The sequence below is a fragment of the Methylobacterium sp. EM32 genome, assembly GCF_040593685.1.
Classification (GTDB): Bacteria; Pseudomonadota; Alphaproteobacteria; order Rhizobiales; family Beijerinckiaceae; genus Methylobacterium.
In genome coordinates, this window is sequence record NZ_JBEXZS010000104.1 from 1 (window position 1) to 50,330 (window position 50,330).

35 protein-coding genes and 1 CRISPR repeat array are annotated in these 50,330 nt (G+C 71.0%); of the genes, 16 read left to right on the plus strand and 19 right to left on the minus strand.

Annotated elements, in window-relative coordinates; all coding sequences use genetic code 11:
- Positions 1-286 precede the first annotated feature (286 nt).
- The 4 genes from ABZT49_RS14980 to ABZT49_RS14995 all read right to left on the minus strand — a co-directional run bounded on the left by ABZT49_RS14980 (position 287) and on the right by ABZT49_RS14995 (position 5,926).
- Positions 287-1,264 carry a phosphoribosylaminoimidazolesuccinocarboxamide synthase gene (locus ABZT49_RS14980; RefSeq protein ID WP_355286825.1) on the minus strand — a complete coding sequence of 326 codons (978 nt, stop codon included), beginning with the start codon at positions 1,262-1,264 and terminating at the stop codon, positions 287-289.
- Positions 1,265-1,533: 269 nt separating this feature from the next.
- Entirely contained in the window at positions 1,534-3,969 is a 2,436-nt protein-coding gene (gyrB, locus tag ABZT49_RS14985) for a DNA topoisomerase (ATP-hydrolyzing) subunit B (protein ID WP_355286826.1), read from the minus strand.
- Between the two features lie 325 nt (positions 3,970-4,294).
- A complete protein-coding gene (locus ABZT49_RS14990) occupies positions 4,295-5,272 on the minus strand; it encodes an aldo/keto reductase (protein ID WP_355286827.1) in 978 nt (325 codons plus the stop codon).
- Between the two features lie 12 nt (positions 5,273-5,284).
- Positions 5,285-5,926 carry an MBL fold metallo-hydrolase gene (locus tag ABZT49_RS14995; RefSeq protein ID WP_355286828.1) on the minus strand — a complete coding sequence of 214 codons (642 nt, stop codon included), beginning with the start codon at positions 5,924-5,926 and terminating at the stop codon, positions 5,285-5,287.
- Positions 5,927-6,189: 263 nt separating this feature from the next.
- Here ABZT49_RS14995 and ABZT49_RS15000 point away from each other — a divergent pair, with 263 nt between their 5' ends.
- Complete coding sequence (locus tag ABZT49_RS15000) at positions 6,190-6,948, plus strand: SDR family oxidoreductase (protein WP_355286829.1); 759 nt, start codon at positions 6,190-6,192, stop codon at positions 6,946-6,948.
- 287 nt (positions 6,949-7,235) lie between these two features.
- Positions 7,236-8,024, plus strand: a complete 789-nt coding sequence (locus ABZT49_RS15005; RefSeq protein ID WP_355286830.1) for a DUF2189 domain-containing protein — start codon at positions 7,236-7,238, stop codon at positions 8,022-8,024.
- A gap of 4 nt (positions 8,025-8,028) precedes the next feature.
- On the opposite strand, the gene ABZT49_RS15010 is transcribed toward ABZT49_RS15005, so the two are convergent.
- Positions 8,029-9,249 carry a serine hydrolase domain-containing protein gene (locus ABZT49_RS15010; RefSeq protein ID WP_355286831.1) on the minus strand — a complete coding sequence of 407 codons (1,221 nt, stop codon included), beginning with the start codon at positions 9,247-9,249 and terminating at the stop codon, positions 8,029-8,031.
- Positions 9,250-9,399: 150 nt separating this feature from the next.
- Between ABZT49_RS15010 and ABZT49_RS15015 the strand changes: the two genes are divergently transcribed.
- Together ABZT49_RS15015 and ABZT49_RS15020 are read left to right on the plus strand one after the other, a co-directional pair.
- Positions 9,400-10,350 (plus strand): nitronate monooxygenase family protein, encoded by a 951-nt coding sequence (locus tag ABZT49_RS15015; protein ID WP_355286832.1) that lies wholly within the window; start codon positions 9,400-9,402, stop codon positions 10,348-10,350.
- Between the two features lie 113 nt (positions 10,351-10,463).
- Positions 10,464-11,702, plus strand: coding sequence for a Zn-dependent hydrolase (locus ABZT49_RS15020; RefSeq protein ID WP_355286833.1), 1,239 nt, complete (start codon positions 10,464-10,466; stop codon positions 11,700-11,702).
- 9 nt (positions 11,703-11,711) lie between these two features.
- Here ABZT49_RS15020 and ABZT49_RS15025 read toward each other — a convergent pair whose 3' ends face one another.
- Entirely contained in the window at positions 11,712-12,734 is a 1,023-nt protein-coding gene (locus tag ABZT49_RS15025; RefSeq protein ID WP_355286834.1) for a hypothetical protein, read from the minus strand.
- Positions 12,735-12,910: 176 nt separating this feature from the next.
- Here ABZT49_RS15025 and ABZT49_RS15030 point away from each other — a divergent pair, with 176 nt between their 5' ends.
- Complete coding sequence (locus ABZT49_RS15030) at positions 12,911-14,197, plus strand: porin (RefSeq protein WP_355286835.1); 1,287 nt, start codon at positions 12,911-12,913, stop codon at positions 14,195-14,197.
- Between the two features lie 182 nt (positions 14,198-14,379).
- Here ABZT49_RS15030 and ABZT49_RS15035 read toward each other — a convergent pair whose 3' ends face one another.
- From ABZT49_RS15035 to ABZT49_RS15055, 5 genes are all read right to left on the minus strand, one after another.
- Positions 14,380-15,453: a hypothetical protein gene (locus ABZT49_RS15035; RefSeq protein WP_355286836.1), complete on the minus strand. Its 1,074-nt coding sequence runs from the start codon at positions 15,451-15,453 to the stop codon at positions 14,380-14,382.
- A 137-nt stretch (positions 15,454-15,590) separates the two neighbouring features.
- Complete coding sequence (locus ABZT49_RS15040; protein WP_355286837.1) at positions 15,591-16,829, minus strand: DUF3095 domain-containing protein; 1,239 nt, start codon at positions 16,827-16,829, stop codon at positions 15,591-15,593.
- A gap of 342 nt (positions 16,830-17,171) precedes the next feature.
- Positions 17,172-17,429, minus strand: coding sequence for a DUF2312 domain-containing protein (locus ABZT49_RS15045; RefSeq protein WP_355286855.1), 258 nt, complete (start codon positions 17,427-17,429; stop codon positions 17,172-17,174).
- A gap of 199 nt (positions 17,430-17,628) precedes the next feature.
- On the minus strand, positions 17,629-17,934 hold the full coding sequence (locus tag ABZT49_RS15050; protein WP_093565343.1) for a DUF1244 domain-containing protein: 306 nt from the start codon (positions 17,932-17,934) through the stop codon (positions 17,629-17,631).
- 56 nt (positions 17,935-17,990) lie between these two features.
- Positions 17,991-18,752 (minus strand): N-formylglutamate amidohydrolase, encoded by a 762-nt coding sequence (locus ABZT49_RS15055; RefSeq protein WP_355286838.1) that lies wholly within the window; start codon positions 18,750-18,752, stop codon positions 17,991-17,993.
- 156 nt (positions 18,753-18,908) lie between these two features.
- On the opposite strand from ABZT49_RS15055, the gene ABZT49_RS15060 reads away from it, so the two are divergent.
- The 3 genes from ABZT49_RS15060 (at position 18,909) to ABZT49_RS15070 (ending at position 21,681) form a co-directional block, all read left to right on the plus strand.
- Positions 18,909-19,859, plus strand: a complete 951-nt coding sequence (locus tag ABZT49_RS15060) for a DMT family transporter (RefSeq protein ID WP_355286839.1) — start codon at positions 18,909-18,911, stop codon at positions 19,857-19,859.
- Positions 19,860-19,928: 69 nt separating this feature from the next.
- Positions 19,929-21,254, plus strand: a complete 1,326-nt coding sequence (locus tag ABZT49_RS15065) for a glycerate kinase (RefSeq protein WP_355286840.1) — start codon at positions 19,929-19,931, stop codon at positions 21,252-21,254.
- Complete coding sequence (locus tag ABZT49_RS15070; protein WP_355286841.1) at positions 21,226-21,681, plus strand: DUF1036 domain-containing protein; 456 nt, start codon at positions 21,226-21,228, stop codon at positions 21,679-21,681. Before ABZT49_RS15065 ends, ABZT49_RS15070 begins: the two co-directional genes overlap by 29 nt.
- A 116-nt stretch (positions 21,682-21,797) precedes the next feature.
- Positions 21,798-23,498: direct repeats of the CRISPR family, unit length 29 nt; unit sequence GTGTTCCCCGCAGGCGCGGGGATGAACCG.
- Between the two features lie 115 nt (positions 23,499-23,613).
- Here the strand turns inward: ABZT49_RS15070 and ABZT49_RS15075 are convergent.
- Positions 23,614-24,924: a DUF1036 domain-containing protein gene (locus ABZT49_RS15075; RefSeq protein ID WP_355286842.1), complete on the minus strand. Its 1,311-nt coding sequence runs from the start codon at positions 24,922-24,924 to the stop codon at positions 23,614-23,616.
- Positions 24,925-25,583: 659 nt separating this feature from the next.
- On the opposite strand from ABZT49_RS15075, the gene ABZT49_RS15080 reads away from it, so the two are divergent.
- The 5 genes from ABZT49_RS15080 to ABZT49_RS15100 all read left to right on the plus strand — a co-directional run bounded on the left by ABZT49_RS15080 (position 25,584) and on the right by ABZT49_RS15100 (position 38,618).
- Positions 25,584-27,728, plus strand: a complete 2,145-nt coding sequence (locus tag ABZT49_RS15080) for a glycosyltransferase family 2 protein (RefSeq protein WP_355286856.1) — start codon at positions 25,584-25,586, stop codon at positions 27,726-27,728.
- An 85-nt stretch (positions 27,729-27,813) separates the two neighbouring features.
- Positions 27,814-29,118, plus strand: coding sequence for a UDP-glucose/GDP-mannose dehydrogenase family protein (locus ABZT49_RS15085; protein ID WP_355286843.1), 1,305 nt, complete (start codon positions 27,814-27,816; stop codon positions 29,116-29,118).
- A gap of 83 nt (positions 29,119-29,201) precedes the next feature.
- Positions 29,202-29,438, plus strand: coding sequence for an Lrp/AsnC ligand binding domain-containing protein (locus ABZT49_RS15090; RefSeq protein WP_048426071.1), 237 nt, complete (start codon positions 29,202-29,204; stop codon positions 29,436-29,438).
- A 361-nt stretch (positions 29,439-29,799) separates the two neighbouring features.
- Positions 29,800-37,251, plus strand: coding sequence for an SDR family NAD(P)-dependent oxidoreductase (locus ABZT49_RS15095; RefSeq protein WP_355286844.1), 7,452 nt, complete (start codon positions 29,800-29,802; stop codon positions 37,249-37,251).
- The gene (locus tag ABZT49_RS15100; RefSeq protein WP_355286845.1) at positions 37,248-38,618 is read left to right on the plus strand and encodes an aminotransferase class I/II-fold pyridoxal phosphate-dependent enzyme; all 1,371 of its coding nucleotides are present in this window, start codon (positions 37,248-37,250) and stop codon (positions 38,616-38,618) included. Before ABZT49_RS15095 ends, ABZT49_RS15100 begins: the two co-directional genes overlap by 4 nt.
- 234 nt (positions 38,619-38,852) lie before the next feature.
- Here ABZT49_RS15100 and ABZT49_RS15105 read toward each other — a convergent pair whose 3' ends face one another.
- Entirely contained in the window at positions 38,853-39,701 is an 849-nt protein-coding gene (locus ABZT49_RS15105) for a formyltransferase family protein (protein WP_355286846.1), read from the minus strand.
- Positions 39,702-39,727: 26 nt separating this feature from the next.
- Entirely contained in the window at positions 39,728-40,501 is a 774-nt protein-coding gene (locus ABZT49_RS15110) for an SDR family NAD(P)-dependent oxidoreductase (protein WP_355286847.1), read from the minus strand.
- Between the two features lie 268 nt (positions 40,502-40,769).
- Between ABZT49_RS15110 and ABZT49_RS15115 the strand changes: the two genes are divergently transcribed.
- Positions 40,770-42,737 (plus strand): capsular polysaccharide biosynthesis protein, encoded by a 1,968-nt coding sequence (locus ABZT49_RS15115; protein WP_355286848.1) that lies wholly within the window; start codon positions 40,770-40,772, stop codon positions 42,735-42,737.
- 109 nt (positions 42,738-42,846) lie between these two features.
- On the opposite strand, the gene ABZT49_RS15120 is transcribed toward ABZT49_RS15115, so the two are convergent.
- Positions 42,847-44,193 carry a capsular biosynthesis protein gene (locus ABZT49_RS15120; protein WP_355286849.1) on the minus strand — a complete coding sequence of 449 codons (1,347 nt, stop codon included), beginning with the start codon at positions 44,191-44,193 and terminating at the stop codon, positions 42,847-42,849.
- Positions 44,194-44,847: 654 nt separating this feature from the next.
- On the opposite strand from ABZT49_RS15120, the gene ABZT49_RS15125 reads away from it, so the two are divergent.
- The gene (locus ABZT49_RS15125; RefSeq protein WP_355286850.1) at positions 44,848-46,077 is read left to right on the plus strand and encodes a polysaccharide biosynthesis/export family protein; all 1,230 of its coding nucleotides are present in this window, start codon (positions 44,848-44,850) and stop codon (positions 46,075-46,077) included.
- Between the two features lie 109 nt (positions 46,078-46,186).
- Here the strand turns inward: ABZT49_RS15125 and ettA are convergent, their stop codons facing one another.
- From ettA to ABZT49_RS15145, 4 genes are all read right to left on the minus strand, one after another.
- Positions 46,187-47,839 (minus strand): energy-dependent translational throttle protein EttA, encoded by a 1,653-nt coding sequence (ettA, locus tag ABZT49_RS15130; protein ID WP_355286851.1) that lies wholly within the window; start codon positions 47,837-47,839, stop codon positions 46,187-46,189.
- Between the two features lie 208 nt (positions 47,840-48,047).
- On the minus strand, positions 48,048-48,320 hold the full coding sequence (locus ABZT49_RS15135) for a hypothetical protein (protein WP_407943510.1): 273 nt from the start codon (positions 48,318-48,320) through the stop codon (positions 48,048-48,050).
- A gap of 48 nt (positions 48,321-48,368) precedes the next feature.
- On the minus strand, positions 48,369-49,283 hold the full coding sequence (locus ABZT49_RS15140) for a DNA/RNA non-specific endonuclease (protein WP_407943511.1): 915 nt from the start codon (positions 49,281-49,283) through the stop codon (positions 48,369-48,371).
- Positions 49,280-49,534 (minus strand): hypothetical protein, encoded by a 255-nt coding sequence (locus ABZT49_RS15145; protein WP_355286853.1) that lies wholly within the window; start codon positions 49,532-49,534, stop codon positions 49,280-49,282. The genes ABZT49_RS15140 and ABZT49_RS15145 overlap by 4 nt, the downstream gene beginning before the upstream one ends.
- A gap of 315 nt (positions 49,535-49,849) precedes the next feature.
- Between ABZT49_RS15145 and ABZT49_RS15150 the strand changes: the two genes are divergently transcribed.
- Positions 49,850-50,330, plus strand: a 481-nt coding sequence (locus ABZT49_RS15150; RefSeq protein ID WP_355286854.1) for a 1-deoxy-D-xylulose-5-phosphate synthase N-terminal domain-containing protein, incomplete at its 3' end; no start/stop codon positions are given.

The following is a 50,330-nucleotide window of genomic DNA, read 5'->3' on the forward strand; positions in this document are numbered from 1 at the left end:
TTCGTACCGCCGCGATGGCGTCGCGGCGGTGCAGCCCTCTTTGGGCGTTTCCTCCCTAGACTTCGGGCCGCCTCGCAAGGGCGGCCTTTTTTCTGTTCGAACGGGGTCATACCGGACCGGGCCGCGCCCGACAAGCACAATCGTGCATATCGGGTGGGAGGTGGAACGATCCTGCATGCTGTGGTTGCGCAAGCAGGATCTACGTTCCTTTGGTTGTATCGTCGGAATCGTATCGTCGGCGGGTTGTATTGCCGGACTGCGCCGGCGTCACTTCGTGATGCGGCGCTTATCGTGCCAGGAACGCCGCGATGTTGCGGCGGATCCGTGCGAGCGGCGGCTCGCTCGTGTCCGGCAGGGCGAAACGCTCACCGGTGATGGTCTCGAAGGCGCTGACATAGGTGGCGGCGGTGCGCAGGACCACCTCGGGTGGAATCTCCGGCACCGGATCACGATAGGGGTCGCAGCGGGCAGCGACCCAGTTGCGGACCACGTCCTTGTCGAAGCTCTCCGGCAGGGTGCCGGCGGAGAGATGCTCGGGATAGCTCTTGGCGAACCAGTAGCGGCTGCTGTCGGGGGTGTGGATCTCGTCGGCGAGCACGATCCGCCCGTCGGCGTCGAGGCCGAACTCGTACTTGGTGTCGGCGAGGATCAGCCCCCGCTCCGCCGCCAGGGCCTGGCCGCGGGCGAACAGGGCGAGCGCCGCCTCCGACAGGGTGCGCCACTGGTCGTCCGTCAGCAGGCCCCGCTCCAGGATCTCGGCCTCGGAGAGCGGCGCGTCGTGGTCACCGTGGCCGGCCTTGGTGGTGGGCGTGATGATCGGCTGCGGCAGCTTCTCGTGCGGTCGCATCCCGTCCGGCAGCCGGTGGCCGTACATCTCGCGCCGGCCGGTCTTGTACAGGGTCAGGATCGAGGTCCCGGTGCTGCCGGCGAGGTAGCCGCGCACCACGATCTCGACCGGCAGGATGGCGAGGCGACGCCCGACCACCACGTTCGGGTCGGGATAGGCGAGCACGTGGTTGTCGCAGATGTCCCGCGTCTTCTCGAACCAGTAGCGCGCGGTCTGGGTCAGCACCTGGCCCTTGAGCGGGATCGCCGCCAATTCCCGGTCGAAGGCGCTCAACCGGTCGCTGGTGATCAGGATCCGCCGTCCGTCGGGCAGGTCGTAATTGTCCCGCACCTTGCCGCGGTAGTGACCCGGCAGCTCCGGCAGGGTCGCCTCCGGCAGGACGTAGTCGGAAAAGGGCGCGAGCTCGGCCGCCTGCATGATCACACTCCGCATTCGCGCTCCGGAGACCCGCGCGCTCTCGCGGCCCTGCCTATCGCCGGTCCCGGTCCGCGATCAAGCGGCGGGCGGGCGCGAGGACCTGTTCTCTCCCACCCGCACCCTCATCCTGAGGTGCCCGCGTAGCGGGCCTCGAAGGAGGCCTCCAGAGGCCACGGCGATCCCTGGAGGCCTCCTTCGAGGCGAGCAAGGCTCGCACCTCAGGATGAGGTCGCGAATGGGAAAAGCACATGTCTACATTGATTAAAATATTACACGTCGAGATTGGCCACGTTCAGCGCGTTCTCCTGGATGAACTCCCGGCGCGGCTCGACTACGTCGCCCATCAGCTTGACGAACAGGTCGTCGGCGTCGGTCGTGTCCTTGATCTTCACCTGGAGGAGCGAGCGCACGTCGCGGTCGAGGGTGGTCTCCCAGAGCTGCTGAGCGGTCATCTCGCCCAACCCCTTGTAGCGCTGCAGCTGCAGGCCCTTGCGGCCGAGCGCCATCATGCCCTCGAACAGCGCGACCGGCCCGTGCAGCGTCGTGTGGTCGCCCCGGCGCACCAGGGTGACGGGGGCGCCGTAGATCTCGCTGAGGTTCTCCGCCCGCTCGTCGAGGCGGCGCGCCTCCTGCGAGGAGATCAGCGCCTCGTCGAGCACCGCGACCTGGCGCACGCCGCGCAGCGTCCGCGACAGCACGTAGCCACCGTCCTTGGCCTCGCCCTCCCAGCCCTGCTCGATCTCGTCCGCGATGGTGTTGAGGCGCCGGGCGATCTCGTCGGCCACCACCTCGGCCTCGGCCGGGTTGCCGGCGACCGAGGGGCGCAGCGCGCCCGCGATCGCCGCCTGCTCGACCACGACGCGGTCGTAGCGCGAATGCATCCCGTGCAGCACCTGGCGCACGCCGCGCGCCTCGTCGACGAGCGCCTTGAGCTGGGCTCCGCCGAACTCGGTACCGGTGGCGAGCTTGAGCACCGCCCCGTCGACGCCGCCGTCGATCAGGTAATCCTCCAGCGCCCGGTCGTCCTTGAGGTAGATCGCGGTCTTGCCCTTCTGGGCTTTGTAGAGCGGCGGCTGGGCGATGTAGAGATGGCCGCGCTCGATCAGCTCCGGCATCTGGCGGAAGAAGAACGTCAGCAGCAGGGTGCGGATGTGCGAGCCGTCGACGTCCGCATCGGTCATGATGATGATGCGGTGGTAGCGCAGCTTGTCGGGATTGAAGGCGTGGGTGCCGTCCCGGCCGATCCCGGTGCCGAGCGCGGTGATCAGCGTGCCGATCTCCTGGCTCGACAGCATCTTGTCGAGCCGCGCCCGCTCGACGTTGAGGATCTTTCCGCGCAAGGGAAGCACCGCCTGGAAGGTGCGGTCGCGGCCCTGCTTGGCCGAGCCGCCGGCCGAGTCGCCCTCGACCAGCAGGATCTCGCACTTCGACGGGTCGCGCTCCTGGCAATCGGCGAGCTTGCCGGGGAGCGAGGCGATGTCGAGGGCCCCTTTGCGGGTGGTGAGGTCGCGCGCCTTGCGCGCCGCCTCGCGGGCGGCGGCGGCGAGCGCCACCTTCGCGGCGATGACGCGGGCCTCGTTCGGATGCTCCTCGAGCCAGGTGCCCAGCGTCGCGTTCATCACGCCCTCGACCGCCGGGCGGACCTCGGAGGAGACGAGCTTGTCCTTGGTCTGCGAGGAGAATTTCGGGTCCGGCACCTTGACCGAGACCACCGCGGTCAGCCCCTCGCGGCAATCCTCGCCGGTGAGCGCGACCTTCTCCTTCTTGGTCACCCCGCTCGCCTCGGCGTAGCCGGTGATCTGGCGAGTGAGCGCGGCGCGGAACCCGGCGAGGTGGGTGCCGCCGTCGCGCTGCGGGATGTTGTTGGTGAAGCACAGCACGTTCTCGTGGAACGTGTCGTTCCACCACAACGCGACCTCGACGCCGATGCCGTCGCGCTCCTGGCGGAGCACGATCGGCGCCTCGATCTGCGCCTCCTTGGCCCGGTCGAGGTAGCGCACGAAGGCCTCGACGCCGCCTTCGTAGACGAGTTCGTCGCGCTTGTGCTCGGCGTGGCGGGCATCGGTCAGGACGATGCGCACGCCGGAATTGAGGAAGGCGAGTTCGCGCAGGCGCTTCTCCAGCGTCGCATAGTCGAACTCGATCATCGTAAAGGTGTCGGGCGAGGGCAGGAACGTCACCTCGGTGCCGCGCCGGTCGCCGGCCGGGCCGACGATGGCGAGCGGCGCCACGGCGTCGCCGTGGCGGAACTCCATCGCGTGCTCTTTCCCGGCGCGCCAGATGCGCAGGCGCAGCCAGGTCGAGAGGGCGTTCACCACCGAGACGCCGACGCCGTGCAGGCCGCCCGAGACCTTGTAGGAGTTCTGGTCGAACTTACCGCCGGCATGCAGCTGGGTCATGATGACCTCGGCCGCCGAGACGCCCTCCTCCTGGTGGATGTCGGTCGGGATGCCGCGGCCGTTGTCGGAGACCGTGCACGAGCCGTCGGCGTTGAGGGTGACGGTGACGAGGGTCGCGTGGCCGGCCAGCGCCTCGTCGATGGCGTTGTCGACGACCTCGTACACCATGTGGTGCAGGCCCGAGCCGTCGTCGGTGTCGCCGATATACATGCCCGGCCGCTTGCGCACCGCGTCGAGGCCCTTGAGGACCTTGATCGAGTCGGCGCCGTAGGTGTCGGGGTTCAGATCGCGGGCGGGTTCGGCCATGTCGGTTCCTGGTGCGGGCGGGCGCGCGTCGCGGGGTGGCGCGGCCGGCGCCGGCGCCGGTCTCGCGATCCGGCGCCGTCTTCTGTCTCGTCGTGTCTCAAGGGGTCCGGGCCGTGGCGGCCGCGATCCAGTCTATGCCTGATGTAAGCATTCCGCCTTGAAATTGCATCGGTTTTCGGCGCCGCAAGCAGCACTTTTCGGGGTCCGCCGGGGGTGGGCCGGGAGCCCTGTCCACCCGTGGCGGAGGATAGAAGAGGTTACGTTTCGCCGCACCCCGTTAAGGATCCGCCAACGACCATCGTCAGCCCTTGCATCGGTCCTCGCGTCAGCCTTTGAGCGAGCCCCGGCTCGCTTCCTCGAGCCGGGCCGAGGCCGCCGGGTCGAGGGCGAGGCGCACGCCGCTTAAGACCTCGTCGAGCTGCGCCACCGAGGTGGCGCTGGCGATCGGCGCGGTCAGGCCCGGCCGGGCCACGAGCCAGGCGATGGCGACCTGGGCCGGGGTGGCGCCGTGCTCGCGCGCGACGTCGTCGAGGAGGTCGAGGAAGGCGAAGCCCCGCGGGTTGAGGTAGGCCGAGACCCGGGCCTCCCGGGCGCGGCCCGCGGCGGCCCCGGCCTGGCGGTACTTGCCGGTCAGGAACCCCGCCGCGAGGGAGAAGTAGGAGATCACCCCGATCCCCCCCTCCCGGCACAGGGGCTCCAGCTCGGCCTCGTAATCCTCGCGGTCGGCCAGGCTGTAGCCGGGCTGCAGGCACTCGTAGCGGGGAAGGTTCTCGCGCTCGGCGACGGCCAGCGCCTCGCGCAGGCGGGCGGCGGAATAGTTCGAGGCGCCGATCGCCCGCACCTTGCCGGCACGGATCAGCCGGTCGTAGGCCGAAAGCGTTTCGGCGAGCGGCGTCTCGGCGTCGTCGGTGTGGGACTGGTAGAGGTCGATCCGGTCGGTCTGGAGACGGCGCAGCGAATCCTCCACCGCCCGCTCGATATACGAGGCCTTCAGCCCTTTCCGGCCGTCACCCGAGGAATCCTGGCCCATGTCCATGCCGACCTTGGTGGCGATGGTCATCCGGTCGCGGGCGCCGCGATCCTTGAGCCAGCGCCCGATCACGGCCTCCGATTCGCCGCCCTGGTGGCCCGGCGCCCAGCGCGAATAGACGTCGGCGGTGTCGATGAAGGTGAAGCCGGTCTCGAGCAGCCGGTCGAGCAGCGCGAAGGAGGTCGCCTCGTCGGCGGTCCAGCCGAAGACGTTGCCGCCGAAGCAGAAGGGCGGGACCGAGAGGCCGGAACGGCCGAGTGGACGCAGATCCATGGGAGGAAGCTCCTACTGAAGGAACGGGTTCGACAGCCGCTCCTGGCCGATCGTGCCCGTCGGGCCGTGGCCGGGGATGAAGGCGACGTCGTCGCCGAGCGGCAGGAGCTTCGTCTTGATCGAGGCGATCAGCGCTTCATGGTTGCCCCCCGGCAGGTCGGTGCGGCCGACCGAGCCGCGAAACAGCACGTCGCCGACCTGCGCGTAGCGCGCGTCGCGGCTCACCAGCACGACGCTGCCCGGGGAATGGCCGGGGCAGTGCAGCACGTCGAAGGTCAATTCGCCCACCGTGACGGTGTCGCCCTCGGTCAGCCAGCGGTCGGGGGTGACGACCTTGGCGCCGTCGATGCCGTAGGCCGCCCCGGTCCCGGGCAGGCTGTCGAGGAGCGGCTTGTCGGCGATGTGCGGTCCCTCGACCGGCACCTTCAGCGCGTCGCGCAGGTCCGCCGCGCCGCCGGCGTGATCGATGTGGCCGTGGGTGAGCAGGATCTTCTCGACCGTGACCCCCGCCTTGGCGATCGCCGCCTGGATCCGGTCGAGGTCGCCGCCCGGATCGATCACGGCGGCCCGCTTCGTCGCCTCGCACCACAGCAGGGTGCAGTTCTGCTGGAACGGCGTGACCGGGATGATCGCGGCGCGGGGCGTGCTCGGCATAGTGGGCCTTGAGGTGGAATAAGGTGGCCCCTTGTAGCGTGGAAGCGGGCGGTGCGGCACCCCGGGGGATCGCGCCGGGGCGGCAATGCGCCTCGCGGCTCCTTGCGGATGCTCGAGCCTTCGCGTCCGACCGCCCGCCCGGGGTGAAAGCGGCGATTGTCCCGCTCGTTGACAGCCGTCATCCCGCCCTGTGTCCATGGTGGGTCGCAGGGCTCTCTCCCGGAGCCCTCGGCGAACCCGGCTGACGAACCTCGGAGAGGACGATGGACCTGCGCCTGACCGACAAGACCTGCCTCGTCACCGGCGCCAGCACCGGCATCGGCCGGGCCACCGCGATGGCGCTCGCAGCGGAAGGGGCGCGGATCGTCGTCTCGGCCCGCTCGCGACCGCCGCTCGAGGAGCTGGCCGCCGCCATCGTCGCCGCGGGCGGGCCACCGCCCACGATCCTCACGGCCGACCTCGCCGAGCCGGACGGTCCGCCGCGGCTGGCCGAGGCCCTGCGCGGGGCTGCACGGTCCGTCGACGTTCTCGTCAACAACGCCGGCGGCTCGCGCCCCCTCGACGTCTGGAACGACGAGGCCGCCTGGGACGAGGGCTTCCGCCTGAACTTCCTCGCCGCCCGGCGGCTGACGGAAGCGCTGGTGCCGGCCATGCTTGAGCGGGGCTTCGGGCGGATCGTCAACGTCTCGGGCGCCGTCGTCGCCAAGAGCTTCAATGCCGCGACCCCGGCCAAGGCCGCGCTGGAGAGCTGGTCGAAGGCCGCGGCCGCCGCCTTCGCCGGCCGCGGCGTGACCGTGAACTGCGTCGCCCCGGGCCGGATCAACTCGCCTCAGATCCTCGATCGCCTGCATCCGACGGAGGAGGCGCGCCGCGCCTACATCGCGCAGAACATTCCCGCCGGGCGCTTCGGCGAGCCCGGCGAGGCGGCCGCCCTGATCGCGTTCCTCGCCTCGGAGGCGGCGGGCTACATCACCGGCACGACGATCCCGGTCGACGGCGGCGCGCTGCGCCTCGCCTTCTGACCGGATCCGCCGAGGGGCCGTCCAGCCGCAATGCGATTCCCGTCGCGCGATCGTGCGCATCACCCCCTTGGCGGGCGGGCCGGGCCGGCGCTACCCTCGCGGCGTGCGGCGGGATTTTCTCCCGCCGGAATGCCAGGAGACTGGCGAGTCGACCCAAGGTTTCGATGCGACCGATCTGTCCGGTGCCCGTGCGGGCCGGACCGGGCGCCTGAGGACCGCCGACACGACGGCCCGACACAGCGGCCCGGCCTTCCCCGTCGCGGGCGCCTCCCCCCGGAGGACACGCGATGACGAGCTCGTTCCCCCTTTCCCACGGCTTTTCCGCCGCCCGCCCCGCCGTGCGGCGGATCGGGATCCCGGACCTCAAGGCCGCCCTGTCGCGGGGCGTCGACGACTTCCTGGCGATGCCCACCCACGTGCTGTTCGTGGTGCTGATCTACCCCATCGCCGGCGTGCTGATTGCGGCGGCGATCTTCGAGCAGGACCTGATCCCGATCCTGTTTCCGCTGGCCGCCGGCTTCGCGCTGATCGGGCCGTTCGCGGCGCTCGGACTCTACGAGCTGAGCCGGCGGCGGGAATGGGGCCTGCCCGCCGCCTGGACCGACGCCTTCGCGCCCTTGCGCGGCCGCTCGGCCAGGGCGGTGATGGCGGTCGGCGTGGTGCTGGCGCTGATCTTCCTCGCCTGGATCTGCGCCGCCATGGGCCTGTACTGGTCGCTCTACGGCAGTGTCTCCGAGCCCTCGCTGCTCGCCTTCCTCGACGACGTGCTGACCACGCCGCGGGGCTGGGGCCTGATCCTCGCCGGCAACCTCGTCGGCGCGGCCTTCTCGCTCCTGGCGCTGGCGGTCAGCGCGGTCTCGATCCCGCTCATCATCGACAAGGACGTGGATGCCGGCACGGCGATCGAGACCTCGCTCGCGCTGATGCGCGAGAACCCCGGCACGATGCTCGCCTGGGGCGCCATCGTGGCCGGGATGCTCGTCATCGGCATGCTGTCGCTGTTCGTCGGCCTCGCGGTGGTGCTGCCGGTCCTCGGCCACGCCACCTGGCATCTCTACCGCCGGGCGGTGGGGTGAACGATCACGCGGTGATCGCCGCGTAGGTGAGCACCCGCAGCTCGCGCCGGATCGGCCAGGTCGAGGACGGCATGAGCTGCGTCAGCATGATCACGAACAGGTCCTCGGCGGGGTCGATCCAGAACGCCGTCGAGGCCGCCCCGCCCCAGGCGACCTCGCCCGGGGTGCCGAGGATCTGGGCCTTGGCCGGATCGAGCATCACCGAGAAGCCGAGGCCGAAGCCGATGCCGCTGTAGCTCGATTCCGAGAAGCGCGGCTGGCCCATATCGGCGAGGTCGCCGCGCAGGTGGTTGGCGGTCATCAGGTCCACGGTCTTGCGGCCGAGGAGCCGCACCCCGTCGAGCGCCCCGCCGCCCAGGATGAAGCGGCAGAACCGGGCGTAGTCGGCCGCCGTCGAGACGAGGCCGCCGCCGCCCGACGGCGCGGTGCGGGGGCGCGCGTAGCGGCCGTCGCGGGCATCGTCGATCAGGGTCAGCCGGCCGCCCTCGCCCAGCGCGTAGTTCGAGGCGAAGCGAGACAGCTTCTCGGCCGGGACGTGGAAGTCGGTATCGACCATGCCGAGCGGCCGGATGATCCGCTCGCGCAGGAACGCGTCGAAGGTCTGGCCGGAGATCACCGCCACGAGGTGGCCGAGCACGTCGGTGGCGATGCTGTAGTTCCACTCCGCCCCCGGCTGGGCGAGCAGCGGCAGGCTGGCGGCCTTGGCGACCACCTCGGCGAGGGAGGTCTCGGCGGTCTGGAAGTCGACGCCCTCCTCCCGGTACATCCGGTCGACCAGCGTCGCGTCCATGAAGCCGTAGGTGAGGCCCGACGTGTGGGTGAGGAGATCGCGAAAGGTGATGTCGCGCTCCGCCGGCACGGTCTCGGGCTTGGCACGGCTGCCGCCGGCGAGCACCCGCATGTCGCGGAACTCCGGCAGGAAGCGGGTGATGGGGTCGTCGAGCTGGAACCGGCCCTCCTCGTACAGCATCAGGATCGCCGTCGAGGTCAGCGGCTTCGTCATCGAGTAGATGCGCACGATGGTGTCGGGCTCCATCGGCAGGCCGCGCGCGAGGTCGCACAGGCCCTCCTGGTGGGAGAACACCACCTGGCCGCGCCGGGCCACGGTCACCGACAGGCCCGGCAGCTTGCCGGCCGCGACGTAACCCCGCATCCACGGGACGATTCGGCCCAGCCGCTCCGACGAGAGGCCGACCGCCTCCGGGGTTCCGATCTCAACCTGCACGCGGCGACTCCTGATGGTGAGGGGAGAGGCGCGAACAGGAATGCCGGCGCCGGCCGCCGTCAAGCCGCCCGTTGACCGCACACAGGCCCCGGTGCGATGCGGGAGCGATAACGATCCGTCTCGAACGAGATCCCGGGAGCCACGCCGCCGATGTCCCTGCCCGACAGCCTCCGCCACGCCCTCGCCCTGCCGGTGATCGCCTCGCCGATGTTCATCGTCTCCGGGCCGGAACTCGTCATCGCGCAATGCGTCAACGGCATCGTCGGCTCGTTCCCGGCTCTCAACGCCCGGCCGAAGGAAGCGCTCGACGAGTGGCTGACCCGGATCGACGCGGCGCTCGACGAGGCCCGGGCGGCGGATCCCGGGCGCATCGTCGCTCCTTACGCCGTCAACCAGATCGTCCACGCCTCGAACGACCGGCTCGAGCACGACCTGACGGTCTGCGGGAAGCACAAGGTGCCGATCATCATCACCTCGCTGCGCGCACCCGACGCGGTGGTCTCGGCGGTGCACGGCTGGGGCGGGCTCGTCTTCCACGACGTCACGACGGTGCGCCACGCCGAGAAGGCGCTGGAGGCCGGGGTCGACGGCCTGATCCTGGTCTGCGCCGGGGCCGGGGGGCATGCCGGCACGCTCTCGCCCTTCGCCCTCGTCGGCGAGGTGCGGCGCTTCTACGACGGCCCGCTGATCCTGTCGGGCGCGATCACCACCGGCGACGCGATCCTCGCCGCCCAGGCGATGGGCGCGGACCTCGCCTATATGGGCACCCGCTTCATCGCCACGCAGGAGGCGAACGCCGCGCCGGCCTACAAGGAGATGATCGTCGGCACGAGTGCCGCCGACGTCCTCTACACCCCCTACTTCACCGGGGTGCCGGGCAACTACCTCAAGCCGAGCGTGACCGCCGCCGGCCTCGACCCCAACGCGCTGCCGGAGGTCGACAAGACCAAGATGAATTTCGGCTCGGGCACCACCAAGGCCTGGCGCGACATCTGGGGCGCCGGCCAGGGCGTCGGCACCATCGACGACGCGCCGGCGACCGCCGTGGTGATCGACCGGCTGAAGGCGGAATACGCGGCGGCGCGGGCGCGGCTGGGGTAAGCGCGCACCCTCTCCTCTTTCCTGCCACCCCCGCACCCGGCGCTTGTCCGCCGGGCACGGTCCTCGCATCCTGGCGCCCGCACATCCCCCGACGTGGTGCGTGAGGACCCGCGATGACCACCAACCTCTCCGTGAACGGCAACCGGCTCTGGGACACCCTGATGGTGTCGGCGGGCATCGGCACCGGGCCCCGGGGGGGCCTGCGGCGCCTGACCCTGACCGAGCCCGACCGGGTGGTGCGCGACCAGCTCAAAAGCTGGGCTGAGGAGGGCGGCTATCCCCTCACCGTCGACGGCCTCGGCAACATGGTGCTGCGGCGCGAGGGCACCGAGCCCGGCCTGCCGCCGGTGGTGATCGGCAGCCACCTCGACACGCAATGGGCCGGCGGTCGCTTCGACGGCATCCTCGGCGTGCTCGCCGGGCTGGAGGTCCTGCGCACCCTCGACGACCTCGGCATCGCGACGCGCCGCGCCATCGAGGTGGTGAACTGGACCAACGAGGAGGGCGCGCGGTTCTCGCCGCCGATGCTGTGTTCCCTCGCCTGGTCCGGCCAGGCGACGCCGGACTGGGTCGAGAACCGCCGCGACCGCGACGGGATCCGCTTCGGCGACGCCCTCGACGGCATCGGCTATCGCGGCTCGGCGCCCGTCGGCGGGCGCACCATCGACGCGTATTTCGAATTGCACATCGAGCAGGGCCCGGCCCTCGACCGGGCTGGCGTGCCGGTCGGCATCGTGACGGGCGGCTATCCGAGCTGCGGCATGCGCATCGCCGTCGAGGGCGCCACCGCCCATACCGGCCCGACCCCGATGAGCGAGCGCCACAACGCGCTGGTGGGCGCCGCCATGGTGGCGGTGGCGGTCAACGACATCGGCTGGGCCCATGCTGAGACCGACGCCAAGGCCACCGCCGCCCGCCTCGACCTGGTGCCGAACCTCCCCGGCACCCTGTCGGAATACGCCGAGCTGTTCATCGACATGCGGGCGCCGAAGCTCGAGACCCTCGAGACCATGAAGGCGTCCTTGCGCGCCGCCTTGCCCGACTGCGCCGCCCGCTCGCTCACCCAGATCTCGGTCGCCGAGGAATGGGGTTTTGGGGTCTTCTCCTTCGATGACGGGCTGATCGGCACCTTGCGCGAGACCGCGGAGCGCCTCGGGATTCCGACCATGGACCTGCGCTCCCAGGCCGGCCACGACGCCTACCACGTCGCCCGGGTCGCTCCCGCCTGCATGATCTTCACGCCCTGCCGCGACGGCATCACCCACAACGAGGCCGAGGACATCGCCCTGGAGCCGACCCTGCCGGGCGTGAACCTCCTGCTCCACGCCGCCCTGGCGCGGGCGAACCGGTAAGCCCCCGTCCTACCCGGGCAGAACCACCATCACGTCCGGCTCGCGCCCGGTGGCGAGATGCCCCTGGACGCGCCGTCCCTCGAGATCGACGACCGCGATCCGGTCGTTCTCGAGGGCCGCGAAGGCGAGCGGGCTCGACGGGTGGCGGGCCAGCGCCACCGGCGCGGCGCCGAGCATCACCGTCGCCACCTCCTTGAGCGCGGGATCGAGGAGCGACAAGCTCTTCTCGGCGTAGTTCGCCAGGATTAGGTCGCCCTCCGGCCCGCAATCGACCCGCACCACGTCGCCCCGGGTCGGGAGCGTGCGCGTCACCGTCATCGCCTCGGTGGCGAGCGCGGTGAGCGTCGCGCTGCGGCGGTTGGCGACGTAGAGCGTGGCCTCGTCGGGGGAGAGCGCGTTGCCCTCCGGCCACAGGCCGGTCGCGACGAGGCGCGGCGCCTCCGCCGGCGCGAAGGGCCGGACCCGGCTCACGGTGTTCGACAGGATATTGGCGATGTAGGCCGTCTCGCCGTCCCGCGACAGCGAGAACAGATGGCCCTTGATGCCGCCGGTTCCCACCGCCCGGTCCGGCCGCTCGGCCCGGTCCGGCGCGTCGAAGCCCAGCAGCACGTCGCGATCCTCGCTCAGCACGAACAGCCGGTCCTTCGCGTCGAGGCGTAGGCCGTGCAGGCGCCGGAACGGCGCGCACGAGATGGTGCGGGCGAGGCTCCGGGCGGCGAGATCGACGATGTAGACCGCATCGCCTCCCGGCCCCGGCGTGGTCGAGGACTTGGCGCCGTAGAGGCCGACATAGGCGCGGGCCCCGGCCCGGTCGACGGCGAATTCGTGCGGGTAATCCCCCGGCAGCTCGACCCGGCCGGTGCGCCGGCCGCTGGCGAGTTCGTAGAAGCTCAAGGCGTGGTCGCCCTTCTCCATCACCAGGAGGGTGTCGGAGCGGCCGGACTGCCCGCTCTGAGCTCGGGCAGCGCCCGTCGTCAGCGCGAAGGCGGCGAGGCCGGACAGGCAGGTGCGGCGGTCGATGGCGGGGGGCATGCAAGGTCCTCGGTCGTCCCCGACACAACCCGGAGGCGACGCGGCGGTTCGCTCCTCGCGCCAGGCGTGGCTGCCGCGCCACACCGGCCGGTGAACGTGGCCGGACCTGTCGAAGGTCGCAGCGTCGTCATGGAATAACGGGCAGCGTCCCGCGTCACTGCCGCCAGGATCCGGACATGTCGCACCGCACCTGCACGCCCTCGCGCTCGTCCTGGCCGCTCGCCGCCCTCCTGCTCGCCTCCGCGACCCTGCCCGCTGCCGCCGTCGAGGGGCCGCCGGGCCCGTTCGGCGAGCGCCTGACCATCGACGAGAAGGGCATCACGCTCGCATTCCCCGACGACGCCGCGACCCTGCGGATCGGCGGGCGCCTGCAGCTCGATTTCGGCACCGGGCGGGTGCAGCAGCGCGGCTTCGGCACGGTGTTCGACACGCCGATCGCCGTGCGCCGCTCGTGGATCGAGAGCTACCTGACCCTCGGCAAGGTGCTGGAACTCGCCTTCCAGTACGATTTCGCCGAGCCGAACCGGCCGATCAACGACGCGGTCGTCGCCTACAAGGGCTTCAAGGACGTCATCGTGGCGATCGGCAACATGAAGGAGCCGTTCAGCCTCAATCAGCTGATCTCCGACAACAACACCCTGTTCACCGAGCGCTCGCTCGCCGACGCCTTCGCGCCGGCCCGCAATGTCGGCCTCGCCATCGGCACCCACGGCGACCGATGGACCGCGGTGACGAGCGTGTTCGGCGGCAACATCAACAACGCCGCGATCGGCGACCAGGGCATCGCCTCGACCACCCGGGTCACCTACGCGCCCTGGCTCAGCAAGGACGGGTACGAAGTGTTGCATGTCGGGCTCGCCGGCAGCTACCGCTCGCTGCCGAACGACGGTAGCCCGCTCACCTTGTCGAGCCGCTCCGAGGCGTTCCTGTTCGCGCGGCAATTCGTGAATACCGGCAGCATCCGCGATGCAGCGAGCATCGGCCGCGTCGGGCTCGAGGCCGCCTGGCAGACCGGGCCGTTCCGGCTCCAGGCCGAGTACATCCTGACCGAGATCGGCCGCTCTAGCGGCGCGCCGTCCTTCAGCTTCCAGGGCGGCTACATCCAGGCCGGCCTGCTCCTCAACAGCAAGGGCCGGCGCTACACGATCGCGCCGCGCTACGCCACCGAATACGCGGTGTTCGGGGGCGTGGAGGTCGCGGAGGCCCAGCGCGTCAGCCGCGGCGGCACCGGCGTGTTCGAGCTCGGCCTGCGCTACAGCGCCATCGATCTCGATGACCGCACCATCCGCGGCGGCATCGAGCAGGATTTCACCGCCGGCATCAACTGGTACCCGGACCGCAACATCCGCTTCGTGTTCGACTACGTCCGCTCCCACACCTCGCCCTCGCCGGCGAGCCTGAACTTCAACCGCCGGACGGTCGATGCGGACGTGTTCATCGGTCGGGCGCAGCTGTACTGGTGAAACGTCGAATCATGTCCGATCGCCTCACCGGTCGCTGGGCAGGCTCCATCCTACCTTCGACCTCATCCCGAGGTGCGACCGCCGAGGCTCCCGGCCGGTCGCACCTTGTCATGGCGATCACGTGTAGACGAGATCCATTCCGAGGAGGAATGCCCTGCCCCGGACGGCCCCCCGGTCGGGGATCAGGCCGCCCGCATCGGCCGCTTCGGCGGCTCGAACACCGTGGCGTAGTGGGTGTGGCACCAGCGCTTGCCGGTGAGCACCCGGCAGCCGCAGACGCGCTTCGACTCGATCGCGGTGCCGTCGCCGTCGGACCAGAGCGGGAAGGTGCAGTCGAGCAGGCCCGCCTTGAGGAACAGCACGCCATCGCCGCCATCGGCCGCGACCGCCGGCACCCGGCGGGACATCGGCAGGGCGACGATGCTGCCGCCCTCGGCCGGCTCGGCCAGAACGGGGGCGGACATCGCGGGCGCCGGAGCGAATTCGGGAGCCGCCTCACGAACCGCCTGGACGTTCGGCGCGACCGGACGGGCTGGCGTCTCGACGGCGCGCGGCTGCGGGGCCGGAGCCCGCGGTGCCGCGGGCTGAGCCGCCGCCGCAGGCCGGGCCGCCGGGGCCGCCTTCGCGGCGGGCGCCGCCTTGCGGGACGGCGCCATGTTGGCGGCGAGGAATGCCCGGGTGGCCTCCTCGAGGGCGCGCGCGCTCATCACCGGCGCCTCGACGCGGGGCGCCGGCGGCGCGACCACGGGCTTGGGAGCCGGCTTCTCGGGAGCCGGCTTCTCGGCGACCCTCACGACCGGCTTGGGCGTCGGCGCAGCCTCGGGCTTGCCGGGGGCGGGCTTCGCCGGGGCCGCCGCCTTGACCGGAGCGGGCCTGGCAGCGACCGGGGCGGCGTCCGCGGTCAGGATCCGGGAAGGCAGGATCCTAGGGGCCGGCTTGGCAGCCTCGACCTTGGCCGTCTCGGTTTTGGCGGGCTCGGCCTTGGCGGCGGCCTGCGCCGGCTCGGCCTTCACGGGTTCGGTCCGGGCGACCGGCTCGACCCTGGCGGGGGCGGCCGGGGCTGGCGGCTTCGCGGCCGCTGCCTTGGCCGCCGCGGCCTTCTCCTGCTGCCGCGCCAGGGCGGCCTGCGCCACGCGGCCGATCACATCGGCGACCGTCGTTCCGATCACGCCGGCGATCTCCGCCGGGTCACGTCCATCGATCCACAGCGCGACCGCCTTCTCGGTCGCCTCAGCCGTCCACACCGCGTCGTTCATTTCCAAGGGGGCTCTGTTCCAGTTCGATTCGGAAAGGCGGGATATACGGTGAGTCTGGTCACCAAGTCCCTTCTCTTGACGCAAGGGTGGGCTGCGACCGATCGCCTGCCCGCGCCCTTCCAGGCCACGCTCCCGCCTCAAACCGGCGCGCGGGCCGATTCGGTGCCTGGATTCGCGCCGGTCGCCCGGCGTGCCTCATCATTGGTCCTCATGTCCTTGGCCTTCAGCGCCTGCGCGGCGCGGGCATAGCCGCCATCCTCGCCGTCGACGAAGTGGACGTGGTCGCGCAACGCCGCGACCGGGGTGATGCAGGTGGTGAGCGCCGCGGCCTGGCGGTGCAGGCCGAACCGCACCAGCCCCGCGCCTTCCGCCGCCTCCAGCCGCGCCTCGATCCGCGCCGCGAGCGCGGGGTCGCAATCGACGGTCATGCGCAGGCCGTCGTCGTATTTCCGGAAATCGGCGTTCGCCACCAGCTCGTCGAGGTAGCGCGGGGCCGAGAACCCGCCGAAGCTCAAGCCCAGACGGAAGATCAGGTGCGCGACGAGCGTCGCCCCGAGGACGTGGAGGCGGCGCAGAGCGAAGGAGCCCCACAGGGGGCCCCGCGCCCGCACCTCGTGGGCGAAGCCGGCCGGTGGCCAGTGCAAGGCGGGCGCGCCGGGCGGCAGGGGATGGCCGCGGGCCGGCGCCTCGGCGGCCAGCCGCACCACGTCGGCGATCGCCGCCCGCGCGGTGGCCCGGTCCGCGCCCTCGGCGGCGACCACCAGGATCGACAGGATCAGGCCGTGGCGGGCCTTCGCCGGCTCGAACCGGCAGGTCAGCCCGGTAAGGTCCGGCTGCGTGCCCGCGGGCGCCGCCGCGACGGCATGGAGCCCCTGCTTGAGCGCGCGCTCGGCGAAGGCGAGGCCGCCGCCCATGAACATCGCGTAGGCGACGTCCGGCGAGGGCGCGTAGCGCGCCACCTCGACGGAATGGCCGGCCGCGCGGATCGCCGTCACCGGCACCAAGGCGGCGCGCAGGGACAAACCCATGGCGTCCCGCGACCACGCCGCCGTGGCGGCCAGCGCGGCGCGTGCCGCCTCTTCCTCGTCGGGCGCGACCAGCACGCTCGCCCCGTCGCCCCCGAACACGAAGGGCACTTCGCGCCGCCCGAGCGCGTTGCGCAGGGCCGCGATCACCGCCGCGCCGACGAAGTTCACCGCCCGGTAGCGCCCCGCCGCGATGGCGCCGGTCGAATCGACCACGTCGGTGACCGCCACCCACCAGTCTTCCGGGACGGGGCGATAGGACGCGTCGTCGAGGATGCTGAGGAAGTCGGTCGCCGGGGTGAGGTCGGCGTAGCGGAAGCCTTCGGGCTCCGAGGGGGTGATCGTCTCCATCCGTCCCAAACGTCCGGCGATGCGGCGCCGGTTCCTCGGAGGGCGAGTGTGGCTTAGGTTAGGCGTGCGGGGGATGCGCGAATTTCCGCCCCCCTGCCGCGTAGGGTAATGCGGATAAAGAATAGAGCGCGCTCCCCTCTCCCGTGTGGGAGAGGGGTTAGGGGTGAAGGTGGCTCGGGTTCAGAATGAAGCTACAACCGTAGAGCTGCGCAGCTCTACGGTTCAGGATCATTGCGGAAGCCGGGCCACCCTCGCGCGATCTTCGATCACCCCGACCCCTCTCCCGAACGGGAGAGGGGATCCCGCGTTTTATCTTGCTCGGTCAGATGAAACGGAGTGGCCCTACGCCATCCCCAGCGCCTGCATGTACAGCTCCAGGATCGCCTCTTCCTCCTGGCGCTCCGAATGGTCCTTCTTGCGCAGGCGCAGGATGGTGCGCACCGCCTTGACGTCGAAGCCGCGGCCCTTGAGCTCCAGCATCACGTCCTTGATGTCGCCCTGGAGGCCGGCCTTCTCTTCCTCCAGGCGCTCGATGCGCTCGATGAACTGCTTGAGCTCCTCGGCGGCGACGCCCGACGAGGCGACGTCGGTGTCCGGCATGCTGTGCGCGTTCATTCACGGTCTCCTGTCCGGTGGGTTGTCGTACCGCCGCGGGCGGACGCGGCCATCAGGCACCCCAACCCACTGACGGATGGCGGCCTTCGCGGCCCGCCCTCCCGGATCTTGATAGATGCGCAACCTTACCGAGTTCTTGCGCGTCCGGATTCGGCGCGCCGATCTCGTCGGCGTGGCTCCGCACTCAGTGCTTCTCCGCCCGCGCCGCGAAGGCCGCGGCCTGCTCCGGGCTCGCCTCGTTCTGGTGGCGCGCCTTCCACTCATCGTAGGGCATGCCGTAGACGTGCTCGCGGCTCTGGTCCTTGGTGAGGGCCAGGCCGCGCGCGTCGGCCGCGTCCTTGAGCCAGTTCGACAGGCAGTTGCGGCAGAACCCCGCCAGATTCATCAAGTCGATGTTCTGCACGTCGGTGCGCCCCTGGAGGTGCGACACCAGGCGGCGGAAGACCGCGGCCTCGAGCTCGGTGCGGGTAGTCTCGTCGATGCCGTCCATCGGATCGTCCTTCGGTCAAATCGCACCACAGAGGTGGGGAGCGGGCGACCGCCCGGTCAAGCGCGGGCGACCAACGGCCCCAGCAGGGCGGAAAAGCGCGCGGCCCAGTCCTCCGCCCCGGCCTCGTCGCCGATCAGGTCCTGGCGGATCTCGATCAGGGCGTTGGGCAGCCCCCGCGCCAGGGCGTGGCGGTCGATCGTGTCGCCCGGCAGGCCGCCGCCATAAGGCTGGTTGTCGCCGACGGTGAACCCGGCCGGATCCGCCCGTAACCCCGCGATCAGCGGGCCGGCGAGACGATCGTCCCGGTCCCACAGGATGCCGACGTGCCAGGGCCGCGCCACCCCGCGCCAGGCCGGGGTGAAGCTGTGCACGGTGACGATGGCGGGCGGCGCGCCCGCGGCAAGAGCGGCGTCCACCGCCGCGTCGATCGCCCGGTCGTAGGGGTCGTAGAAGCGCGCCAGCCGCTCGGCGACGCCCGCCGGCCCGATCCGCGCGTTGCCCGGCACGATCGCCCCGTCGGAGAGGCGCATCACCAGGGTCGGGTCGGTGCGGCCGCGATTGGGATCGATGATGAGCCGCGAGAAGGTGGTCAGCAAAGCCGGCGCCCCGAGGCGGCGGGCGAGCGCGCGCGTCACCGCCGCCGCCCCGATGTCGTAGGCGATGTGCCGCTCGAAATGCGGCCGCGCGACGCCGAGATCGGCGAGGTCCGGCGGCACCGCGTTCGAGGCGTGGTCGCACAGGAGGAGGAGGCCGCAGGCCGGATCGCCGGGAATCGTCTCGACGGGCTGGGGCGGTTGGGGCGTGGCAGGGGCTGTCATCGGGGATCGCGGTCGCGTCGGGTCCCTCCCCCATACCCAAATGGCGGGGCCGGCTCCATCCGCTCCGCACGGTGACGCCGGGCGCGACTTGCCATAGTGGGGGTTTTCGAGAACTCCCCCGCACCGGAAGCACGCCGCCCGAAAAGGCTCCCCTCGATGTCCCGCACCCCCAGGCCCGACCTCGCTGCCGGCCTCGCCGCCTCCGCCGGCCCCGCGGCCGATCTCGGCCCGGCGCTCGCCGCCCTCGTCGCCGGTGCGCTGGCGATGGGGCTGTCGCCGGTCCTGGTGCGGTTCGTCAGCCCCGAGGTCGGGCCCTTCGCCAGCGCGTTCTGGCGCGTCGCCCTGGCGCTGCCGGCGCTCTACGGCTGGATGCGGTGGGAGGAGGCGCGGGCGCCGCACCTGCGCCGCGCCCTCACGCCCTCGGTGCTGCTGGCCGGCCTCGTCTTCTCGGGCGACCTCCTGTTCTGGCACCTCGCCATCCTGGGCACCACGGTCGCCAACGCCACCTTCTTCGCCACCACCGCGCCGGTCTTCGTGGTGGTGTTCGCCTGGATCGGCCTGCGCCGCCGGCCGGCCGGGCGCACGCTCGTCGGCCTCCTCGTCTGCCTCCTCGGCGGCGCCAGCCTGGTCGGGCAGTCGGTCCAGGTCGATCCCGCCCGCCTCGCCGGCGACCGGGACGGGGTGATCACCGCGATCTTCTTCTCCCTCTACTTCCTCACCGTGGAGCGCGCCCGGGCCCGGGGCCTGGGCGCCGCCCGCGTCACCTTCGTCGCCTCCTGCATCACCGCCCTGGTGCTGCTCGGCGCGGTCGCGATGCTCGAGACCCGGCCGATGCTGCCGCACTCAGGCAGCGCCGCCCTCGGGCTCCTGGCGCTGGCCCTCGTCAGCCATGCCGGCGGCCAGGGCCTGCTCGCGGTGGCGCTCGGGCGCCTGCCGGCCGGCTTCTCCTCCCTGGTGATTTTCTTGGAGGCCGTGGCCGCCGCGATCCTGGCCTGGATCCTCCTCGGCGAGGCCCTCGGGCCCCTCCAGGTGCTCGGCGGCGGCCTGATCCTGGCCGGCATCGCAGTCGCGCGGCCCCGGCGTTCCTCCCGAACGGCCGAGCTCTGACAGTTGAGAACGAGGCCGGCACGAAGCCGGCCCGAACCGTGATCACAGCAAGACGCGAGGATCCGCCCCGTGACCGATGCCCCTTCCCCAGGTATCCCCTTCCAACGTATCTCCGCTTCGGAGACCCGCGCCCTGCTGCTGCGCCTGCTCGATGCGGGCGTGACGGCCGCCCATCCGCGCGGCTGCCTGGTGCCGCACCTGCCCCCGGTGCCGGCCGGGCGGCTGGTGATCCTCGGTGCCGGCAAGGCCGGAGCCAGCATGGCGGCGCTCGCCGAGCGGCATTACCGGTCGCAGGGGGTCGATCCGGCCCGCATCGCCGGGCTGGCGGTCGCCCGCCACGGCTACGGCGAGCCGGCCGGGGGAATCGAGGTGGTGGAGGCCGGCCACCCGGTGCCGGACGAAGCCGGTATCGCGGCGACGCAACGTGCCCTCGCCCTCGCCGCCTCCGCCGGCCCGGACGACCTCGTGCTGGTGCTCCTCTCCGGCGGCGGCTCGGCGAACTGGATCGCGCCGGCCGGCGCCCTGACGCTCTCCGAGAAGCAGGGCATCACCCGGGCGCTGCTGCGCTCCGGCGCGGCGATCGACGAGATCAACTGCGTGCGCAAGCACCTCTCGCGCATCAAGGGCGGGCGCCTCGCGCAGGCCGCCCGCAACGCCGGCCGGATCCTGACGCTCGCGATCTCCGACGTGCCGCGGGACGACCCGGCGGTGATCGCCTCCGGCCCGACGGTGCCGGACCCGACGACGCTCGCCGATGCAAGGGCGATCTGCGCCCGCCGCGGCATTCCGCTGCCGCCCGCCGCCGAGGCGCTGCTGAACGACCCCGCCAACGAGAGCCCGAAGCCCGGCGATCCCGCCTTCGCCCGCAGCGAGTTCCGCATCATCGCCCGCCCGGTCGACGCCCTGAACGCCGCGGCGGCGGCGGCGCAGGCCGCCGGCTACGAGCCGGTGCTGCTCGGCGCCGATCTCGAGGGCGAGGCCCGCGAGGTGGCAGCAGCGCAGGCGGGCCTTGCCCGCGAGATGGCCGCCGCCGGGCGGAAAGCCGCGCTGATCTCCGGCGGCGAGCTCACCGTGACCATCCGGGGCGAGGGCCAGGGCGGGCCGAACCAGGAATATGCGCTCGCGCTCGCGCTCGCCCTCGACGGCGCCCCCGGCATCTGCGCCCTTTCGGCCGATACCGACGGCACCGATGGCGGCCGCGGCGAGGCCACCGACCCCGCCGGGGCCCTGATCGACCCAACGACGCTCGCCCGTGCGGCGGCGGCGGGGCTCGACGCGCGGGCGAGCTTGGGAGAGAACGACTCGACTCCGTTCTTCGACCGGCTCGGCGACCTCGTCCGGCCCGGGCCCACCCGCACCAACGTCAATGACCTCCGCATCATCCTGGTTGGCTGACTTCCTCTCCCCCCGCCGCGCCGTTCTTCCCGCCCTGGCCCTCGCCCTCCTGGGCGCCGGGCCGGCGCGGGCGGACCTGCGGATGTGCAACATGACCGGCAGCCGCATCGGCATCGCCCTCGGCTACCGGGATTCCGGCGGCTGGGTGACGGAGGGCTGGTGGAACCTCTCGGCCAAGGGCTGCGAGACCCTGCTCAAGGGGGCGCTGGCCGCCCGCTACTACTACGTCTTCGCGGTCGATTACGACCGCGGCGGCGAGTGGAGCGGCCGCTCCCTGATGTGCACCCGCGACCGCGAGTTCACCATCCGGGGGGTCGAGGATTGCCTGGCGCGCGGCTACGACCGCAACGGCTTCTTCGAGGTCGATACGGGCGAGCAGAAGAGCTGGACGATCCAGCTGACGGATCCGGGGCGGGCGGGGCCGTAAGGCGGGGTGGAACGGTTGGCTTCGCGGCTGGCTGAGACGTCCTGGAACGGATGCGGAACGCCGGTGCGCTGTTTGACATCGTGAAATGCCAAGCGCATCAATCACTTCCAGAAGGAGTGTTCCCCGCAGGCGCGGGGATGAACCGGCCATGGCCGCCTGATGCCCACTCGCCTCATCGTGTTCCCCGCAGGCGCGGGGATGAACCGCGGGGTGCCGCATGACCTGGCTTCTCCTCCAGGTGTTCCCCGCAGGCGCGGGGATGAACCTGCGACTCTCGGGATCTGGGACCCCGGGCGGATGTGTTCCCCGCAGGCGCGGGGATGAACCGTCCGGCACGAACAACTGGGTGACCGGCCCACTGTGTTCCCCGCAGGCGCGGGGATGAACCGCCGAGGCCGCCGGGTTTCCGCTCTCGACGGTGGTGTTCCCCGCAGGCGCGGGGATGAACCGGCCGAGATGTCGGCCGCCATGGTCCGGGCCGCGTGTTCCCCGCAGGCGCGGGGATGAACCGGCCAACGAGGTCGCCACCGTCAAGGAGGCCTCGTGTTCCCCGCAGGCGCGGGGATGAACCGCCGCCGTTCTCGAGGGCCAGCGTCTCCTCGCCGTGTTCCCCGCAGGCGCGGGGATGAACCGCACGGCATCGCCGATCGGGACGGACTGCCCGGGTGTTCCCCGCAGGCGCGGGGATGAACCGGGTGGCGGCTGGCGCGGCGAGCGTGCCCGCTAGTGTTCCCCGCAGGCGCGGGGATGAACCGTTCTCGATCGGCGCAGCTGCGGCCGGGCTTCTGTGTTCCCCGCAGGCGCGGGGATGAACCGACCTGATGAACCCCTGGGCGTCGGTCGTGACAGTGTTCCCCGCAGGCGCGGGGATGAACCGTAGTTAGCATGCCCGTCTCACGAGACGGGCGTGTGTTCCCCGCAGGCGCGGGGATGAACCGCTGACGCTGAACCCGCGCGTCGTCGCCCAGATGTGTTCCCCGCAGGCGCGGGGATGAACCGAGCGCTTCCTGCGCCCAATTCATCGCGAACAGGTGTTCCCCGCAGGCGCGGGGATGAACCGAAGGTGCGCAACAGCGGCGAGCTCGTCAGCATGTGTTCCCCGCAGGCGCGGGGATGAACCGCCGGGCGGGGTCACATGGCTGGAGGATGGCACGTGTTCCCCGCAGGCGCGGGGATGAACCGACGACCTGCTGGGCGTCCGGCGTGTCCTGCGTGTGTTCCCCGCAGGCGCGGGGATGAACCTTCCCCGCAGGCGCGGGGATGAACCGACCGGGATGCTCGGTTCAATCGGCGTGGTGGCGTGTTCCCCGCAGGCGCGGGGATGAACCGGCGGGACAGCACGTTGCTAAAGGTCTGCGCCGGTGTTCCCCGCAGGCGCGGGGATGAACCGGCGGGACAGCACGTTGCTAAAGGTCTGCGCCGGTGTTCCCCGCAGGCGCGGGGATGAACCGGCGGAGCCGGCGCTTGGGCCGTTCAACAGCGCGTGTTCCCCGCAGGCGCGGGGATGAACCGCAGGCGCTCTCCGATGTCTCGGTCAACACCAAGTGTTCCCCGCAGGCGCGGGGATGAACCGCGCGCACTCGCCTACGGGAGGACCGGCGGGGAGTGTTCCCCGCAGGCGCGGGGATGAACCGATCCCCGAACGCTGGATTTTGTAAACGAATGCGTGTTCCCCGCAGGCGCGGGGATGAACCGGTGATGCAGTAGGGGCGCGTCCCCGACCCGTTGTGTTCCCCGCAGGCGCGGGGATGAACCGATTGCGGCGAGCGCCAGCACCAGCAGCGCGCCGTGTTCCCCGCAGGCGCGGGGATGAACCGCCCGACCACACCGTGTCGCCCTCGGGGAGCGCTCGGACTGCCGCCTCGAGGTTCTTGGCCTGCTGCGCGTTGCCCTGGAGAGAGGACGCGAACCCGGCGCCGCCATTTGCCTGCGTCAGCCGCCGCCTAAAAAAGTCCGGCAGACAAAACCATTTCGCCCAACAAGATCGTTGTTTTCTCCCGGGCCATGTGTCAGATCGCCCGCGATATCGTTGAGCTTGCGCCCTATAAACCCGTCCTGCCCGAGGAGGTCATTGCTTGGTCCTGGCCCTTCTGTGACATCCTTCCACGCATTGCTCACAAACTTGACTGCTGTGTTGTTATCGCCGAAGCAACCACTTCCTCCGATGCCATCGGTCATACACTTTTGCAGTTCATTCATTGTCAATTGAGTGCCGACACACCCCGCGAAAGCGTAAGGCTGTCCGCCTGTTGAAACTGCGCAACTCGCAAAAACTTGCTGCTCTGGCGTCAAATTACTCCCGACCGCGCAGACTCCCATCTGCATGTAGCTTCCCTTATTGTTAAGGACGCAGCCGGCTATCCGTTGCTGCTCAGGCGACAAATTGTTTCCAGCGGCACATAGCCCAGCCTTGGCATAATTATTGTAATTCACAGCCACACAATCGTAGACTCGTCGCTGTTCGGGGGTAAGCTGCCCAGAAAGGGCGCATGACCCCATGGCGGCGTAGTTCCCCTTGTTAGTGACAGCGCAATTGAAGATGCGCTCTTGTTCTTCTGAAAGAGATCCTTTGGCGACACATGATAGAAAAATGTCACCCCTACGATCTTCCGAATATTTATTGGCGCACGTTGCAACTTTGTAGGCATCGCCTCCAAGTCCATCCTTTGTGGCGCAAATAGCGAGACTATCTTTTGATTTGGTGTGATCAACGCAATCAAGAATGCGACGCTGCTTATCCGTAGCAACATTGCGCATCCAGCATTTTGCGAAAGCGTCAGTACCCTGCTGCATTGTATTCCGACAATTTAAAGCAGCTGTTGCAGGATCGCGCTGCGTCTCTGTAAGTGTAACGGTAAATTGATGATCTTCTCCTACCCACAGCTGTTTAAAATTATGACCTTCACAATTGTTTGACGAACTGTCCAAATAGAATGCCTTGCTAGTTGTGCAGAAATAGCCTGCGTCGCTGTCCCCTTGCCCGCCCCACGAAAGATTGCTTTCCATTGACTCGGCATAGTAGTAATACCGACGTTTTTGCAGTACGCCTAACAAGGTTGCGTCGCAGTTGCGCGGCTTGATCCGATACCATCCTTTTGAAACCCATGTGCCGTCTTGGTTCCAGCCGACGGCAACCGCGATTTCCTGCCCAGAATTATTGCAGAAGAATAGCCCAGCGCTTGCTTTTGTTGGCATACAGGCGGCGGCGAGCACGAACATCAAGGATGCGAAGAACTTAAACATTTCAGTTCTCCTTAGTTGAAGCGTTGATCGGAACAAGAGATATTGTAATCGACTTCGTCATATTTAGTTTGAGGCTAAAATGAAATAACTAGAATATGTTGACAAATAAAGACAATCCAGCGAATCATGCGGGGATATCGTTAAATTCTTCTCCGATCGAGGGTATCCGCCGATTTTCGCAGTCTTAATAGGTCGCTTGATCGCAGCTAAAAATATCATTTGCGCACGAATTCAAGACAGCTATGATTCTTACTTATATTAAACGGTTTGTGCAACAAGATCATTCGCATTTGATAATCTCAACATCGCCATCCCAGGCATCGGCGGGGTAATTGGCCAAGTTAAGCTTGTTGTACGCGATGATGGGCCCGCCGTGTTCCCCGCAGGCGCGGGGATGAACCGTCTTCACTTACTTCGACAACCCGTACACCAACGTGTTCCCCGCCCCCGCGGGGATAGACCTTGCCAGCCGCGCCGCGCCCCTGCTAAACGGTCGCCCTGAGAGATCGGTCTAACCAATTGATTTTATTGATGATGATGGCAGCCTGCCGAGGCGGCTGCCGGAGGCGCGAGGACAGGTGACAGCCCAGACCCCTTCCCCCGTCGCGCCTCCTCACGCCCCCCTGCGCGCCGCGCTCCGCCTCGGGCGCGGGCGGACCGTGGCGCGGGACTTTGCCCGCCTCACGCTCGAGTTCGGGGCGCAGGGCCTGCGCCTCGACGTGGCGGATCTCGGGCTCGGCGGGCGCTGGGTGAGCATCGCCTTCAAGGACGAGAATCACGGCGCCTTCAGCCGGGTCGAGCTGGCCGCGATCGTCGACGGGCCGGAGGGGCCGCAGGGCACCAGCCTGTCCGAACGCGCCTTCGGCCACGGGCGCTTCACCTGGCTCGGGCGGCTGCCCGCCGGCACCACGGCCCTGACGCTCACGCCGATGCTCGGCGAGGCGGGCCTGAACATCGCCGAGTTCACCGTCACGGTGCGGAGCCGCCTCGCCCTGGTCGGCCGGGCGGCCCTGCGCCGGCCTCTCCTCACCGGTGAGGCCCTGCTGTGGCGCGCGGTCGGCAAAAGGGTGCGCTCGCAGCACCGCCTCGCCCGCGCCCTCGTGCCGCCGGGGCTCACCGGCTACGATACCTGGGTCCGCCACTTCGACACGTTGAGCGAGGCCGACCGCGCCCGCATCGCCGCCGAGGTGGCGCAGTGGCGCGATCCCCCGCTGATCTCGGTGGTGATGCCGGTCTACGATCCGGGTGCGACGGTGCTGGAGGAGGCCCTGCGCTCGGTCCGCGCGCAGCTCTACCCGCACTGGGAACTCTGCATCGCCGACGACGCCTCGACCGATCCGGCGGTGCCGCGCCGGCTCGCCCGGGCCGCCGCCGAGGAGCCCCGCATCCGCGTCGTGCGCCGGCCCGAGAACGGCCACATCGCGGCCGCCACCAACACCGCGCTCGGCCTCGCGCGCGGGGCCTACATCGCCTTCATGGACCACGACGACGTCCTGCCGGCCCACGCCCTCTACGAGGTGGCCAAAGCCATCCGGCGCGAGCCGGACCTCGACCTGATCTACAGCGACGAGGACAAGATCGACGCCGACGGGCGGCGCTTCGAGCCGCATTTCAAGGGCGACTGGAACCCGGAACTCCTCTACGGCCAGAACTACCTCAACCACCTGACCGTGGTGCGCCGCAGCCTGGTCGAGGCGGTCGGGGGCCTGCGGACCGGCTTCGAGGGCAGCCAGGACCACGACCTGCTCCTGCGCCTGAGCGACCGGCTCGATCCCGCCCGCGTCCGCCACCTGCCGGTGATCCTCTACCACTGGCGCACCGCGATCGGCTCCGGCACCTTCTCGGACGCGTTCCTGGCGCGGGCCGAGGCGGCGCGCCTGCGGGCGCTCGAGGAGCTGGTGGCGCGGCGCGGCTGGCCGCACCGGGTCGAGCGCGGGCCGCTGGGCTTCAACCGGCTGGTGCGCGCCCTGCCTGATCCGGCGCCGCGCGTCTCGGTCGTCATCCCGACCAAGGACCGGGCCGAGCTCCTGCGCGTCGTCCTGGACGGGCTCCTCACCCGCACCGACTATCCCGCCATCGAGGTCGTGGTGGTCGACAACGGCAGCACCGAGCCGGCGGCCAAAGGCCTGCTCGCGGAGGCGGCCGCCGATCCGCGGGTGCGGGTGCTGTCGCGGCCGGGGCCCTTCAACTTCTCGGGGCTGTCGAACGACGGCGCGGCCGCGGCGAGCGGATCCCTGCTCCTGTTCCTCAACAACGACATCGAGGTGCGCGAACCGGGCTGGCTCGCCGAGATGGCCTCGATCGCGGTCGAGCCGGCGGTGGGGGCCGTCGGCGCCAAGCTGTCCTATCCGGACGGCACGCTCCAGCACGGCGGCGTGGTGCTCGGCGTGGGCGGCGTGGCCGGCCACAGCCATCCGGATATCGGGCCCGACGACCCGGGGTATTTCGGCCGCATGGTGATTGCGCAGGAGGTCTCGGCGGTGACCGGCGCCTGCCTGATGATCCGCCGCGAGGTGTTCGACGCGGTCGGCCGCTTCGATGCCGAGCGCCTGGCGGTGGCCTTCAACGACATCGACCTGTGCCTGCGGGTGCGCAAGGCCGGCTACAGCGTGATCTGGACGCCGCACGCCGCCCTGACCCACCACGAATCGAAGAGCCGCGGCAAGGAGGACACGCCGGAGAAGCGCGCCCGCTTCGAGGCCGAGGTCGCCACCATGACCGAGCGCTGGGGCCCGGAACTCCGCAACGACCCCTATTACAACCCAAACCTCGCCCGGGCGAAGGCGCTGTTCCGCCTTTGGTGACGGCGCGCCCGTTGCCCGTTTTGCACTGCAACGCTACAGCGATGCCCGCGGGCACGGGGCCGCGCCGCTGCCGGGAGGACGTGAGATGCGCGTTGCGATGGTGGGAGCGGGCTATGTCGGCCTGGTGTCCGGAGCGTGCTTCGCCGATTTCGGCCACGCCGTCGTGTGCGTCGACACCGCGCCCGAGAAGATCGCCGCCCTGAACGACGGCCGTATCCCGATCTACGAGCCCGGCCTCGACGCGCTGGTGGCCGAGAACGTGCGCCAGAGCCGCCTCTCCTTCACCACCGACCTTAGGCAGGCCGTCGCCGGCGCCGACGCCGTCTTCATCGCCGTCGGCACCCCGTCGCGCCGCGGCGACGGCTTCGCCGACCTCACTTACGTCTACCAGGCCGCCCGCGACATCGCCGGCGCCGTCACCGGGCCGACCGTCGTCGTCACCAAGTCCACCGTGCCGGTCGGCACCGGCGACGAGGTCGAGCGCATCGTCCGCGAGGCGAGGCCTGACATCGCCATCGCGGTCGCCTCCAACCCCGAATTCCTGCGCGAGGGCGCGGCGATCTCCGACTTCAAGCGTCCCGACCGCATCGTCATCGGTGCCGACGATCCCCAGGCCGCCGCCGTGGTGAGCGAGCTCTACCGCCCGCTCTACCTCAACCACGCGCCGATCCTGGTGACGTCCCGGCGCACCGCCGAGCTGACTAAGTATGCGGCGAACGCCTTCCTGGCGACCAAGATCACCTTCATCAACGAGATCGCGGACCTGTGCGAGCAGGTCGGCGCCGACGTGCAGGAGGTCGCCCGCGGCATCGGGCTCGACAACCGCATCGGGCGCAAGTTCCTGCATGCCGGCCCGGGCTACGGCGGTTCGTGCTTCCCCAAGGACACGCTGGCGCTGGTCAAGACGGCGCAAGATGCAGGCAGCCCGGTGCGGCTGGTCGAGACGGTGGTGGCGGTCAACGACCAGAGGAAGCGCGCGATGGCGCGCAAGGTGGTGGCGGCCTGCGGCGGCTCCGTGCGTGGCAAGCGGATCGCGGTGCTAGGTCTGACGTTCAAGCCGAATACCGACGACATGCGCGACGCGCCGTCGCTGGCGATCATCGCGGGCCTGCAGGATGCGGGGGCCCAGGTGGTGGCCTACGACCCGGAGGGGGTGGAGCAGGCGCAGGGCCTGTTGAGCCAGGTGGACTACGCCGCCGATCCGTATGCCTGCGCGTCGGGGGCGCACGCTCTCGTGATCGTGACCGAGTGGGACGCGTTCCGGGCGCTCGACCTCAAGCGCCTGCACGCCGCCATGGCCGAGCCCGTCATGGTCGACCTGCGCAACGTCTACCGGCCCGAGGATGCCCGCCGGCACGGCTTCACCTATGCCAGCATCGGGCGGCCGTGACCTCCGCGACGGCGCCCCTAAGAATTTTTCCAGTTCCAAGACTTCTTCGAGACCAGCGACCACCGCCCGCCGGGAGCCAGCCGATGCAGACCTTCTTCGTCGAGATCAAGTGCCGCCTGGGCAAGACCTACACCGTGGCAAGCGCCCTGGCCGACCGCGAGATCGCGTCCGAGATCTATTCCACCGCTGGTCATTACGATGTTCTGGCGAAGTTCCACGTCGATGACGGGGTGGATATCGGGCATTTCGTGGCCGAGCACGTGCAGACCATCGCGGATATCCAGGATACCCGCACCATCATCACCTTCAAGGCCTTCTGACCGCGCGCGGGCAGGTCCCGGGCCGGTCTGCCGCATTGCGACCCGATTCATCGGGTCTAACGGTTCGGACGCGTCCCGGCCCCGCCTGGACCGCGCCAAGCTTAACCCGACGCTCCATGAGGTTCGGCATTTCTTCCAGATGACAGTGTTGTGTCGCTTGTGCAGGCGTTGTGCCTGGTCTTGGGGCAGGACTTCGACTGATGAAGGGATGTCACACTTGAGCCAAGTCTTGCTTCTTCGGGGCGGGTCGTGCCGTTCCGGGGTTGGCGCGACGCGGGTGTCATACTATGGGTTGGGTTGAATGCCCGGGTGCGGCGCCGTCGCCTCCGGTCCTCCGTAAAAGAGCGTGTGCGAATCGAACGTGACACAGCGTCCTGACATCGCGATCATCGGTCGGGCCTGCCGGCTTCCGGGCGCCTCTGGCGTCGACAGCCTGTGGCAGATGCTCATCGAGGGACGGTGCGCCGTCTCGCGCATCCCGGAGGACCGCTGGTCCCTCGAGCGCATGGGCCACCCGCGGGCGCAGGAGCGCGGCAAGAGCTACACCTGGGCCGCCGGCGTCATCGACGATCCCTGGTCCTTCGATCCCTCCGTGTTCGGCATCTCGCCCCGCGAGGCCGAGCAGATGGACCCGCAGCAGCGCCTGCTGCTGGAGCTGACCTGGGAGGCGCTGGAGAGCGCGGGCCTGCGGCCGTCGGCGGTGGCCGGCAGCCCGGTCGGCGTGTTCGTGGGCGCCTCCTCGCTCGATTACGGCAACCTGCGGGTGCTCGACTCCGCCTCGGGCGACGCCTACGCGGCGACCGGCAACACGCTGTCGATCCTGTCGAACCGCATCTCCTACATCTTCGACCTGAAGGGGCCGAGCTTCACCCTCGACACCGCCTGCTCGTCGTCCCTCGTCGCCCTCGACGCCGCGGTGGCGGCGATCGCCTCGGGGCGGATCGACACGGCGGTGGTGGCGGGCGTCAACCTGCTGGTGAGCCCGTTCAACTTCGTGTCGTTCTCCAACGCCTCGATGCTGTCGCGGACGGGCCTGTGCCAAGCCTTCTCGGCCAGCGCCGACGGCTACGTGCGCGCCGAGGGCGGCGTCGTCCTGGTGCTGCAATCGGCGGCGGCCGCCGCCCGCAACGGCGCGACGGTGCGGGGCGTGATCGCCGCCTCGAAGGTGAATTCCGACGGGCGCACCACCGGCATCTCCCTGCCGTCGGGCTACGCGCAGGGCGCGCTGCTGGAGGAGATCTACCGCGAGGCCGGGGTCTCCCTCGACGCGATCGCCTTCATGGAGGCCCACGGCACCGGCACCCCGGTGGGCGATCCGATCGAGGCCGGCGCCATCGGCGGCAAGCTCGGCCGCGGCCGTTCCACGCCCCTGCCGATCGGCTCGATCAAGACCAATATCGGCCATACCGAGCCGGTCTCCGGCCTCGCCGGCCTGCTCAAGGCGAGCCTGGCGCTCGAGCACGACCTGCTGCCGCCCTCGCTGCACAGCGCCGAGCTCAACCCGGCGATCCCGTTCGACGAGCTGAACCTCGCGGTCAACCGGGAGCTGCGGCCTTTGCCCCGCACGGCGAAGGAGCGCTTCGCCGGCGTCAACTCGTTCGGCTTCGGCGGCACCAACGCGCACGTCATCCTGACCGACCCGGCGCCCGTCGCGGCCTCGGCCGCGCCCGCCGCACAGGCTGCGGCGCCGGAGGTGCTGCTGGTCTCGGCCCAGACCAAGGCGGCGCTCGCCGACCTCGCCCAGGACTACGCCGCCCGCCTCGACGGGGCGGATGCGGCCGAGATCGCCCGCGTCGCCGCGGCCGCCGCGCATCGCCGCGAGCGCCTGCCGGTCCGCGCCGCGATCCCGCTGCGCGACCTCGGCACCGAGGAGGTCGCCGATGTGCTGCGCAGCGTCGCCGAGGGCGAGGAGACTCCCGCGGCGGTCGTCGCCACCGCGGTCGAGCGCGCCGGCGGCGTCGCCTTCGTGTATTCGGGCAACGGCAGCCAGTGGGCCGGGATGGGCCGCGACGCCTATACCCTCAACCCGGTCTTCCGCGCCCGCTTCGACGAGGCCGACGCCCTGTTCCGGCCGCTCGCCGGCTGGTCGCTGAAGGATGCGCTGCTCGCCGACGACCTGGAGGAGCGCCTCGCCCTCACCAGCGTGTCGCAGCCGCTGATCTTCGCCATCGAGGCCGCCTCCACTGCGGCGCTGAAGGCCGTGGGCCTCACGCCGACCGCGATCGTTGGCCACTCCGTCGGCGAGATCGGTGCGGCGGAAGCCGCCGGCATCCTGACGCTCGAGCAGGCGGTGAAGGTCATCTTCTACCGCTCGAAGCACCAGGAGGCGACCCGCGGGCTCGGCACCATGGCGGTGCTGCTCGCCCCCGTCGAGGAGGTGCAGACCTTCCTCGTCGACTACCCCGAGCTCGACATCGCCGCCTATAACAGCCCGAAAGCCGTGACGGTGGCGGGTCCCGTGGCGGCGATCGACGCCGCCATGAAGGCGCTCGCGCGCAAGCGCCGCCGCGGCCGCAAGCTCGACCTCGACTACGCCTTCCACGGCCGGCTGATGAACCCGATCGAGGCGCCGCTGCGGCGCGACCTCGCCGGGCTCAAGCCCTCCGCCGGCACCGTGCCGCTCGCCTCGACCGTGACCGGCGACGTGCTCGACGGCACCGCCTTCGACGCCGGCTACTGGTGGCGCAACATCCGCGAGCCGGTGCGGTTTAGCGCGGCGATCCAGGCCGCGGCGCAAGCCGGCGCCCGGATCTTCGTCGAGGTCGGCCCGCGCCCGACCCTGCTGCCCCATATCGGCGACTGCCTCGAGCCCCTCGGCCTCGACGCCGCCACCGTCGGCGTGCTGCCGAAGAAGACGCTCGCCACCGATCCGTTCCGGCGCGCGCTGGCGGCGTCGCTCGCGGCCGGTGCCGCGGTCGACGAGGCCCTGGCCTTCGGCGCCGATCCGGCCGGCAGCGTGGCGCTGCCGCACTATCCCTGGCAGCGCAAGGTCTTCCGCCTGCCGGAGACTACCGAGGCGACGAACCCGGCGAGCGCCCGGCCCTACCACCCGCTGATCGGCACCCGCCAGGGTCCGGACGGGCTGGAATGGCTGGCCCATCTCGACGTCGCGACGGTGCCCGAGCTCGACGACCACCGCATCGACGGCCAGGCGATCCTGCCCGGCGCCGGCTTCGCCGAGATGGCGCTGGCGGTCGGCCGCGAGATCGTGCGCTCGGAGAGCGTGACGCTCGCCGACCTCGAGATCCAGCAGCCGATGGTCTTCGCCGAGGACGCGGTGCGCGAGGTGCTGTGCCGGTTCTCGCCCGGCGCCAACCTGGTGCAGATCCTCTCCCGTCCGCGCCTGAGCCAGGCGCCCTGGCAGCTCCACGCCGTCGCCAAGCTGGTCGAGGGCGAGACGCCGCCTCCGGCACGCCTCACCGGCCGCGACGTGGCGGCCCTGCCCTCCGAGACGACGGTCGAGGGCGAGGCGCTCTACGCCCGCGCGAAGGCCTCCGGCCTCGGCTTCGGCCCGTCCTTCCGCCAGGTCGCCCGTTCGGCCCGGCTCGACGACGCCACCATCGTCTCCGACCTCGTGCCCGCCGAGGCGAGCACCCGCTACGGCCTCGTGCCGGCGCGCCTCGATTCCTGCTTCCACGGGCTGATCCTGCTCTTCGCCGACCTCCTCGGCGAGGCGGCGAGCCGGGCCTACGTGCCGATCCGCTTCGGCGAGATCCGGCTCGTGCGCCCCGGCGCGGCGATCGACCGGGCGGTAATCCGCACGCGGCGCTGCAACGAGCGCAGCATCCTGGCCGACTTCACCCTGGTGGACGAAGCCGGCGAGGTGATCGCCACCTTGCGCGAGGGCCGGTTCCAGGCCCTGCGCATGAAGGCCGGCAACGACCTCGACGCCTTCGCGATCCGGCAGTTCACCGAGCTCGCCACCGAGCCGACGGCGATCGCCCTCGAGCCGCAGCCCGCCATCGCGGCCCTGGTCCGCCGGCAGGCCGGCGCGGTCACGGCGACCGGCGAGGCGGCGCTCGGCGCCGGCCACATGCTGCTCGAAGGCTGGGCGACCTCGCTCGCCGACCGGCTCGCCCGCGGCCTCGCGGTCGGCGGCGTCGTCGATGTCGCGGCTTCGCGCCGGCTGCCGGCGCTCTTGCGCCCCTGGTTGACCAACCAGCTCCTGGCGCTCGAGGTCAGCGGCCTCGCGGAGGGGGCGGGCGACGGACGCTGGCGCCTGCGCGCCGATGTCACTCTCCCTGCGCCCGACGAGATCATGCGCTGGATCGCGGCCGATCATCCCGAGCTGTCGGCGGAGCTCCTGCTCTGCGCCGATCTCGGCGCCGTGGTCTCGCGCATCCTCGCCGGTACCCTCTCGGACGCCCCATCCCTGCCGCAGGCAGCCCTCGACGCGTTCTCGCTCCGCGGCGCCACCGTACGGGCCTCCGCCGATGCGGTGATGCGGCTCCTCTCCGACAGCGCCGCGTCGCTCCCGCGCGACCGGGCCCTGCGCCTGCTCCAGGTCGGGTTCGGGCCACTCTCGGCCCAGGTCGCGACCTTCGCAGGCCTGCACGAGGCGCGCCTGACGGTGTTCGAGTCCGACCGGCGCCTCGCCGAGCGCGCCCGCCTCGCCCTGCCCTCCGGCGTCACGATCGTCGAGGATCCGGCGACTCTGGGCCTTGCCGCCTTCGACGCGGTGCTGGCGAGCGACGTTCTGCACCGCGCCTCCCGCGACCTGCTCACCCCGCTCGCGGCCTCGCTCGCCGCCGGCGGCCTGTTCGCGGCGGTCGAGCCCGGTGCTTCGCTGTTCCGTGACATGGTGTTCGGCCTCAACCCCGGCTGGTTCGAGACTGCGGGCGAGGTTCCGGTCGGGCGCCTCGACGACGTCGCGGGCTGGCAGCGCTCGTTGAGCGCCGTCGGCCTCGTCAAGGTCGCGGCGGACCGCGCGGTTACCCGCAACGGCAACGACCTGCTGCTGCTGGCGGAAGCCCCGCCGCGGCCGAAGGCGGCCGCCGGCCAGACCTTCGCCTTCGTGATCGGCTCGGAGGACGAGTTCGCGGCCGAGACCGCCTCGTCGCTGGCGACTCTTCTGGTCGCGAGCGGGGTCCACGTCTCGATCATCCTCGATTCCGAGGCCTCGCTTCGAGAGCTGGAGCGCGAGACGCCCGACACGGTCGTGTATCTCGCCGGCGCCTTCAACCGCGGCGGCGAGCCGGCCGAGCGGCTGCGCGAGCGCTGCCTCGGGCTCAAGCGCTGCGTCGAGCATCTCGGCAGCCGCCCGACCCGGCTCTGGGTGGTCTGCCCCGGTGCCACCCGCGACCGCGGCGGGCTCGCCTGCGGCGTCGAGGCCGGAATCTGGGCCTTCACCCGGACGCTCGCCAACGAGGTGGCGTCGCTCGACGTGCGCCGCATCGACCTCTCGACGGCCATCCCCTCGAAGCGCGCCGCCGAGCGCCTGCGCGACCTGATCCTGTCCGGCACAGCCGAAACCGAGATCGTGGTCGACGACGATTGCACCCGGGTGGTGCGGTTCTCGCAAGGCGCGCGTCCGGCCCGCCGCTCCGGTCCCGCGGCCCCGGCCGCGCGGCTCGAGCGCAGCACCACCGGCGGCCTCAACGAGATGCATTGGGGACCGGCCGAGCGCGTCGCCCCCGGTGCGGGCCAGATCGAGATCGCGGTCGAGGCCACCGGCCTCAACTTCCGCGACGTGCTCTGGGCCCTGTCGATGCTGCCGGAAGAAATCCTCGAGGACGGCTTCGCCGGCCCGCGGCTCGGCCTCGAATGCGCCGGTCGCGTCGCCGCGGTGGGCGCGGGCGTGACCGCGTTCAAGCCCGGCGACCGGGTGGTGGCCTTCGCCCAGTCGGGATTCGCCACCCACATCGTAGTGCCCGAGATGGTCGTGGCGGCCGCCCCCCAGGGGCTGTCGCCGGAGGCCGCGGCCACCACGCCAGTGGCCTTCCTCACCGCCTATTACGGCCTCGTGACGCTCGCCCGCCTCAAGGCCGGCGAGTGGGTGCTGGTCCATGGCGGCGCCGGCGGCGTGGGCCTCGCCGCGCTCCAGATCGCCCGGATGCGCGGCGCCCGGGTCATCGCCACCGCCGGCTCGAACGAGAAGCGGGCGCTGGTCAAGGCACTCGGCGCCGAGCACGTGCTCGACTCGCGCTCGCTCGCCTTCGTCGACGACATCCGCCGCATCACCGGCGACGGCGTCGACGTGGTGCTCAACAGCCTGTTCGGCGAGGCGATGGAGCGCAGCCTCAACGCGCTCAAGCCCTTCGGGCGCTTCGTCGAGCTGGGCAAGCGCGACTACGTCGCCAACACCCATATCGGCCTGCGGCCGTTCCGCCGGAACCTGTCGTATTTCGGCGTCGACCTCGACCAGCTGCTCCAGTTCCAGCCGGACGAGGGCAAGCGGCTGTTCCGCGAGGTGATGGCTTTGTTCACCGACGGCAGCCTGAAGGCGCTGCCCTACCAGCCCTTCGCGGCGGAAGAAGTGTCGGACGCGTTCCGGCTGATGCAGCAATCGGGTCACATCGGGAAAATCGTGATCGCGCCGCCGAAGGCCGGCATGATCCCGGCCGAGACGACGAAGCCCTTCGTGGTGGCGCCCGACCGCGTCCACCTCGTCACCGGGGGCCTCGGGGGCTTCGGCATCGAGGCGGCGCGCTGGCTCGCCGACCGGGGCGCGCGCCACATCGCCCTCGTCGGCCGCAAGGCCCCCACGGGCGAGGCGGCGCTCTCGGCGATCGCCGATCTCAAGGCCCGCGGCGTCGCGGTGCAGGTCGAGTCCTGCGACATCACCGACCGCGTTGCGGTCCAGCGCCTGATCGCCCGGGTGGAGGCCAAGGGGTCTAAGCTCGCCGGCATCATCCACGGCGCGATGGTGCTGCAGGACGGCCTGATCGCGAACCTCGATCCCGCCGCGCTGGAAGCGGTGATCGCCCCCAAGGTGATCGGCGCCGGCCATCTCGACGCGCTGACCCGCGACCGGGCGCTCGACTACTTCGTGCTGTTCTCCTCGGCCACGACCTTCATCGGCAATCCGGGCCAGGGCTCCTACGTCGCCGCCAACGGCTTCATGGAGGGCCTCGCCCGCCAGCGCCGCCGCCTCGGCCTTCCGGCCCTGGCGGTGGCCTGGGGCGCCATCGGCGACGTGGGCGTGCTCGCCCGCAACAAGGCGGTGATGGAGACGCTCGCCGGCCGCGTCGGCGTGACCCCGGTCGATGCCCGCAAGTCCCTCGACCTGATGGCCGAGGCCCTGGGCGTGCAGGGCGCGGCGTCCGACGACGCGGTGATCGCCATCGCGGCGATGCACTGGGGCAAGGCGCGCGAGCGTCTCGCCACCCTGCGCTCGCCGAGCTACGCCAGCCTCGGCTCCGAGCAGCAGGCGGAGGCCGGCGGACAGGTGGCGATCAGCATCGCGGGCCTGCTGCGCGCCCACGACCTCGACGACGTCCGCAAGACCGTGGCGGACGCCATCGTCGAGGACATCGCCCGCATCCTGCGCCTGCCGAAGGACGACATCAGCCGGGTGCGCCAGCTCTCGGAGATCGGCCTCGACTCGCTGATGGGCGTCGAACTCGGCGCGAGCCTGCAGGAGCGCTTCGGCCTCGACGCGCCGCCCTCCGGCGTGTCGAGCGGCCAGACCGTGACCGAGCTCGCCGACACCCTGATCCAGTCGGTGGCGGCCCCGGTCGACGACAGCGCGGCGGCGGTGGTCAGCCTGTCGCAGCGCCACGGCGGTGCCGAGGCGGCCGACGCCGCAACGCTCCAGTCGCTTCAGGTGCTGGTCGAGCAGAACAGCCAGGACATCAAGGTCATCACCCAATGAGCAGTGGATCCTCCCACGGCGCGGGCGGGCGCGAGGCCCTGGCGGGCTTCGTCGCCGCCCGCCTCGGCAAGGCTCCCGTCCGTCCGGCCCCGGCTCGTCCGGCGCCCAAACCCGCCCTCGCCCAGGCCCAGAGCTTCGACAGCCTGCCGGCCTACAAGGAGCTGAAGCTCCAGCGCTCCGCGGCCGACCTGATCGGCCTGGGCAACCCGTTCTTCCGCGTCCACGACGCCAAGGCCGGCGCGACGACGCGGATCGATGGGCGAAGCTTCACCAACTTCTCGTCCTACGACTATCTCGGCCTCAACGGCCATCCGGAGGTGAACGCGGCGGCGCAAGGTGCGCTGGCGGAATACGGCACCTCGTCCTCGGCGAGCCGCATCGTCGCCGGTGAGCGCCCGGGCCACCTGACCCTCGAGAAGGCGCTGGCCGCCCATTACGGCACCGAGGCCTGCGTGGTGATGGTGAGCGGGCACGCCACCAACGTGGCGACCATCGCGGCCCTGCTCGAGCCCGGCGACGTGATCTACCACGACGCCCTGATCCACAACTCGGTGGTCACCGGCGCGCAGCTCTCGGGCGCCCAGCGCCGCAGCTTCGCGCATAACGACCTCCAGGCCCTCGAATCGCTGCTGCACGCCACGCGCCACGAGCACCGCCGGGCGCTGATCGTGATCGAGGGCCTCTACAGCATGGACGGGGACGCCCCCGACCTTGCCGGCGTGGTCGCCCTCAAGGAGCGCTACGGCGCCTGGCTGATGGTCGACGACGCCCACGGCCTCGGCGTGCTCGGCCAGGACGGCCACGGCCTGCACGAGCATTGCGACGTGCCCCCCGGCAGCGTCGACATCTGGATGGGCACGCTGTCGAAGACGCTGTCCTCCTGCGGCGGCTACATCGCGGGCGCCGCTGCGCTGATCGAGCTGCTCAAGTGCACCGCGGGCGGCTTCGTCTACTCGGTCGGCCTGTCGCCGCCGCTCGCCGCGGCCGCCACCGCCTCGCTGGCTCTGATGCGGCGCGAGCCGGAGCGGGTGGCACGGCTTCGCCGCAACGGCGCCCTCTTCCTGGCCTGCGCCCGCGAGCGCGGCCTCGATACCGGCTTCAGCCTCGGCCTCGCGGTGGTGCCGGTGATCCTCGGCGACTCGCTCAAGGCCGTGACCCTGTCCGACCGGCTGTTCAAGCGCGGCATCAACGTGCAGCCGATCATCCACCCGGCGGTGCCGGAGCGGTCCTCGCGCCTGCGCTTCTTCATCACCTCCGAGCACACGCCGGAGCAGATCCGCGAGACCGTGACGGTGCTCGCCGACGAGCTCGACGAGCTGAACCAGGGCGGCTCGCTGGTCGAGCGGCTGATGTCGCGGCGGGCGTGAGGCCAGCCGGCTCTCCGACGCTGCTGAAACCCTCCATCGTCATCCCGGGGCTCGCCGCAGGCGAGAACCCGGGATCCATAAACGCTGACGTTGGCGGAAGAAGCGGATCGCGCGCCGCCCGTCCTGAACCGTCAGCGGTTATGGATTCCGGGTTCCGCTGCGCGGCCCCGGGATGACACGGAGGGTCTGTCCGGGTCGGTGCAGGTCGATCCTCGGAGTGCCGATTCTTTCGGATCACGGCTTGAGCGACAGGCTCAGCGCCTCCCGCAGATCCCCGGTATCGATGAGCTTCCGGCCCCGCCGCTTCAGGTCGCGCAGCTGCGCCGGCGTCGGGAAGCCGCAATAGGGCAGGACCGGGACGCTCCGCCCCTCCGGCAGCACGCCGGTGCGATCGGCCTCGGCCAGCACTCCCTCCAGCAGCGGCCGTCCGGCCTCGTGCAGCAGCACCGCCGCCCGCGAGGCGGTGACGTCCGCGGGCAGCGCCACCGGCGCTTGCGCCAGGATGCCGCCGGCATCGATCGCCGTCGCCAGCCGGTGCACCGTGACGCCGAATTCGGGCCTGTCCTCCAGGAGCGCGTGCAGGGTCGGCACCGGGCCGCGGTGGCGCGGCAGCAGCGAAGGGTGGACGTTGAGGCCCCCCTTCGGCGCTGCCGCGAGCGTCGCGGCGTCGAAGATCTGGTCAAAATGGAACGACACGATCAGGTCGGCACCGTGGTCCCGCAGCTGCCCGGTCGTCTCCGGCCCGTTCACGTCGGTGATGGTGGCGTGCGGCAGGCCGAGGCGCCGGCACAGGGTGCGCATCGGGGTCGCCTCCGGCACGTCGCGGCTCCCCGACAGCGCCTGCGTCGCCGGCGCGATGCCCCGGGCGAGGTCGGGCAGGCCGAAATTCACCGCGAGATAGGGCAGGAAGCCGGGCCCGGAGCGCGCGAGGTGGCGCCGCACCTGGCCGGTCAGCCCGCCGGTGCTCGGCCGCTCGGGGTCTGACAGGCCGACGAAGGCGATCCGCGCGGCATGGTCGGCGACGAAGCGCCGGACCGCCCGGGCGTTGGGCAAGGCCTCGAGGGTGAACAGGGCGATCCGCACTGGGTGTTTCCTCTCCGCGACGGGGGTCAGCGCTGCTGCCGCTCGCTCATCCGGAAGCTGAAGCCGCGCATGCCGAGGCGGCGCCAGAATTCCGGGATCAGCCCGGCGCCCCGCGCCGCCGCGGCGAGCGCCGCCGGGAAGGCGACCACCGCCTCGTCGCGGGCGAGGCCCTTGGCGATGCGCGTCGCCGCCGCCTCGGCGCTCATCTCGAGCGGGCGCCAGCCCTCGTAATCGGCCCCCATCGCGGTCTTCACGTAGCCGGGGCAGACCACGTTCATCCGCACGCCCTTCGGCGCTAACTTCTCGCGCAAGGCGAGGCCGTGGGCCAGCAACGCCGCCTTGGTGCCGCTATAGGCCGGCGCGTCGGGCAGCGGCGCATAAGCCGCGAGCGAGGAGATCAAGGCGATCTGGCCGCTGCCCCGCGCCGCCATCAGGGCGACCGCCGGCAGCGCCACGTTGAGGGCGCCCATCAGGTTCACATCATAGACCAGAAAGGCGGTCTCCTCGGTCTCGAGCCCCCCCTCCGGATGGCCGCCATTGACGCCCGCATTGGCGACGACGAGGTCGAGGCCGATCCGCACCGAGACGTCGTCGATCCAGGCCCGCACCTCGTCGCGGTCGCGCACGTCGAGGGCCCGGGTCTCGACCGCGGCGCCCTTGCGCCGGCAGGCCTCGGCCACCGCCTCCAGGCGCTCGGGCCCGCGGGCGTTCAGGACCAGGGTGGTTCCGGGGGCGGCGTAATGCTGCGCCAGGGCTGCGCCGATGCCGCTCGAGGCGCCGGTGATCAGGATGACGGGCACGTTGATTCTCCCGGGGATCGGAACGCGGCGGCACGGCCCGCGCCTCTAGCACGGCGGTCCCCGCCGGGTCGCGGAAAAATCCGGCCGACCCCGATTTGCAAAAATCGGATCGATTGTAAGGAGAACCGGTGCAGGACAGGGTCCGGCCCGATGAAGTCCCGTCCGTCGCGCGCGGGGCGCGTGCTTGACGGGGCCGGGGTGATGTGGAACGGCCCCTGCTCCGGGTTGCATGGCCGGGGCGGCACGGTCCGCAGTGAGTGAGAGGCGGATGGATCGCGGCAAGCTGAAGCGGTTGTGGCCCCGGATGCCGTCGGAGTCGGAGGGGCCCGGGCCCCGCCGCTCGCGGCGCCTGGGCAGCGAGCCGACCTCGCGGCGGGTGCGCCTGAGCGACCGCTGGGACGAGGGCTTCCTGCGGCTCGGCGACGCCCGTCCCGAGCGCGCCTTGAGCTACATCATCGACGGGCTCGGCATCCATTACGATGCCACGGCGCCGAGCGAGCTCGAGGTCATGCTCGAGGAGGGCGGCTGGGAATCGGACGAGCTTCTCGCCCGCGCGCAGGCCGGCATCGCACGCCTGCGCGAGCGGCGGCTCAGCCTCGACAACGATCCCCGCCGCCGCGACCTGCCGGCGCGCCCCGATCCCAACCGCCGGCGCGTGGTGATCGTCGACCAGGCCGTCGGCGACCCGACGATCGGGTTCGGGCTGGCCGGCGCCAGCGCCTTCGCGGCGATGCTGGCGGCCGCCGCCGCCGACGCGCCGGAGGCCGAGCGCCTGGTGGTGATGGATCCGGCCGCGAAGGTCGGCCCGCGCGGCCACATCGATGCGGCCGCGGCAGAGGCCGCCGGCGCCCGCCTGGTGAGCGATCCCGTCACCGCCTGGTCGGTGGCGGAAGGGTGCGACCGCGTCTACGTCGTCTCGGCCCATGCCGGCTTCGAGGCGGCGCTCGCCGGCACGCCGGTGACCTGCTTCGGCCTGCCCTTCTACGCCGGCTGGGGCTTCACCGACGACCGGCTGCACCTGCCGCGGCGCACCCGCCGGCGCAAGGCCGCGGACGTCTTCGCCGCCGCCTACCTGGTCTGCTCGCGCTACTTCGATCCCTATACGGGGGCGCCGGCCCGGTTCGAGGACGCCGTCGCGATCCTCGATCTCGTCGCCTCGCGCTGGCGCGAGAACGCGGTGCCGACCCTCTGCGTCGGCTTCTCGGCCTGGAAGCGGGACTGGATCACCAGGACCCTGTCGGCCCCGGGCCACCGCCCGGTGGTGCGCCGGGGCGACGCGCCCGTGACGGCGGGCGAGCTGGCGGAGGTCCGCCGGGTCGTGACCTGGGCCAGCCGGATGCCGGCCGGAACCGAGGAATCCTGCCGCACGGCGGGCGTGCCGCTCCTGCGCATGGAGGACGGCTTCCTGCGCTCGATCGGCCTCGGGGTCGCCCTGCGCCCGGGCGCCTCGCACGTCCTCGACGCCGCCGGCGTCTACTACGACGCCACCGGTCCGAGCGACCTCGAGCGCCTGCTCGAGACCGGGACCTTCCCGGCCGATCTCCTCGCCCGGGCGGCCGCTCTGCGCGAGGCCGTGGTCGCCGCGCGGGTGAGCAAGTACAATGTCGGCAGCAACGCGATGCCGGCGATGCCGCGGCCGGGCCCGGTGGTGCTGGTCGCCGGCCAGGTCGAGAACGACGCCTCGATCCGCCTCGGCGGGACGACGGTCTCGGGCAATGCCGCGCTCCTGCGCCTCGCCCGGGAGCGCAATCCCGGTGCGGTGATCGCCTTCAAGCCGCATCCGGACGTCGAGGCGGGCCTCAGGCCCGGCTGGGTGCCGCCGGACGAGCTCGCCGCTCATGCCGACGTGGTCCTGCGCGACGTCTCGGCTGTCGACGCGATCGAGGCGGCAGACCGGGTCGAGGTCGCGACCTCGCTGATCGGTTTCGAGGCCCTGCTCCGCGGCAAGGCCGTAACCACCCACGGCCTGCCCTTCTACGCCGGCTGGGGCCTGACCGACGATCCCGGCTGCCCCCGCCGCACCCGCCGCCTGACGCTCGACGAATTGGTGGCCGGCGCCCTGATCCTCTACCCGCGTTACGTCGACCCGCGCACCGGCCTGCCCTGCCCGCCCGAGGTGCTGGTGCAGCGCCTCGCCGAGGGCGACCCGGAGCTGGCGCGCCGCGCCGTCACCCCCGAGGCCCTGCTCAAGCAGGTCTGGTCCGTGGTCTGGCGCCGCGTGCTGCGGCGGGGGTGAGGCCGGGGACATTCGGCGCCTCGGCGCCGGCCCGGTCAAGGGACCGGATCTGGAAACGAAAACGGGGCCGTTGCCGGCCCCGTTTTCGTTTCGTCGGGTTCTTCCGCGATCAGGCGTTCTGCAGCGCCTCGATGCCCGGCAGGTCGTCGCCGGCCCCGGGGGCCGTGCGGGCCCGGGAGCGGACCTCGAGCCAGGCGCCCTGCGTGAGGTCGAGGCGGGAGGCCGTCGCCTCCACGGCCGCCGCCAGGCCCTCGCCCTTGTAGTACACGCCGCGGATCTGGATGTTGGCGACGATCGCCTTGATGAAGGCGTCCCAGAGCTCGCGCCGCGGCGGCTCGGCCTGCGTCCAGAACGTCTCGAGGGCGCCCTGATAGGTCAGACCCTGGATGTCGTAGATCGCGGCGCCGAGCGTCATGGTCGGCTTGGCGGCGCGCATCGACCACAGGCCAACGGTGCTGTTGACCGTCACGACCCCGCGGCAGCCCTCCAGCATCGCCCCGAGATCGCCGCCGTCGACGAAGTCGACCCGGTCGGAGACGCCCCACTTCACCGCCGAGCGGCGCACGATGCGCGCCCAGTTGCGGATGCCGGGATCGAGGGGGTGGATCTTGACCAGCAGGCGCGACTCGGCCGGCGCGTGCTCGGAGAAGGAGCGGATCACCGCGTGGATCGGCGTCTTCAGGTCGAAGAACGGCGAGTAGGCGCGCAGCTGGAAATCGTTCTCCATCTGCAGCGGCAGCACATAGTAGGTCGTGCCGGCCTCGCGCAGGCGGCGCACCAGGGCGTCGCCCCGCGGGCCGGTGCGCTTGGCGCGCAGGATGTGCAGGCCGGTGCCCATGTAGACCAGGGCCGGATGGTGCACCTGGTGCGACTTGTAGCCGGGATAGAGCCACCAGAGCCAATTGCTCATCAGGTGATAGCCCATGTCCCAGACGGCCTGGAGCCAGAAGCTGTCGCGGTAGCGCGGCACCAGGTCGGGCTCGGGCGCCTTCGCGGCGAGCGCCATCACGGCCTCGGGGTCCTTCGGGAAGCAGCTGTCGCCCGACATGCCGTCGCGCTCCAGCGTGATCCAGTCCGGCCGCAGGTAGCCGAAATCCGTCACCGTGACGTTCAGGCCGCGGGCCTTGGCGGCGGCGATTGCGACCTTGTGGTAGTAGCGCTGCTCGCCGAGCAGCATCAGGTCGGTCACACCCTCGCGGTCGATCAGGTCGGCGATGAAGGCCGGCCAGGTCTCGCGGGTGCCGCGGAAGTTCACGCCGCCGGCCCGGCGCCAGAACAGCCAGTCGCCGAAGCAGAGATTCACCCGCAGGCAGCGATGGCCCCGTGCCTCCAGGGCGTCGGCGACCCGAGCGAAGTACGGCGTGACCGGTCCCTGCAGGAACAGGAAGACCTGACGGGCGCCCGGACGGACGGCCTGGCGGGCCGTTTCGACGTTTCGCGCGGGATCAGCTCTCACGGGCACACCTCGAGTCTGGGCAGGAGCCGGCACGGTCGCCCGGCGGAATCCTGCGGCGGTCAAGGCCCGAGCAGGCTGCGGCCAGCCTGTCCGGGACGGACATTCGGGGCGCGCGAGAGCCGCGCGCGAGCCGCTGACGACGCGGACAGTACCGGCCGATCCGGGACGAACAATGGCAATTCTGCAACAATCAGCGAGAATCGCAGGACCATCGTCGCGCGGAGGGCTGTTGACGCCGTCACGATCGTCCGACGGACGACCGTCGCCATAAGGCCTGCGATCTGGGCAGGAACGTGGACGGATCGGGTTTATTCCCGGGATTCACAGACCGTCCCCGTGCCGTGTCGCCCCCACGCCACGGCGGGCACCCGTACCGCCACGCTCGCGACGCATTTGCGGCCGACTTGCCCCGAGATGCGGCCCTACGGCGTGGGCCCGGTGCAACACCGGCGCCGCTTGTGCGCGCAGAGCGCCCCGTTCATCGCTCCCGAGCACCCGAGATGGTAGGAGGAAGCAGTGAAGCGTGGCCGCTTCGCGGCCGTCTTCGGTGAGCGCCGCGAGCGATCGGGACGGATGCCGGCGCGCCGGCATCGACGGAGTGGAAGACCACAATGGGCCGTCGCGGACGGCCCGGATGGTTTCGGAGGGTGGTGCATGGTGCGCGTCGGTATGCCAGCGGTCCTGGCGGCTGCTTGCCTCATCGGGGGATGCAGCAGCTTCCTGCCCGCTTCCGGCCCGACGGCGAGCGCGGTCGTGGAGGGCGCCGACGTCGCGACCGACCAGGGCCTGCTCGCCCGCTACGAGCTCGTCGACGTCGATGCCGCGGTGGTCGAGGCCCTGCGCGGCCGCCCGCTCGACAGCCTGCTCGCCTCCTTCGGCGACCGCCGTCCCTCGGTGCAGCCGGTGATCGGCGTCGGCGACGCCATCACGGTGACGATCTGGGAGGCCGGCAGCGGCGGCCTGTTCTCGGCCCCCGCCGTCACCGGCCTCTCCTCCGGCTCGAAATCCTCCAGCATCCCCGAGCAGATCGTGGCGCGGGACGGGACGATCTCGGTGCCGTATGCCGGCCGCATCAAGGTCGCGGGCCGGCGCGCGCCGGACGTGCAGTCCCAGATCGAGCAGGAACTCGCCGGCAAGGCGATCCAGCCGCAGGTGCTCGTCACCGTCAACTCGCCGCTCAGCACCAGCGTCACGGTTTTGGGCGAGGCGGCGGCGGCCGGGGGCGGTGCCCGCGCGGCGGCGGCGCGGGGCGGCCCGGTCTCGAACCTCGGCGGCGGCCGCGTGCCGCTGACCGAGAAGGGCGACCGCCTGCTCGACGTCATCGCCACCGCGGGCGGCGTCTCGGCGCCGGTGAACGAGACCTTCGTGCGGCTGTCGCGCGGCTCGGCCACCGCGACCGTGCCGCTGACCGCCGTCGTTTCCAACCCGCGCGAAAACATCTTCCTGCGCCCGGGTGACACCCTCACCCTGGTGCGCGACCCCCAGACCTTCCTGGCCGTCGGCGCGACGGGGGCGAATTACGAGATCCCGTTCTCGGCCGAGGGCATCACGCTCGCCCAGGCGCTGGCGAAGTCCGGCGGCCTGCGCGATTTCCAGGCCGATCCGGCCGGCGTGTTCATCTTCCGGTTCGAGCCGGCCTCGGTGGTGCGCCGCCTGCGTCCGGGCAGCCCGCTCCTGTCCTCGAACTTCGTGCCGGTGGTCTACCGGATCAACATGCGCGATCCCAACAGCCTGTTCGTCTCCCAGGCGTTCCGGATGCGCAACCGCGACCTCGTCTACGTCTCGAACGCACCCTTCACCGAGGTCCAGAAGGTGCTCAGCGTGTTCTCCACCGTCACCTCGCCGATCGCGTCGGGCGCCTCGCTGTACTCGGCGACGCGGTAGGCGCCCGCGACGGGATCCGGACACGAGAACGGGCCCCGCGGGGCCCGTTTTTTATTGTCCGAAGGCTGGTGGATCGGGGGCAGAGACGAACCGCTCCGCCCCATTCTGCTCAGCGGCTAAACTTCTTGTACTTGATCCGGTGCGGGATGGTGGAATCGACGCCCAGGCGCCGCTTCTTGTCCGCCTCGTAATCGGCGAAGTTGCCCTCGAACCACTCGACGTGGCTGTCGCCCTCGAAGGCGAGGATGTGGGTCGCGATCCGGTCGAGGAACCAGCGATCGTGGCTGATGATCACCGCGCAGCCGGCGTAATCCTCCAGCGCCTCCTCCAGCGCCCGCAGGGTGTCGACGTCGAGGTCGTTGGTCGGCTCGTCGAGGAGCAGCACGTTGGCGCCGCTCTTGAGGATCTTGGCGAGGTGGACGCGGTTGCGCTCACCGCCGGAAAGCACGCCGACCTTCTTCTGCTGGTCGGAGCCCTTGAAGTTGAAGGCGCCGCAATAGGCTCGTGAATTGATCTCGCGCTTGCCGAGATAGAGGATGTCGTTGCCGCCGGAGATCTCCTGCCAGACCGTCGCGTCGGGGTTGAGTGCGTCGCGGGACTGGTCGACGTAGCCGAGCTTGACGCTCTCGCCGACGCGGATCTCACCCTTGTCGGGGCTCTCGAGGCCGTTGATCATCCGGAACAGGGTGGTCTTGCCGGCGCCGTTCGGGCCGATTACCCCGACGATGCCGCCCGGCGGCAGCTTGAACGACAGATCGTCGATCAGCAGTCGGTCGCCGAAGGCCTTCTCCAGGTGGTCGAACTCGATGACGTTGTTGCCGAGCCGCTCGGCGATCGGGATGACGATCTGCGCGGTCGAGGGGCCCTTCTCCTGCGACTTGGCGACGAGGTCCTCGTAGCGGGCGATACGGGCCTTGGACTTGGCCTGCCGGGCCTTCGGCGAGGCCGAGACCCATTCCTGCTCGCGCTCGATGGTGCGCTGGCGCGACTCCTCCTCGCGGCCCTCCTGGGCGAGGCGCTTCTGCTTCTGGACCAGCCAGGACGAGTAGTTGCCCTCGTAGGGGATGCCCCGGCCGCGGTCGAGCTCGAGGATCCAGCTCGTGACGTTGTCGAGGAAGTAGCGGTCGTGGGTGACGATCAGGATCGCGCCCGGATAGGAGCGCAGGTGCCCCTCGAGCCAGCCGACGGTCTCGGCGTCGAGGTGGTTGGTCGGCTCGTCGAGGAGCAGGAGCTCCGGCTGCCACAGGAGCAGGCGGCAGAGGGCGACGCGGCGGCGCTCGCCGCCCGAGAGGGTGGCGACCGCGACGTCGTCGCCCGGGCAGCGCAGGGCGTCCATCGCCTGGTCGACCTTGGAATCGAGATCCCACAGGCCCTTGGCCTCGATCTCGTCCTGGAGGCGGGTCATCTCGTCCGCCGTCTCCTCGGAATAGTTCATCGCGAGCTCGTTGTAGCGATCGAGGATCGCCTGGGACTCGGCGACGCCCTCCATCACGTTCTCGCGGACCGTCTTGTCCGGATCGAGCTGCGGCTCCTGCGGCAGGTAGCCGACCCGCGCGCCCTCGGCCACGAACCCGTCGCCGTTGAACTCGGTGTCGATGCCAGCCATGATCCGCAGCAGCGTCGACTTGCCGGCGCCGTTGACGCCGAGCACGCCGATCTTGGCGTCCGGGTAGAAGGACAGGTGCACATTGTCGAGCACCTTCTTGCCGCTGGAATAGGTCTTGGTCAGACCCCGCATGTGGTAGATGAATTCACGGGCCATGGGCTGGTCCTTCCGGGGTTCGTGTCGCGCGGTCCCGACCGGATTCGGGGCGGGCCGGGCGGAGGATCGTGACGATGATCCGGCCCGACGGGCGCCGGCGCGGGCGGCCGCGCGTGGGAATTGGGAGTGCTCCCGCGCTTACCAGGGCCGCCGGGGGGGTGCAAGGCGGCCCGAGAGCACCCTCCGAGAGCGTCCTTCAAGAGCGCCCTCACCCGAACGGGTTCTTCACTTCCGTCGTCGCCACCCGGACATCGTCGGCCCGTTCGGGCAGGTCCCCCTCGCCCTCCAGGGCCGCCACGATCGCCCCCAGCGTCTTCTGCAAGGCCCGCGCCCGCTCCAGGCTCTCCCGGTCGCGGGCGAAGTCGAGCGAGCCGTGGAGCGCGATCCGGGCGCTGCCGTTCTCGAGGGTCAGGCCGCCGAGGGTCTGGACCGCGGCTTCGTCGGCGAAGGGGGTGAAGGCGGGCTTCGCGTGCGCGGGCAAGGGTTTCCTCCCAGACATGGGTTTCCTCCCAGACATGGGACACTCGTTTCAGAACAGCGAGCGGAGGAAGTCGCGCCAGGCGCGGCGGGCGGCGCGGCGTAGCTCGGCGGCGAGCCAGTCGAGGAAGCCGGGCTCGCGGCGGCTGCGCGGGCCGCCGGCATATTCGTCGCGCCGCGGCTCGGGCAGCGCCATGGTGCGGCGGCGGACGGCATCCGGCAGGTCCGGAAAGGCGACGATGCCACCCATCGCCGCGAGCTGGTCGAGGGAGATCGCCTCCCAGGCCTCGCCCGGGGCGGCGTTGCGGGCAAGGTAGACCCCGGCCTCGCCGCGATTGGCGTCGTAGACCGCCTTGAACAGCCGGGTCGGGATCAGCACCCGGCCGCGCAGCGACTGCACGCTCGTGCCCTCGAACAGCGGCCCGGTGACGACGAACAGGTCGCCGCGCTCGACCGCGAGCGCCCGCACGCTGCTCTCGATTCCGGCCCAGAGCTGCCGGTTGAGGTCCGGGTTCTGCGGCACGATGTTGGCGAGGGTGAAGGATTCGGCCTGCGCGCTCGGGCTCGGCATGTCGCCGGAGGGGGCCATGTGGCCCCGGTCCCAGCCGCTGCCGGCGTAATCCGCGAGGCCGGCGCGCGCCGCCTCCGGCACTCCTTCCTCCTCGTGGAAGGCATCGACCCGGTCGACCCGCCGGGCGGCCTCGACCCGCGCGGCGGTGAGGTGCTCGGCGGCGTAGAGCGGCGTGCGCGACAGGCCCGAATAGAGGACCGCGAAGGCCTTGTAGCACAGGAGCGTGGTGTCGGCGGAGAGCCGCGGATTGGTCAGCATCGGGAGCGTGCCGCCGGCGAAATGCTCCGGGCAGGTACGCGCCAGGGCCGGCCCCGGCAGGAGCGCCGTCCAGACGATCAGCAGCAGGGCGCCGCCGGCCGGCGACTTCAGGGCGCGGACATCGGCGACGCGGATCACGCGCAGATCCGGACCCGCCGCGGGCCCTCGGGCGTCGGGCGCAGGCGCCAGGTGCAAGCGGGGATCCGGCGCCGCGCGATGGTGTCGCAGGTGCGGTCGGTGGGCCGGCAGACCGGCAGGTGCGGTAGCCAGGCGGGATCGAGGGCGGGGTAGAGCGGCACCGCCCGCGCCGGGCCAGGCGCTGCCAGGACGCCCAAAGCCGCCAGCAAGAGGCTCAGGACGAGCCCGCGCGCCGGTATCGACCGTCCCATCTGACCTCCATTGAGGGAATGCATCTTGAGCGGAACCGCTCAGGCGGTCCCGTCGTGCCCAAGGATCCTCGCCTAAGAATCCTCGTGCGCAAGCATCCTAGCGCAATCCGGCGCAGCTGTCGCCGCGCCGCGAAGGATTCACGCCGGGTTCAGGATGTTCTTCGGAGTTGTCAGGCCGCGCACAGCCGCAACCGAGACGGTCGCGCGTCGCGCCATGGCGCGATCGGCCGCTTGCGGTATAACGGCCGCCATCTGCGGGGACTCCCGGCCGCGAGGCTATGCGGGGTCCGCCCTCGAATGAGCGAGTGTCACGACTTGTCCGATCTGGTTCTTCCCCTCCTCGACCGCGTCCGCGAGCCGGCGGATCTCCGCCAACTGCCCGAGAGCGACCTGACCCAGCTCGCCGCCGAGCTGCGCGCCGAGACCATCGACGCCGTCTCCGTCACCGGCGGCCATCTCGGCGCCGGCCTCGGCGTCGTCGAGCTCACCGTCGCCCTGCACTACGTCTTCAACACCCCCGACGACCGCATCATCTGGGATGTCGGCCACCAGGCTTATCCCCACAAGATCCTCACCGGACGCCGCGACCGCATCCGCACCCTGCGCCAGGGCGGCGGCCTCTCGGGCTTCACCAAGCGCGCCGAGAGCCCCTACGACCCCTTCGGCGCCGCCCACTCCTCCACCTCGATCTCCGCCGGCCTCGGCATGGCCATCGGCCGCGACCTCTCGGACGCCGCCGCGAAAGCCCGCGGCGAGACGCCGCCGCGCCGCAACGTCGTGGCGGTCATCGGTGACG

Coding starts and splice junctions, on each gene's coding strand:
- ABZT49_RS14980 (WP_355286825.1), bottom strand. CDS start 1,264: ATGCAGGCGGCCGAGCTCGCGCCCTTTTCCGACTACGTCCTGCCGGAG.
- gyrB (WP_355286826.1), bottom strand. CDS start 3,969: ATGGCCGAACCCGCCCGCGATCTGAACCCCGACACCTACGGCGCCGAC.
- ABZT49_RS14990 (WP_355286827.1), bottom strand. CDS start 5,272: ATGGATCTGCGTCCACTCGGCCGTTCCGGCCTCTCGGTCCCGCCCTTC.
- ABZT49_RS14995 (WP_355286828.1), bottom strand. CDS start 5,926: ATGCCGAGCACGCCCCGCGCCGCGATCATCCCGGTCACGCCGTTCCAG.
- ABZT49_RS15000 (WP_355286829.1), top strand. CDS start 6,190: ATGGACCTGCGCCTGACCGACAAGACCTGCCTCGTCACCGGCGCCAGC.
- ABZT49_RS15005 (WP_355286830.1), top strand. CDS start 7,236: ATGACGAGCTCGTTCCCCCTTTCCCACGGCTTTTCCGCCGCCCGCCCC.
- ABZT49_RS15015 (WP_355286832.1), top strand. CDS start 9,400: ATGTCCCTGCCCGACAGCCTCCGCCACGCCCTCGCCCTGCCGGTGATC.
- ABZT49_RS15020 (WP_355286833.1), top strand. CDS start 10,464: ATGACCACCAACCTCTCCGTGAACGGCAACCGGCTCTGGGACACCCTG.
- ABZT49_RS15025 (WP_355286834.1), bottom strand. CDS start 12,734: ATGCCCCCCGCCATCGACCGCCGCACCTGCCTGTCCGGCCTCGCCGCC.
- ABZT49_RS15030 (WP_355286835.1), top strand. CDS start 12,911: ATGTCGCACCGCACCTGCACGCCCTCGCGCTCGTCCTGGCCGCTCGCC.
- ABZT49_RS15035 (WP_355286836.1), bottom strand. CDS start 15,453: ATGAACGACGCGGTGTGGACGGCTGAGGCGACCGAGAAGGCGGTCGCG.
- ABZT49_RS15040 (WP_355286837.1), bottom strand. CDS start 16,829: ATGGAGACGATCACCCCCTCGGAGCCCGAAGGCTTCCGCTACGCCGAC.
- ABZT49_RS15045 (WP_355286855.1), bottom strand. CDS start 17,429: ATGCCGGACACCGACGTCGCCTCGTCGGGCGTCGCCGCCGAGGAGCTC.
- ABZT49_RS15050 (WP_093565343.1), bottom strand. CDS start 17,934: ATGGACGGCATCGACGAGACTACCCGCACCGAGCTCGAGGCCGCGGTC.
- ABZT49_RS15055 (WP_355286838.1), bottom strand. CDS start 18,752: ATGACAGCCCCTGCCACGCCCCAACCGCCCCAGCCCGTCGAGACGATT.
- ABZT49_RS15060 (WP_355286839.1), top strand. CDS start 18,909: ATGTCCCGCACCCCCAGGCCCGACCTCGCTGCCGGCCTCGCCGCCTCC.
- ABZT49_RS15070 (WP_355286841.1), top strand. CDS start 21,226: ATGACCTCCGCATCATCCTGGTTGGCTGACTTCCTCTCCCCCCGCCGC.
- ABZT49_RS15075 (WP_355286842.1), bottom strand. CDS start 24,924: ATGTTTAAGTTCTTCGCATCCTTGATGTTCGTGCTCGCCGCCGCCTGT.
- ABZT49_RS15085 (WP_355286843.1), top strand. CDS start 27,814: ATGCGCGTTGCGATGGTGGGAGCGGGCTATGTCGGCCTGGTGTCCGGA.
- ABZT49_RS15090 (WP_048426071.1), top strand. CDS start 29,202: ATGCAGACCTTCTTCGTCGAGATCAAGTGCCGCCTGGGCAAGACCTAC.
- ABZT49_RS15100 (WP_355286845.1), top strand. CDS start 37,248: ATGAGCAGTGGATCCTCCCACGGCGCGGGCGGGCGCGAGGCCCTGGCG.
- ABZT49_RS15115 (WP_355286848.1), top strand. CDS start 40,770: ATGGATCGCGGCAAGCTGAAGCGGTTGTGGCCCCGGATGCCGTCGGAG.
- ABZT49_RS15125 (WP_355286850.1), top strand. CDS start 44,848: ATGGTGCGCGTCGGTATGCCAGCGGTCCTGGCGGCTGCTTGCCTCATC.
- ettA (WP_355286851.1), bottom strand. CDS start 47,839: ATGGCCCGTGAATTCATCTACCACATGCGGGGTCTGACCAAGACCTAT.
- ABZT49_RS15145 (WP_355286853.1), bottom strand. CDS start 49,534: ATGGGACGGTCGATACCGGCGCGCGGGCTCGTCCTGAGCCTCTTGCTG.